The following is a 57,671-nucleotide window of genomic DNA, read 5'->3' as shown; positions in this document are numbered from 1 at the left end:
GCTGTTGCGCACGGTGAAGCCGGGCACGACGATCGCGTAGATGCACTCGTTGTGCACGGCCGAGTCGGTGACCCGGACGTCGTGGAAGACGACGTTGTCGAACGTGATGTTCGCGCCGTTGACCAGGGCGCCCTTCTCGTCCGTGACGTTGCCGACACGGCCGTTCTTGAACGTGACGTTCGAGCCGCTGATGCCGAGCGCGGGCATCTTCGCGAACCCGGCGTCGATGTTGAACCCGTCGAACACGACGCTGGAGGACTTGATGTCCAGCTGGCGCACGATGGCGGCGCTCGTGATGAAGGTCACGGGCTTGGTCCCGGCCGGGACCTGCTGCGGCTCGAAGGTTCCGGAGCCCACGGACACCGTGTCGCCGCTCGCCGCTGCCGCATAGGCACGCGCGAACGACTTGCAGGGCGCGGACGCGGTGCACGCGGCGCTATCTGAGCCTGAGGTGGACACATGCAACGTGCTGGCTTGCGCTGTTGGGGCAGCAAACGCAAGGCCGAGCACGACCGACAGGACGGCGCGACGCATCGATACTCCTGTATGGGGAAGGGGAGATGCCCGGCCGTAGAGAGAGGGGGCCAGCCGGGCCGTGAGAGACCTATCGGATGTCCAAGGGACACCCTTGATCAGGGTTATCCCCCATTCCACGCGGTGATAACGAGGCGTTTCTGGTTTAGAACGCGGCGATCACGTGATCGAGCGCGCGACTGGCTTGGGCGCCTGTCTCACCAAGATCGAGCACTTCGAGTTCCCCACCGGTAGGTCCGGCGGCGAACGCCGGCACGCGATCGAGTTGCTGCGTGAGGAAGGCCTGCGCGGCGTCGTCGTGCTGGGCGCGCGTCTCGGCGAGCCGGCTGTCGTCGACGAGCTGGTCGGGGTCGAGCCCGGGCACCGCCTCGGCGATCCGGCGCGCGAACGCGTCGTCGACGTAGTCGGTGGTCTCGTCGCGCTGGTTGGCCCACCACAACTTCGCGAACGTCCACATGCGGTCTTGCGCGGCCGCCCCCCACGCGTATTGCGCGGCGAGGGTCGACCACTCCTGGGCGATGCCGATCGGCCGCAGCTCGATCCGCACGTCCCCGGACCGGACGTGGTCCTCGATCACCTGCGGCAGGACGTCCTGCGAGTAGACCGCGCACGGCGTGCAGACGAGGTCGGCGTACTCGACGAGCGTGACCTTCGCGTCCGGGTCGCCGAGCACGTTGCCGTGCTGCTCGATCCCGTCGAACTGCTCGGTGGCGAGGTCGACGCCGGCGACCGTGCCGAGCGGCTCGGGCGTGGCGCTCGCGGTCGCGGTCGTGTCCGGCGCGTCGGGCGGGCTCGAGCTCCCGCCGCACGCGGCCAGCGTGGCGGCGACGAGCAGCGCACCGAGCAGCCGCGCGCGGCGCGCGCTCACGACTCGGCGGTGGCGGGCACCGGCGCGCGGCCGCGCCGGAAGCGGGCCGGCAGGAGCGCGCGCGTGTCCCGGACGACCTCGGGGGCACGCCACGCGAGCAGCGGCACGTAGACGACGGCGCCGACCGCGACGCACAGCACGAGCCGTGCCAGCGCGGGCACGTCGGCGTCGACGAGCGCCATCCGCGCCGCGGCGACGGCGATCATCATCCCGATCGCGGCCTGGAAGACCCCGCTGACCGCGCGCACGAAGATCATCGGCGAGACGCCGAGCACGCGGGCGGTGATGATCGTCAGGATCGGGTCGACGATGGTGCTGGAGATCGCGTACGCGGCGGCGACGCCGGTCACGCCCCACTGGACGCCGACGGCGAACGCGGTGACGTGCGCGACCACGAACAAGCAGGTGAAGCGGAACATCAGCGCGGTGCGGTCGCGCGCCATCAGGATGTCCACGTTGGTGCTCTGGAGCGCCTGCAGGATGCCGACCCAGGCCAGGATCTGGATGATCGGCGCGGCGGCGGCCCAGCTCGAGCCGAGCGCGACGGCCACGAAGTCGTCGGCGACGACGATCACGCCCGCGAGCGCCGGGACGGAGATCGCGGCGATCATCCGCACGACCTTCGCCCACGCCTCGGCGATCCGCTTGGGCTCGTCCTGCATGCGCGAGAACGCCGGCGCGAGCACGCGCTGGATCGGGCCGCCGATGCGCGAGGCCGGCGCGAGCATCACCTGGTAGGCGATCGCGTACGCGCCGACGGCGGCGCTGCCCACCCAGCGACCGATGATGAAGTTGTCCGCGTTCTGCTGCGTGTAGTAGAGGAGCCGGTGGCCGACCAGGAAGCCGCTGAACGACCACAGGTCCTTCAGGCTGGCCTTGGAGAAGCGCAGCTGCGGGCGCCAGTCCGACGCGCGCCACATCAGCGCCGACGTCGCCGTCGCGACCGCGATGTGCTGGCCGATGATCGCCCACGGCCCGGCCCCGGCGGCGGCGAGCGCGAGCGCGATCGGCGCGCCGGCCATCGCGCCGGCGACCGACAGCAGCTCCAGGCGACGGAAGGCCATGTCGCGCAGCAGCAGCGCCTGCTGGGTGGCGCCGAGCGAGGCCACGACGAACGTCACCGACAGCGCCGCGAACAGCGGCTGCGTGTCCGGCTCGCCGTACAGGCCGGCCATCGGGCCCGAGAGCGCGACGCCGAGCACGAGGAAGATGACGCCGGACGCGACGGTCGTCCAGAACGCGGTGTTCTTGTCGTCGTCGGTGACCGTCTTGCGCTGCACCAGCGCGGCGCCGAGTGCCAGGTCGGAGAAGATCAGCACGAGGCTCGCGAACACGAGCGTGAGCGCGGCGAGGCCGTACTCGCTCGGCGTCAGCATGCGGGCGACGCCGATCGCGACGAACATCCGCGTGAGCTGGACCGCGATCTGCGAGAAGCCGACCCAGCCGACGCCGGACACCGCCCGCGCTCTGATCGACCCCGCCTTGGGCGCGCTGTCTTCGGCCATCGAAAGTGAGCGTACCGGCGGTTTCGCGGCACGCCCTGGCCGGTCGGATAGGGCTCTGCACCGCTATCTTCCCGTGCCGTGGATCGGGCTCAACTCAAGCGGCTGGTGCGCGATGCCGCCACGCGCACCAATGCTGCCGCGCGCGCACGCGGCGTCGAGGTCCGGCGGGTCTCGAAGGTCTTCGTCGACCATCCGGAGGCCGAGCTGCGGATGACGCTCGAGCACGCCGTCGCGCACCGGATCATGACGGGCGGGCCTGACCTGTTCGTCGTGCAGGTCGGCGCCTTCGACGGTCAGACCAACGACCCGATCCACGAGTGGATCATGCGCTTCGGCTGGCGCGGCGTGCTGGTCGAGCCGCAGGCCCGCTACTTCGCGCGCCTGCAACAGACCTACGCCGGCGTCGAGGGCCTGGAGCTGCGCAACGTCGCGCTCGCCCACATCAGCGGCCAGCTGCCGTTCTACACCGTCCGCCAGGAGCCGGGCGTGCCCGACTGGGCCGGCCAGCTCGCCACCTTCGAGCGCGCGACGATCCTCTCGCACGAGCACCTCGTGCCCAACATCGAGGCGTTGATCGAGACCACCGAGGTCGAGACCAAGTCCTTCCACGACCTGCTCGAGGGCGTCGAGCAGGTGGACCTGCTGCAGATCGACGCCGAGGGCTTCGACGCCGAGATCGTGCGCATGTTCGACTTCGACCGCTGGCAGCCGAGCATCGTCAACTTCGAGAGCACGCACCTCAGCCGCGAGGACCACGAGTCGGTGCTGCGGCTCCTGATCGACCGCGGCTACCGCGTGTCCACGACCGACGTGGACACGCTCGCCTACCGCGAGCGCTAGGAGGCCGGCGCGCCGCGCCGGATCGCCGTCCGCAGCCGCTGGCTGTGGCGCAGCGCGCGCACGACGTCGCGGTCGGGGAAGCGCCGCTCGCGCGCGGCGGCCGAGGACGCGTAGCCCCACAGCATCATCAGCGCGGTCGGCTGCTGACGGGCGCGGTAGACGGAGCGCAGCGCGAGGTAGCTCGGGCGGTAGCCCATGTACCAGCACGCGCGGCCCAGCCGCACGTAGTGATGACGGGGCGATGCCTCGCGTCCGCCCTCCGGCCGGTTGTGGCGGAACGGCAGGTCGATGAACGTCTCCGTCTCCAGGCCGCGCAGCTGCGCCTGCAGCTCGTCGATCCCGTCCCAGCCCATGCGCGGCTCGAGCGACCGCACGATGTCCAGGCACGACCAGCGGTACGCGCGTGACGCGCCCCAGACGGTCGACGCCGCCTTCGTGCGCCGCACCCACTCGCCGTCCTCGAGCTCGAGGCAGGTGCCGCTCGCGATGCCGAGCTTCGGGTCCTGCTCGAAGCGCGCGATCAGCTGCTCGCAGTAGTCGGGCTCGAAGTCGATGTCGGCGTCCATCTTCACGAACACGTCGACCGGCCCGGGCAGCGCTTCGACGCCGGCGCGGAAGGCCAGCAGGTCACGGCCCTCGCGGCGCCCGTTCTCGAGCGTGCCCTCGTCGGTCGCGCCGGCGCGGTCGAGCCGGCTGATCCACGGATGCGCCTCCGCGAGCTCGGCGACGATCGCGGCCGTCTCGTCCGTGCTGCCGTCGTCGACGACGACCCACGCGACCGGCGGCAGCGTCTGCGCGATCAGCGCCGCGGCCAGGCGCGGCAGGTTGCCCGCCTCGTTGCGCGCGGGGGTGACGACGGCGTAGCTCACGCGGACACCCCGAGCGGCTCCGGCGCCGACGCGAAGGCGCGCGGCAACGTCTTCGAGAGCCACAGCTCGAGCATCAGGACCGCGAGCAGGAAGTTCGCGTGCTGACCCTGGCCGGCGCGGAAGTCGCGCACCGCGCCCGCGACGACGTCACGGTCGATGACCTGCGCGTACGCCGGGTCGGGGCCGAGCAGGAGCTCGTCGACCGCGCCGCCGCTGCCGCCACCGATCCAGCCCTCGACGGCCTCGTTGAAGAAGCCGCGCTTCTTCTTGGCGAGCACGAAGTCGGGCACGAGGCCCTTGGCCGCCTCGCGCAGGACGTGCTTGCCCTGCAGGCGGTGGACCTTCAGGTGGGCGGGCACGCGCGCCGCGAGCTCGACGAACTCGTGGTCGAGGAACGGCACGCGGACCTCCAGCGACTTGGCCATCGAGGCGCGGTCGAAGTAGGCGAGCATGTCGTCCACGAGGCCGAGGCGGGCATCGAGGTACATGGCCGACTCGAGCGGCCCGCGGCCCGGTGCGCCGGCGAGGCGGTCGCGCAGGACGCGCTCGGCGGCGCCGGACTGCTCGGCCAGCGCGCCGCTGAACACGCTCGCGCGCAGCTCGGGGCGCACGAGCCCGCTCGAGGCGAGCAGGCGGGAGACGGGGTCGGGCGACTGCAGGGCGTCGAGCAGCTGGCGCGAGCGGCCGGGGCCCTTGCGCATCGCCACCGCCGCGGCGGTGCGGGCCGGCCCGGGCAGGCGCGTCCAGTGCTGAACGAGCGACGCGACGCGGTGCTTGCGGTAGCCGCCGAACAGCTCGTCGGCGCCCTGGCCGGAAAGCGCGACGGTCACCTCGGAGACGGCGAGCTCGCAGAGTGCGAGGAACCCGACGGCGGAGAGGTCGGCGATCGGCTCGTCCAGGTGCCACGCGAGCTTGGTCAGCGCGTCGGTGCTGGTCGCGGTCGAGACCTGCAGCTCGTGGTGCTCGGCGCCGAGCGCGTCCGCGACGCGGCGCGCGTCCGGCAGCTCGGAGTCCGCGCCCTCGAAGCCGACGGCGAAGGTCTTCAGCGGCTGGCCGTTCATGTGCCGCGCCATCAGCGCGACGATCAGGCTCGAGTCCAGGCCGCCGCTGAGCATCGCGCCGAGCGGCACGTCGCTCATCAGGCGCATCTTGACCGAGTCCTCGAGCGCGTCGCGCACGATCTCGGTCCACTCGTCCGCCGAGCGCGGCGTCTGGTCGGCCTCGGGCGCCGGGTAGTCCCACCAGCGCTCGACCCGCACAGCGCCGTCCTCGATCACGAGGCGCTCGCCCGGGGCGAGCTTGCGGACGTCCTTGAGCGGCGTCATCGGGCTCGGCACGTAGCCGAGCATCAGGTAGGCGGAGATCGCCTCGGCGTCCAGCTCGGAGCCGACGAGGCCGCTGGCCACGACGCACTTGAGCTCGGACCCGAACACCACCACGTCGCCCACGTGCGCGTAGTAGAGGGGCTTGACGCCAAGCCGGTCGCGGATGAGCACGCCGCGGCGCTTGTCCTGGTCCCAGACCGCGACCGCGAACATGCCGCGCAGGCGCTCGGCCATCGCCGGGCCATGATCCTCGTACAGGTGCGGCAGCACTTCCGTGTCGCACCGGCTCGTGAAGACGTGGCCACGACCGCGCAGCTCCTCGCGCAGCTGGTCGTGGTTGTAGATCTCGCCGTTCTGGGCGCCCCAGATGCGGCCGCGCTCGTTGGCGAACGGCTGGTGGCCACCCTCGACGTCGATGATCGAGAGGCGCCGGGCGCCGAGCGAGCAGCCCGCGTCGGAGACGAACCCCGCGTCGTCGGGCCCGCGGTACTCGATGAGCTCGGTCATCCGCCGCAGAACGGGCTCGGGAAGGGGCGGCGTGCTGCCGCCGTCGACGCGGAAGGCTCCGGCTATCCCACACATGCCAGGCACCGTAGTCGCGCCGTCAGGACCCTGGCCTACCCGACCGTCCAGTAGCCCGACCGCGCAGGGCACCTGATCCAACGGCCAGGGACGGCAGGCCGGGCTCGCCCTATCGTCGTCCGCGATGAGGGACTCTGCACAGGCCACCCCGGACATCTCGGTCGTCGTCGCGACGCACAACCGCGCCGAGCGCCTGCAGGCGTTGCTCGACGGCCTGCACGCGCAGGATCTCCCGCGCGAGCGCTTCGAGGTCATCGTGGTCGACGACGCGTCGGCCGACCAGACGCCCGACGTGCTCGGCGCCGAGACCGCCGCGCAGCGGCTGAGCCTGCGCACCGTCCGCCTGGACACGGGCGGCGGGCCCGCGCGCGCCCGCAACACGGGCTGGCGCCTCGCCCGCGCGCAGCGGATCGCGTTCACCGACGACGACTGCATCCCGACGCCGGGCTGGCTGAGCGTGATGCTCGACGAGAGCCAGGGCCGCACGGACACCGTCGTGCAGGGCGTGACGATCCCGAACCCGGCCGAGGCGGAGGCGCTCACGCGCTACGCCAAGACGGTCCGCATCACGGGTCCCTCCCCCCACTTCGAGACCTGCAACATCAGCTACCCGCGCGCCCTCCTGGAGGCCGTGGCCGGCTTCGACGAGTCCTACCCCGCGCCCGCCGGCGAGGACTCGGACCTCGGCTGGCGGATCAAGGACGCCGGCGGCGTGCCGGTGTTCGCGCCCGCGGCCGTCGTCCATCACGCCGTGTTCCCGCGCACGCCGCGGCGCGCGTTCGACGACGCGCTGATGGCCACGCACGGCGTGCAGGCCTACAAGCGCAACCCGGGCCTGCGCGAGCACCTCACGCAGGGGATGTTCTACGAGCGCTCGCACCCGCTGCTGCTGCAGGCCGCGTTCGCCGCGTTCCTCGCGCGCCGCCAGCCCGCGGCGGCGGCGCTGTGCCTGCCGTACGCGATGCACCTGCGCCAGCGCACGCGCGGCGACGCGCAGCCCGTGCGCGCCGCGCTGTTCGCGGCGGCCTATGACGCGGTGCAGATCGGGGCGACCGTGCGCGGCGCGGTCCGCCACCGCTTCCCGATCCTCTGACGTCAGCGGCCGAGCACGCCGTCGAGCACGCCCGCGATCCGGGCGACGCACGCGCGCCGCTCCAGCGGCGCGAGGACGGGCGAGTCGAGATCGTCGGCGACGCGGGTCACGGGCGCCTCGTCCACGAGCCGGCCGAGGGCCTGCGTCATCCCGTCGACGTCGGCGGGCCGGACGAGCGTGACGTGGCCGACCGGGCCGAGCAGGTCGCGCACGTCGCCGTCCGGGACGGCGGCCAGGATCGGCCGCTGCGCCGCCAGGTACTCGTAGGTCTTGTACGGGATGAGCCCCGCGCGCGCGGGCGCCGGCAGGTCATGCATCGGCAGGAACAGCAGGTCGGCGGAGCGCATCAGCGCGACCGTGTCGCGGTGCGCGAGCAGGCCCGGCGTGCGCACGAACGCGTGCGGCGCGGCGACCGCGCGGTCGCCCTCGGTCAGCTCGCCGGCGAGGTGCAGCTCGACCCGGTCGCGCAGCTCCGGCCGGGCGGTCAGCAGCTGCTCGATCGCCTGCACGAGGAACACGTGCGAGCGGGTGATGATGTCCAGGCCCTCGACACTGCCGCCGAGCAGCCGGCGACGACGACGCGAGGCGCGCAGCGCGCGGCCGAAGTCGGTGTGCATCGAGCCCGTGTGGACGATCTTGAAGGTGTCGCCGGAATGGCCGCCGTCGCCGCCGGCGAAGTCGTCGCGCTCGAAGCCGATCGGGATCCCGGCCACGCGCCCGTCGAGCTTCGGGAAGGCGCGACGCACGCGCACCGCGGCCTCCTCCGCGCACATGATCACGGCCGCGGCGCTCGCGAGCGCGGTGCGCATGCGCCGCTGCTCGAGTCGCTGGTGCGCGCCCGTGAGGTACAGGCGCATCTCGTCGAGCGCCCACGGGTCCTCCAGGTCGGCGACCCACGGCTTGCCCAGCTCCGCGGCGAGCTGCGCGCCCGCGTTCGCGGTCTCGTACGGCAGGCACGAGGCGTAGATGACGTCGGCGTCGGCGCCGACGCGCCGCCCCATCCGCACGGATTCCTCGATCCACCAGTCGATCCACGGTGCCCGCGCCTGCAGCAGCTTGTCAGCGCGCGCACGTGCGCCGGTGCGCGCGGGCGGCTCAGGGCCCTGGAGGCGATGGACCTCGACGTCGGCGGGGATCTGGGCGAGCAGCCCCGGGTCGTGCGGCTCCCAGCGGTCACGGTGCTCGGCCGGCCCGGTGATCACCACCGGCTCGTAGCCGTGCTCGCGCAGGTGCCGGACCGTGCCGACGGTGCGGTGGACGCCGGCGCCGCCGATCGGCGGGAAGTGGCGGGCGAGCATCAGCACGCGGCGGGACATGGACGCCGATCGTAGAGGCCGTAGGCCGATACCTGCACGATGGGCTAGGCGCCGTCCGCGGGCCGCAACCTAGGCTCAACGGCATGAACCTTCCTCGCCACGCTGCCGTCTTGTGGCGCTTCCGCGTCGTGACGATCGTCGGTGTCCTCCTCACGCTCGCGCTGTCGGTGATGGCGTCGTACAAGGTCAGCCTCGCCGGCGGCCTGAAGATCGAGGCGCGCGGAGAGTCCACGTGGTCCAGCGACTCCTCCATGCTCGTCACCCAGCTCGGCTTCCCGGAGGGTCGTGTGACCCTGCCCGAGGCGCCTGAGCTCAAGACGGACGCGACGGGCAAGGAAGAGCCGATCCCCGCCGACCAGCTGCAGTTCGCCGATCCGAACCGCTTCGGCGGGCTCGCCGACCTGTACTCGCAGCTCGCGATGAGCGACCGCGTCCGGCTCCGCACGCCCGAGAAGGCGAACCCGGCGCAGGTCACGGCCGGCGCCCTGCAGGGCGCGTCCGGTGGCGTGATCCTGCCGGTGATCAAGCTCACCACGAGCGCGCCGACGCAGCAGGGCGCGCAGAAGCTCAACGAGCACATGATCGAGGCCCTCCGCGGGACGCTCAAGGAAGATCAGACCAAGAACCAGGTCCCGGAGAAGCAGCGGGTCGAGCTCGTCGCGCTCAACGCGCCGTCGCCGGGCTACCTGCTCTCGGGCCCGTCGAAGACGAGCTCGCTGATGGCCTTCGTGCTCGGCCTGCTCGGGACGCTGGCGCTCACCCACCTGCTGGCCGCGATGCGCGGCGGTGGCTCGCGCAAGCGCACGGCCGTCGCCGAGGACGAGGACTCCTTCGACGGCATCGTGGACCCGTGGGCCGTCGAGAACGGCGCCGCTGAGCCCGCCGCCCCGGCGCGCCCGGTGCCCGCCGGCTCGGTCTGGGGCGGCCCGCCGCCGCCGCCGGCTCCCCCCACGTCCGTTCCGCGCCGCCCGCGGTGATCTCCTCCGGCGCGGCCCCCGCGCCGGCGATCGGCCGGCGCTCCCGCACGCGCGGGACCGATCTGGCCCTGTGGATCCTCGCCGGCTTCGGCGTGGTGACGATGCTCGCGGCCGGCTACGCCGGGTTGGCGGTCCCCGCCCTGGCCGCGGTGGTGCTACCGCTGGCGCTGATCAGCTACCAGAAGGCGCTGCTCTCGTGGCAGACGCTGCTCGGGCTGATCCTCGCGGTCATCCTCTTCATCCCGATCCGCCGCTACACCGTCGGCGGCGGGTTCCCGATCGAGCTCGAGCCCTACCGCGTCGTGATCGCCGTGGTGATGCTGTGCTGGTTCGGCGCGCTGCTGATCGACCCTGACGTGCGCTGGCGCGGCACCGGGCTCGAAGGGCCGGTGACCGTCTTCCTGATGGCGATCCTGCTCTCGCTCGTGCTCAACCTGTCCAAGGTCGCGGCACTGAGCGAGGCCGTGCTCAAGCAGGTGAGCTTCTTCATCAGCTTCATCCTGATGATCTACTTCGTCGGCAGCTCGATCCGGCGGGGGCCCGAGATGGACCGGATCCTGCGGTTGATCGTGCTCGGCGGCGCGTTCGTGGCGCTGCTGTCGCTGTACGAGTGGAAGAGCGGCCGCAACATGTTCAACGGCCTCGGCGCGTACCTGCCGTTCCTGCAGTACGTCGACCAGGGCGAGGCGCTGGCGCGCGGCACCGGCACCCGCGCGATGGGCTCCGCGCAGCACCCGATCGCGCTCGGCGCGGCGCTGGTGATGCTGCTGCCGCTGACGCTCTACCTGCACCGGCGCGACGGTCACTGGATCTGGCTGGCCTCCGGCGGGTTGCTCACGCTCGGCGCGCTGTCGACCGGCTCGCGCACCGCCGCCGTGATGTTGATGGTCACGCTCGCCGTGTTCTTCTGGCTCAAGCGCGAGGAGACGATCAAGCTGCTGCCGGCGCTGTTCGTGCTGATGTGCGTCATCCAGGTGGCGATGCCCGGCACGCTGGGCACCTTCAAGGCGATCCTGAACCCGGCGTACGTCGTCCAGGAGCAGTCGCAGGAGATGGGCTCGGGCTCCGGCCGCCTGCACGACATCGGGCCGAGCCTCGACGAGTGGTCACGCAACCCGTTCTTCGGACAGGGCTTCGGCACGCGCATCGTCGCCACCGACGGCGCGCCGGACGGCGCCCAGATCCTCGACAACCAGTGGCTCGGCTCGCTGCTGGACGTCGGCTTCGTCGGCTTCGTCGGGCTGATCTGGCTGTACGTGCGCGCGGTGCGCAAGCTCGGCCGGCGAGCCCGGGCGGAGACCGGTGCCGACGGCTGGCTGCCGACGACGCTCGCCGCGTCGATCACCGCGTTCGCGGTGGGCATGTTCACCTACGACGCGTTCGCGTTCGTGCAGGTGACGTTCCTCTCGTTCGTGTTCCTCGGCTTCGCGGCCGTGATCGTGCGCCCGGACAACGAGCCGAGCCTGCTGACGCGCCTGCGCGCGCAGAGCCGCCGTCAGGCGGTGGCGCGGCCGGCCGCGCGCTGAAGGTCGGCGTCGCCGCGGACGCCGTCCCACACGCGGACGTCGTCCATCCGGCCGCGGAACCACGCGCCGGCGACCGTCGCGCCGCCGAAGCGCAGCGCGCCGTGCGCCGCCAGCGCCTCGCGGGCGAGCGGGCGGCTGGAGACGAGCTTGCCGTTGCGGTAGACGCGCAGCGTGCGGCCGTCGTGGGTCGCCGCCAGGTGCGTCCAGCGCCGCGCGGGGAGCTGGCCGGCGCCGGCGAACAGGCTCAGCGGCGTCGCGGCGGACTTGAGCGCGATCACGCGGCCGCCCGTGCGCTGGGCGGGCCGGACCCACAGCTCGATCGTGATCCCGCCGGGGAACGCGAGGCTCTCGTCGTAGGGCACCCGGACGACGTCCTTGCGACTGTCGAACTCGAGGCCGCGCCCGGCGTGCCCGGCGACGCGGCGCACACCCTTGAGCGTGCCGCCGTTGCCGCGACCGCTCGAGTCGCGCACGCGCTTCCCGCGCGCCTCCTCGAAGTGCCACGCGAGCACGAGCTTCGGGGCCGAGCTCGCCCCGGCACGCGTCCCGGGCAGGGCGTCGGGCAGCGGTGACGGCGTGGGCCGCGGCTCGGTCTCGGGGCGCGGCGTGGCCGTCGCGGTCGGCAGGGCCGTCGCCGTCGGGGTGGCGGTGGCGGTGGGCGTCGGCGTCGGGTCGCACGGCTCGGTGGCGGTGGTGCCGGTGGCCTCGGGGCGGTAGGACTCGTTGCCGGCCAGGTCGTAGGCGGTGAGCCCGACCTCGTAGCTCGTCCCGCAGGCCAGGCCGGTGAGCGTGTAGCCGAGGTTCGCGGTCGTCGCGATCGCGGTGCCGTTGCGGTAGATCCGGTAGCCGGCGACGCCGCGATCGTCGCTGGCCGCGCTCCAGCGCAGGGCGAGGCTCGTCTGCGACTTGGCGGTCCAGGCCATGCCCTTGGGCACGGTCGGCGGGCGGGTGTCCGGCGTGGCCGTCGCCGTCGCGGTGGCGGTCGCCGTGGCGGTGGCGGTGGCGGTGGCCGTCGAGGTGGCGGTCGCCGTCGCGGTCGCGGTCGCCGTGGCGGTTGCGGTGGGCGTCGGCGTGGGCGTCACCCCGACGAGCTCGTACGCGCCGGCGTCGGGAGCGCTGTCGCGCAGGTTGCCGTCGCGGTCGCGGGCCGGGCTGTCGGCAGGGTCGGCCCCGCCGATCGCCACCGAGCTCGCCGTGAGCCGGAAGTCGTTGGCGGCGGGGTCGCGCCACCCGAACGGCGCGGCCGTCGTGCGCGTGCTCCCGTGCGGCGTCACGGCACGGTCGGCGGACCCGCAGGCCTTGCCGACGTTGCGCCGGTAGACCATCCCGGGCACGCACTCCCAGCCGCCGAGGTTGCCGACCCAGCGCGAGCCCGTCGCGCTCGGACGGCTCACCCGCGCGTTGATCTCGAAGGTGTTGTTGCGGACGACCCAGCCCGTCAACGTGCCGCCGTTCGGGCCGGTGTCGCCGACGTACAGCGAGTAGTAGTGCCACGAGCCGGCGCCCACCGCGGTCGTGTGGCCGAAGACGTTGTTCTCGATCGTGACGTTGCCGTAGTCGGGCGGCAGCGGCGTCCACCACCCGCCGTACGTGAAGAACAGGTCCATCGTCGCGCACGCCGTGAAGGTGCTGTTGCGGACGGTCATGCCGGGTACGCCGATCGCGTAGACGCACTCGTTGTGGACTTCGGAGTCCGTGACGATCACGTCGTGGAAGCGGACGTTGTCGAACGTGAAGTTCGCGCCGCTGACCAGCGCGCCCTTCTCGTCGGTGATGTTGCCGATCGCGCCGTTGCGGAACGTCACGTTCGGCGCGTCGTGGTTGCCGAAGCCCGGGCTCTTGGCGAAGTTGCCGTCGATCGAGAAGCCGTCGAAGGTGACGTTGGCGGCGCTGTTCTCGAGCGAGCGCAACGTCGCGCCGGGCGAAGCGACGAACGTCACGGCCTTGGTGCCCGCCGGCACGGACTGCGCCGGGTAGGCGCCGGTGGCGACCGTGACCGTGTCCCCCGCGGCGGCGACGGTGTAGGCCTGGCCGAGCGCGCGGCACGGCATCGCCGCGGTGCACTGCCCGGCTTCGGCGCCGGTCGGCGACACGTACCGCGTGGCCGCCGAGGCGGGCGCCGCGAGCACGAGCAGCATCACGATCAACGTCAGGGCACGCGCCACAGCGGCCTCCCGAGCCGGTGCTGGAGAGCATCGAGTCGCTGGCCGACCCCCGACCAGCGGGGCGCGACTATAGCCGACGAGGTCCGCATTATGACCGCCGGTGTGTGAAACGCGGGGGACGCGCCCACTGGCGCGTCCCCCGGGAACCGGTGCCGCTAGCGGGTGACCGAGCCGGTCACGGCGACGCTGCGAGCGGCCGACAGCGGCGAGACGTTGCCCGCCGAGTCGGTCACGCGGACGGTGTAGGTGCGCGTCCCGTTGCGGGCCTGGGTGATCGACCGCGTCCACGTCCCGTTGGAGCTGACCGACGACGTGCCCTGACTGACGCCGTCCTCGAAGAGCTCGAGGATCGTGCTGCCCTCGGCCGTGCCCGAGAGCGTGAACGAGCCACCGGCCGCGGTCGTGCCGGCCGCGGGCGAGGTGATCACGGGCATCGACGGCGCCTGCCGGTCGACCTTGATCACGCGGATGCCGGACTCCGGCGACGTGCCGCCGAGGTTGCCGGCGCGCGCCGTGATCAGGTGGTCACCCTGGGCGAGCGTCACGGTCCGGCTCCAGGAGCCGAGCGCGGTCGCCACGGTCGTGCCGAGCGAGACGCCGTCGTCGAACAGCTCGACGGTCGCGTTCGCGGCGCTGGTGCCGGTGAAGGTCACGCTGCCCGTGTTGCTCCAGCTGTAGGACGCGGGCGTGCTGATCACCGGTGCCGCGGGCGGCAGGGTCGGCGTCTCGGTCGACGGCGCGATCGTGAAGCTCCGCGTCGCCGGGCTGGCGTCGACGTTGCCCGCCTGGTCGATGGCGCGCACCCGGAAGGTGTACGAGCCGTCGGCGAGGCTGCTGTACGCCGCCGGGGTGGTGCAGGACTGGTAGGTCCCCGTCACCGAGCCGGGGCCGTCGATGCGGCACTGGAACGTCGAGCCGGACTCCGTCGCGGTGAACGAGAAGGAGACCGTGCCGCGCGGCACCGTGCCGGTCGGGCCGAGCACGATCGTCGTGTCGGGCGCCGTCGTGTCCGCCGGCGGAGTGGCCGTGGCCGTGGCCGTGGCCGTGGCCGTGGCCGTCGCGGTGGCCGTCGGCGAGGCCGTCGCCGTCGCCGTCGCGGTGGCCGTCGCCGTCGCCGTCGCCGTCGCCGTGGCCGTTGCCGTCGGCGTGGCCGCGGCCGTGGACGTCGCGGTCGGCGTCGCCGTGGCGGCGGGCGCGCACGACTCGGTCGTGGTCGTGCCCGTGGCCGCCGGGCGGTAGGACTCGTTGCCCGCCGCGTCGTACGCCGTCAGGCCGATCTCGTAGCTCGTCCCACACGCCAGCCCCGAGACCGTGTAGGTCAGGTTCGTCGTGGTCCCGACGGCCGTGCCGTTGCGGTAGACCCGGTAGCCGGCGACGCCGCGGTTGTCGGTGGAGGCGTTCCAACGCACGCCGATGCTCGACTGCGTCGTGGTCGTCCACGCCATCGACTGCGGGATCGACGGCGCCTGCGTGTCCGGCGTCTGCGTCGGGGTCGGGGTCGCCGTCTGGGTCGGCGTGGCGGTCGGCGTCGGCGAGCAGGCCGACGTCGTCGTCGTGCCCGTGGCGGCCGCGCGGTAGGACTCGTTGCCCGCCGCGTCGTACGCCGTCAGGCCGATCTCGTAGCTCGTGCCGCACACCAGCCCGGACACCGAGTAGCTCAAGCTCGTCGTCGTCCCGACGGCCGTGCCGTTGCGGTAGATCCGGTAGCCGGCCACACCGCGGTTGTCAGTAGAGGCGTTCCAACGCAGGCCGATGCTCGTCTGCGTCGTCGTCGTCCACGCCATCCCCTGCGGGATCGACGGGGCCTGCGTGTCCGGCGCCTGGGTCGGCGTCGGCGTCGCCGTCTGCGTGGGCGTGGCGGTCGGGGTCGCCGTCTGCGTGGGCGTCGCGGTCGGCGTCGGCGTCGGCGAGCACGCCGAGGTCGTCGTCGTGCCCGTCGCGGCCGCGCGGTAGGACTCGTTGCCCGCCGCGTCGTACGCCGTCAGGCCGATCTCGTAGCTCGTGCCGCACACCAGCCCGGACACCGAGTAGCTCAAGCTCGTCGTCGTCCCCACGGCCGTGCCGTTGCGGTAGACCCGGTAGCCCGCCACACCGCGGTTGTCGGTGGACGCGTCCCAGCGCAGGCCGATGCTCGTCTGCGTCGTCGTCGTCCACGCCATCCCCTGCGGGATCGACGGCGCCTGCGTGTCCGGCGTCGCGGTCGCGGTCGCCGTCGGCGCGACGGTCGCGGTGGCCGTCGGCGTCGCCGTGGCCGTGGCCGTGGCCGTGGCGGTCGCGGTGGCCGTCGGCGTGGCGGTGACCGTCGGCGTCGCGGTCGGGGTCGGGGTCGGCGTGCCCGTGCCGGGGTTCGTGCTGCTCAGCAGCTCGTAGGCGCCGGCGTCCGGCGTGCCGTCGCGGGCGGTGCCGTCGCGGTCACGCGCCGGGTAGTCGCTCGGGTCGGCGGCGTTGATCGCGGGCGAGCCGGAGAGGATGTGGAAGTCGTACTGCGCCGGGCTGCGCCAGTTGTACGGCGCGGTCGCGGTCTTGGTCGAGGCGGCCGGGCTGACCTGCTTGTCCGTCGCGGCGCACTTGGAGCCGACGTTGTAGCGGTACGTCACGCCCGACACGCAGCCCCACGAGCCGACGTTGCCGACCCAGCGCGAGCCGGTGCCCGAGGGGCGGCTGACGTTCACGGGCGTCTCGAACGTGTTGTTGCGGACGACCCAGTTCTGCAGCGTGCCGCCGTCCGAGCCCGTGTCGCCGACGTAGAGGCCGTAGTAGTGCCACGTGCCCGCACCGATGTTCGTGGAGTGCGCGAACACGTTGTTCTCGATCGTCACGTTGCCGTACGGGGCGGGCGTCGGGCTCCACCAGTGCCCGAACGTGAAGAACAGGTCCATCGTCGCGCACTCGTAGAACGAGCTGTTGCGCACCGTGAAGCCCGGCACCGAGATCGCGTAGATGCACTCGTTGTGCACCGCGGAGTCCGTCACCCGGATGTCATGGAAGACCACGTTGTCGAACGTGAAGTTCGAACCACTCACCAACGCGCCCTTCTCATCGGTCACATTGCCGATCCGCCCGTTCTTGAACGTCACCGAGTTGCCGTTGTTGCCGAACGTCGGCGACTTCGCGAACTGACCGTCGAGCTCGAACCCGTCGTAGGTGACATTCGACGCGTCGTTGGAGAGCTGGCGCAGCTTCGTCCCGGGCGCGGCCACGAACGTCACCGCTTTGGTGCCACCTGACGGCAATGCCTGATTGCCATAGGACCCAGCCGCAACCTGCACGACATCCCCCGCTGCCGACACCGCGTACGCGCGTGCGAGCGATGCGCACGGCGCCGTTTGTGAGCAGGATGCGCTGTCCGCACCCGACACACTCACGTAACGCGTTGCGGCCGAAGCCGGAGCAGCGAAAAATAGGACCGACGCGACAATTGCGAGAGATGCACGCAGCATCAACTGGCTCCTTGGGGCTAGAAGCGGATCAACAACGTCGTGCTTGACCAGACGGAAGCAACAGGTAGCCCCCGCACACGACGCCAACGGCTATGTCCATCCGTAGTTCTTCCGGCCCCGAGTCATTTCGAGGCCATAGTGGATCGGGCCGCTGACCGGCGGCGCCGGGCGGCACGATACCCACCCGGCCTAAGGGAGTGTCCGCCGGGTGCCCTGCGGAGGTGTTGGTTCCCGCACCCGATACACGTCAAACCCGCGGTGGACGGGCGCTTTTGCGCACGACTTACGGCCAGGTACGCCCAGGCCGCCGCCACGTACAGTTGACGCCATGTCGCGCATCGGCGTCGCCTTCCCGGGAGACCCCAGCGAGGCTTCAACATGGTCGGGCACGCCGTCCGGAGTAATGCGCGGCCTGGCGGGAGCCGGTGTGGAACCCGTGGCGATCAACGTCGCTCCTCCGCCGCTCATCAGTGAGGCCGTGGTCAACGCGATCGCGTTGCGCTACCTGCGCCCGCAGCGCGACGTCCGCGCCGCGATCAGCCGTGGCCGTGCCGCCGGCTGGGCCTCCCCCGGGCTCGCGCGGGTGATCTCGGTGACGGCCGCCCGTGCGCTGCGCGCCGCCGGCCCGCTGGACGGCGTCGTCCAGATCGGCACGGGCTACGCGCTGCCCGCGGACGTCCCGATCGCCACGCTCGAGGACATGACGGTCGCCCAGACGCGCGAACGCGGTCGCGCCTACGCCGGCTGGGACACGCTGACGCCGCGGGCGTTCGCCGCCCGGCTCGAGCGCCAGCGCCGCGCGTACGCCTCGGCCACCGCCGTCTGCCTCACCAGTGGCTGGGCCGCGGACTCAGTACTCCGCGACTACGGCATCCCGCCGGCGAAGGTCCACGTCGTCGGCATCGGTCGCAACCACACCGCGCCGGCCCTCGAGCGCGACTGGTCGAGCCCGCGTTTCCTCTTCGTCGGCATGGACTGGCCCCGCAAGAACGGGGACGGCGTGCTGCGAGCTTTCGAGCGGCTGCGTGAAGAACGACCGGACGCGCGGCTGGACCTCGTCGGCGGCCACCCCGAGGTGCACGCACCCGGCGTCACCGGCCACGGCGTCCTGCGCCTGGACGTGCCCGAGCAGCACGCTCGCTTGGACCGCCTGTTCGGCGAGGCGACCTGCTTCGTCATGCCGTCCTTCTCGGAGGCGGCCGGCGTCGTCTACGTCGAGGCCGCGGCCGCCGGGCTGCCGAGCATCGGCACCACCGCCGGGGGCGCGGGCTATCTGATCGGCGACGGAGGCGTCGTCGTCGACCCGCACGACGACGCGGCGCTGCTCGCCGCGATGCGCCGGCTCGCCGACGCGGATGTCGCCGAGCGCACCGGCGCCGCCGCCAAGCTGCGGTCGGAGCGGTTCACCTGGGACCAGGTCGGCAAGCGGCTGCTGCGGGCGCTCGAAGGGCACCCGGCCGAAGCCGAAGCCGAGCCGGTCGTGCGCTAGATCCGGCGGCGGGAGTCCGCGCGGATCTGCGCCGCGGTGCGCGCGCCGTCCCAGATCCGGATCTCGTCCAGCCGGCCCTTGAACCACTCGCCCCAGACGCCGTTGCCGCCGAACGCGAGCTGGTCGTCGCTGGTCGGGATGCGGCCACCGAGCGCCTGGCGCGCGACTTCACGGCCGTTCTGGAACAGGCGCAGGGTCGTGCCGTCGTAGGTCGTCGCCAGGTGCGTCCAGCGTCGCAGCGGCAGTGCCCGCGCCGCGCTGAGCGTCGTGTAGGACGGGTCCGTGGCGACCTCGCTCGCCGCGGGCCGGCCGTTGTTGGCGGCGTACAGCGAGTAGGTCTGGTGGCGCGCCGCACGGTGCTCCTTGAACACCACCGAGCGCGAGCCCTTCACCGACGTCGGGTACACCCACGCCTCGATCGTCATCCCCGTGGAGAGGTCCAGCTCGGTGGCGTCGCGGACACGCACCTGGTCGTCGACGCCGTCGAAGGCGAGGCCGCGGCCGAAGCGGCCCGCCACCCGGCGGGCGCCGCTGACGCGCCCGTCCTGGCGACTGCCGGCGCTGTCGCGCACGGTCCGGCCGCGCCGCTCACCGAAGCCCCACGCGCCGACCAGCCGCGTGCTCGTGGCGCTCCGCGCCGGGGGTGCCGCGTCGGTCGGCGCGTCCTGGCCACCCGCGCCCTCGCCGCCGGTCGAGGGCGGCCCGCCCCCCGGTCCCGCGCCGAACTCGTACGCGCCCGCGTCCGGTGCGCCGTCGCGCACGTTGCCGTCACGATCGCGCGCCGGGAAGTCACCCGGGTCAGCCGCGCCGATCGCCGGTGAGCCGGAGTTCAACCGAAAGTCGTATGCGGCGGGGTTGCGCCAGCTGTAGGGTGCGGTCGAGGTCTTGGTCGAGGCGGCGGGGCTCACCTGCTTGTCCTGCGCCGCACACTTGCTGCCCACGTTGAAGCGATAGGTCACGCCTGACACACACCCCCAGGAACCCACGTTGCCCACCCAGCGCGAGCCGGAGCTCGAGGTGCGGCTCACATTCACCGGTGTCTCGAAGGTGTTGTTGCGGACCACCCAGTTCTGCAGGGTCCCGCCGTCGGGACCGGTGTCACCGACGTAGAGCCCGTAGTAGTGCCACGTGCCCGCGCCGATGTTGGTCGAGTGTGAGAACACGTTGTTCTCGATCGTCACGTTCCCGTAGGCGGGCGGCTTCGGGTTCCACCAATGCCCGAACGTGAAGAACAAGTCCATCGTTGCGCACTCATAGAACGAGCTGTTACGAACACTGAACCCCGGGACGGAGATCGCGTAGACACACTCGTTGTGCACCGCCGAGTCGGTGACGCGGATGTCATGGAAGACCACGTTGTCGAACGTGAAGTTCGACCCGCTCACCAACGCGCCCTTCTCGTCGGTGACGTTGCCGATCCTGCCGTTCTTGAACGTCACCGAGTTGCCGTTGTTGCCGAACGTCGGCGCCTTCGCGAACTGACCGTCGAGCTCGAACCCGTCGAACGACACGTTCGACGCGTCGTTGGAGAGCTGGCGCAGCTTGGTCCCGGGCGCCGCGACGAACGCCACGGCCTTCGCACTCCCCGACGGCAACGCCTGCTCGCCGTACGCCCCCGCGGCGACCTGCACGACGTCCCCCGCGGCGGACATCCCATACGCGCGCGCGAGGGACGCGCACGGCGCCGCCTGTGAGCAGGGCGCGCCGTCCGAGCCGGACGGGCTCACGTAGCGCGTCGCCGCCGAAGCGGGAGCGGCGAACAGCAGCGAAGCGGCAGCGGCGATCAGGATCCGGTGCATCACACATGCATCGGTACCCCGAGGTCGGGGCTTGAATATCCGCCTATCGCACGGAGAGCGCCGCGCGGGCGGCGGCCATGTGCCCGCGCCGTGAGGCCGGGCGTGACATCGCGGTGGCGGCGTGCGTCGCCTCGCCGAGCGCCACGCCCATCGCGTGCACGCGGGCACCGAAGGCGCCGTCGTGCTTGCGCGCGTAGAGCACGCGGCTGCGGGCGAGGATCGCCTGGGTCGCGCCGACCTCCGAGGAGGCCCCGCCGACGTGGCGGACCACGGCGGACGGCTCGAAGCGCACGCTGTGCCCCGCGTCCCACATCCGGCGGCAGAGGTCGGTGTCCTCGCAGTACAGAAAGAAGCGCTCGTCGAAGCCGCCGATCGCCTCGAAGGCCTCACGGCGCACGAGCATGCACGCGCCCGAGACCCACTCGGACTCCCCGGCGTGCTCGTAAGCGGCGGGATCGCGCACGAGCTCGTCGGTCCAGTCGGCCTGCGGCCACACGCGGTGCAGGAACACGGCCTGCGCGAACGTCGAGCCGTTGCTCGGGAAGCGCCGCCGGCTGAAGGCCAGCTCGTCGCCGGGCTCGAGCAACCGCGGGCCGACCAGGCCGGCCTCCGGATGGGCGCGCAGCACGTCGAGCAGGTGCTGAAGGGCCGCCGCGTCGATGCGCGCGTCCGGGTTCAGGAACAGCAGGTACGGCGCCGCGCCCTCGGCGGCGCCGAGGTTGCAGCCGTAGGAGAAGCCGCCGTTGCGGGGCGACTCGATCAGCTGCACGTCGAGGCCGGCGATCGTCGCGACCGAGTCGTCGGGTGAGGCGTTGTCGACGACCGTGACCGCGACGTCGGGCATCGCCGCCAGCGGCTCGACGCAGCCGCGCAGCGTCTCGGCGCTGCGGTAGCTGACCACCACGGCGTCGACGAGCGCGCTCACGCCCGCGCCTCCCCGGACCGGCGGCGCAGCGCGATCCACAGCCGCGCGCGCTCGGCGAGGTCCGCCCGGCGCCACAGCCGCTCGATGAAGGTCTTGCGCCGCGGCTGCGCCATCGGCGGAGCCACACCGCGCCAGGGCTGCACGAGCGCCGGGTCGAAGACGACACGCTCGGGGGCGGGCAGCTCCTCCTCGCGGCGCCAGATCCACAGCCGGCGTGTGCCCTTGCCGAACGCGCCGCGCCCGAAGAGCTCGAGCCACTGCTCGCGGTCCTGGACGGCGGCGGGGCCGAGGTTCGCGGCCAGCTCGGGGTCACGGTCGGCGGCGAGCGCGAGCGCGAGCGGGACGTCCCCGGGGCCGTCGGCCTCCTCGCCGGTCCAGCCGGCGGGAGCGAGCTCGGCCGCGGTGCGGGCGCCGAACGCCTCGAGCGGCGCGATGGCGACGACCATCCGCGTACCCACGCGCGTGGCCTCGGCGAGCGCGCGCTCGGCCTCCGCCGCCGGCGGATCGACGAGCACGACGGCGCCGGCCGCGCCGTCCTGGAAGGGCAGGGCCCCGGCCTCGGGCCGCTCGACGCAGACGCTGGCCGGCAGGGCGGCGCCGACCGCGGGCCCGTTCCAGGTGACCTCGAGGAGCGCGGCGTCGGCGAGCCCGGCCTCACGCGTGAGCCGCACGACCGGCCCGGCGACCGCCAACTCGGTGAGCGTCGGCGGGCGGCCGATCAGGTCCATCTCGTTGTAGACGCCGTAGCTGAGGTGCTTCGCGGCCAGGTGCGCGGGATACAGGCGGTAGTCGTCCCACCCGAGGTGCACGCCGCGGATACCCTCGGCCCAGCCGACGCGGCGCCCGGAGCGCGTGATGTCGGTGCAGGTCTGCCAGTCCGAGCGGTACGCGGTCACGAGCGCATCGCGCCGGATCATCTGCATCACGGTGCCCACGCCCGTGGCGACGATCTCGTCGTCGACGACGGTCGCCGGGTCGATGACCTCCGGGCCGAGCACGCTCGGGCGGTTCGCCTGGTCGAGGCCGATGCCGATCAGCCCGAACTCCGGGTGGCGCTCCATCAACCCGTGCAGCCGGGCGAGCCACGACGGCTGCAGGTCGGGGACGACGATGTCCGGGTCCGAGACGATGTACGGATCGCTCGTGGTCGCGTCGATGCCGTGCTGGAAGGCGGGCACGTGCTCGTTGGTCGGACGGAGGATGACCTTGTGGAAGCGATGGCGGTTCGCGCCGAGCCAGTTGCGGACGTCCGGCGCCGAGGCGTTGTCGACGACCGTGATGCGGATCGGCTCCGGAGTGCGTTCCTCGAGGGCTTCGACGGTGGCGATCAGATGCTCCAGGCGATTGTGCGCGAGGAGGATGATGTCGGTGGCGGCAGGCGTCACGAGAGGCGAAGGTAGACCACCGTCGCCAAGTGCACGCTAGCCATCCGGGGAGGTCGCTTCGGGCTCGTTCCCGCGAGTATTGCCCGGATGGAACGGCCCCTCAGGATCACGATCGTCGCGCTCGCGTTGATCGTCGCATCGCTCGTGGCGGTGGGAGGCTCGCTGAGCGGCCCCCCGCGCTGGACGCCGGACGGCCTCTTCTACCACGCGCGCGCGCTCGAGCTCCGCGGGGCCGACCACGACGCCGCGCTGAGCACCACGTTCCAGGGCCCGCTCGCCGCCGACCTGCGCCGGCTCGACCCTGAGCGCACCGGCGACATGGGCTGGGTGCGGTTCAACGCGCAGTTCTACGAGCGTCGGGTCGCCGTGCCCGCGGCCGCGGCCGTGCTCGAGCCGATCGCGGGCGACCGCGCCGTGCTCGACGTGTCGCTCGCCGGCCATGTCGCCGCCGTGCTGGCGATCTTCGCGCTGCTGCTGCTCCGCTTCCGCCTGGCGGTGGCCGGCCCGGTCGCCCTCGCGGTGGCCTTCCTGCCCGCGCTGGTGGACCACTCCAGCTTCCCGCAGACCGACAGCTGGGGCCTCGCGCTGATGACCGGCGCGCTCATCAGCGGCATCCTCGCCCTGGAGCGCGGACCACGCTGGCTCGTTCCTTGGACCGCGGCCCTCGGCCTGCTCGCGCTGACCCGCGACAGCACCTGGGTGCCGCTGCTCGCGGTGCTGTGGATCACCGTCACGTTGAGGTCGAGGGTTGCCGTCGGGCTGCTCGCGACCGCGGCCCTGACGACCCTGCCGATCTTCCTGCTCATCCCGGTACCGATGCGGGAGCTGCTGGCGCAGATGCTCAACGGCGCGCAGCCCGTCTCCGACCCCACCTGGAGCTTCATCATCGGCCGCTACCCGGACGCGATCCTCGAGCTCGTCCGCGCCAACGGCGGCTTCGTGCGAGACGGCCAGTGGTACACCGCCGCGTTCCTGCTCGGCGGGCTGCTCGCGCTCTTCCTGCTCACGCGCGGCGCGCGCGGCTCGATGGCCCTGACGATGCTCAAGGCCGCGACCGTCGCGGGCGTCGCGTACGTCCTGACCGTGCCCGTGTTCAGCGCGTTCCGGCTCGAGCTCGTGCTCGTGCCGATGGCCGCCGTCGGCGTCGCGCTCGCCGTCGAGCGGCTGCTCGAGCTGGCCCCCGTACCCCGCTTTGAACGCAAGGCCTTCGTCGCCACCCCGCGCACGAAGATCTGACCCTCCCCAGCCCCGGCCGGGGGCACCGATTTTCGGCCTAGCCGAAGGTCTTGATCTCCCCCCGCGCGCCCCTGACCTCACTTAGTGTGGCCCCTATCAAATGAACGGACGGAACCGCAACTTGATTCGCGCCGACGTGCCTGCACGGAGTGCCGGCATGCCCGCTCCCCGCCGCCTGCGCGCGCACCTGGCCTGCCTGGGCGCGCTGCTGATCGCCGTCCTCACGCTGACCTCCGCGCCCGCGGCGAACGCGCAGACCTCCACCCTGTTCGCCCCTGGGGAGGGCCCCGTCGGGGACGCCGTCTCGGACGCCCCACTCGAAGTCGGCGTGCGGTTCCGCTCCGACACGCCCGGCTACATCACCGCCCTGCGGTTCTACCGCCAGCCCGGCAACATCGGCCCGCGTGAGGGCCACCTGTGGTCGAGCACCGGCCAGCTGCTGGCCACGACCCAGTTCCCCGACGCGCTCACGGGCTGGCAGGAAGCGCCGATCGCCGACCCGGTCGCGATCACGGCCAACACGATCTACGTCGCGTCCTACTACGCCAGCACCGGCCGCTTCGCGTTCAGCCTCACCGGCCTGAACGCCGGCGTGGACCGCCCGCCGCTGCACGCGCCCCCCGCGGCCGATGGCGGCAACGGCGTCTACAAGTACGGCTCCTCGAGCGTCTTCCCGACCGACACCTGGAGCGGGACGAACTACTGGGTCGACGCCGTCTACAGCCCGACCAAGCCGGCCGACACGCGCCCGCCCGCGATCCAGACGCGCACCCCCGCCACGAACGCCGCCGGCGTCGCGGCCGACGCGACGGTCAAGGTCACGTTCGACGAACCCGTCGATCCCCTCACCGTCACCGCCGGTGCGTTCGTGCTCAAGGACGGCGCGAACGCCGTCCCGGCCTCCGTCGCCTACGACGCCCCCACGCGCACCGCGACGCTCACGCCGACCGGCGCCCTGAGCCTGAGCAAGACCTACACCGCGACGGTCAAGGGCGGCAACGCCGGCCCGGCCGACCTCGTCGGCAACCGCTTCACCGCCGACGACTCGTGGGACTTCTCCACGCCGCCGCAGTGCCCGTGCACGGTCTTCAAGACGACGGACAACCAGCCCGGCAACGCGGTCCAGGACCAGCCGCTCGAGCTCGGCATGAAGTTCCGCTCCAAGGAAGACGGCTTCATCACGGCGCTGCGCTTCTACAAGCAGCCCAACAACACCGGCGTGCACGTCGGCAACCTGTGGTCCTCGACGGGCCAGCCGCTCGCGACCGCGACCTTCAAGGACGAGACCGCCTCCGGCTGGCAGCAGGTGGCGCTCACCAACCCGGTGGCGATCACCAAGGACACGACCTACGTCGTCTCCTACCACTCGCCCGCGGGCTACTACCCGCAGGGCACGGGCTACTTCAACAACGTCGCCGACAACGCGCCGCTGTACGCGCTGCCCAACACCACCCCGGGTGGCAACGGCGTCTACAAGTACGGCCCGAGCGCGTTCCCCGACCAGACCTGGCAGGCCACGAACTACTGGGTCGACGCGTCCTTCGACCGCACGATCCCGCCGGACACGACCGGCCCGACCGTCTCGGCCTCCACGCCCGCCAACGGCGCCGCCGCCGTCGCGCGCACGAGCTTCGTCACCGCGCAGTTCGACGAGCCGATCGCGCCCGCGAGCCTGACCACGACGACCTTCACGCTGCGCGACTCGGGCAACAACGCGGTCACCGCGACCGTCACCTACGACGCGCAGACCCGCACCGCCAAGCTCACGCCCGCCGCCCCGCTGGCCTTCGACACCACCTACACCGCCCGCGTGAAGGGCGCGTCGGGTGGCGTCACCGACGTCGCCGGCAACCCGCTCGCCGCCGACAAGACGTGGACGTTCACCGCCGCCGGGCGCTCGCCCGCCGACGGCCCGGGCGGCCCGATCCTGCTCGCCGGCTCGGCTTCGGACCCGTTCGGCCGCTACTACGCGGAGATCCTGCGCGCCGAGGGCCTGAACGAGTTCACGACCGCCGACGGCCCGATCACGGCGTCGATGCTCACCGGCAAGAGCGTGCTGCTGCTCACCTCCCCCACGGTCACCACGACCGAGGTCACGGTGCTCACGAACTGGGTCGCGGGCGGCGGCAACCTGATCGCGATGCGGCCGGACAAGAAGCTCGCGCCCCTGCTCGGCCTGACCGATGCCGGCTCCACGCTGGCCGAGGGCTACCTGAAGGTCGACACCAACACCGCCTCGGGCAAGGGCATCGAGAGCCAGACGCTCCAGTACCACGGCGTCGCCGACCGCTACACGCTCAACGGCGCCAGCGCGCTCGCCACGCTGTACTCCAACGCGAGCGCGGCGACCACGAACCCCGCGGCGACGCTGCGGACGGTCGGCGCGGCCGGCGGCGAGGCCGCGGCGTTCACGTTCGACCTCGCGCGCTCGGTCGTCTACACGCGCCAGGGCAACCCGGCGTGGATCAACGACAAGCGCGACGGCACGGGCTGGGCGATCCCCGGCACGCGTGCGGTCGACCTGTTCTACGGCCCCAAGGTGGGCGACGTCCAGCCCAACTGGGTGGACCTGGACAAGGTCGACGTCCCGCAGGCGGACGAGCAGCAGCGGCTGCTGGCGAACCTGATCACGGAGATGACGCGCGACAAGACCCCGATGCCGCGCTTCTGGTACCTGCCGCGCGGCGAGAAGGCCGTGATGATCCTCACGGGTGACGACCACGCCGTCGGCGGCGTCGTCCCGTACTTCAACCGGCTGAAGGCGATGAGCGCGGACAGCTGCTCCGTGGCCGACTGGGAGTGCGTGCGCGCGTCCGCGTACGTGTACCCCGAGACGCCGATGACCGACGCGCAGGCCGCCGCCTACCAGGCCGAAGGCTTCGAGCTCGCGCTGCACCTGAACACGAGCTGCCAGGACTACACGATGGGGTCGCTGAGCACCATGCTCGCCACCCAGCTCGGCGCGTTCACCGCGAAGTGGCCGAGCCTCGCGCCGCCCGTCTCCAACCGCACCCACTGCATCATCTGGGACGGCTGGACCGACGCGGCCAAGGGCCAGCTCGACAAGGGCATCCGCTTCGACACGAACTACTACTACAACGGTCCTCCCGGCTGGCTGACCAAGCCGGGCCTGCTGACGGGCTCGGGCTTCCCGATGCGCTTCGGCGACCTCGACGGGACGATCATCGACTCCTACCAGTCGATGACGCAGGTCTCCGACGAGTCCGACATGCCGAACCCGTGGCAGCTGCACACGCTGCTCGACAACGCGCTCGGCGAGAAGGCCTACTACGGCGCGTTCAACGTCATCGCGCACACGGACTACGGCGACCACGTCAACGTCAACACGATGGTCGCCGAGGCCCAGGACCGCGGCGTCCCGGTGATCAGCGCCAAGCAGATGCTGGACTGGCTCGACGGCCGCAACGGCTCCTCGTTCGCCGACATCGCCTACAGCGGCAACCAGCTGACGTTCTCGATCTCGCAGAACCCGAAGGCACGCGGCCTGCAGGCCATGCTCCCCGCCAGCTCGGCCAGCGGCCCGCTGTCGAAGCTGCGGCGCAACGGCCAGGCCGTCTCGTGGAACACGCGCACGATCAAGGGCCAGGAGTACGTGGTCTTCAACGCGGAGGGCGGCGCCTACACCGCCACCTACGCGACGGACACCACGGCGCCGGAGATCACCGCGCTGTCGGCGACCGCCGACGCCGAGGGCCGCGCGACCGTGACCTGGAAGACCGACGAGCCGGCGTCCTCGCGCGTCGAGTACGGCCGCAACGCCAACCTCGGCTACGAGATCGTCAACACCGCGCGGGAGACCGACCACAAGGTCGAGCTCACCGGCCTGGCGCCCGGCACGACCTACTACGGCCGCGTCAGCTCGATCGACGCCGCCGGCAACTCCGCCAGCGCCCCGGCCGTCCCGACGCCGTTCGCCGTCCCCGCGGGCGCGCTCGTGGACACCCGCAAGGGCGACTTCGCGGCCGGCACGGCCCAGAACACGTACAGCGGTGCGACGGCCGACACCACCGACGGCGAGGTCGTGCTGCGGCCGACCGTCGGCAACGACTTCGACGCGATCGGCCTGCCCGCGGACTGGCTGGACTCGGACTGGGGCTCGGGTGGCCTGACGACGGTCACCGACGGCTCGATGTTCGTCAACGGCGGCGTCTCCCGCACCGAGGCGCTCTTCAGCCCCGGCCGCACGATCGAGTTCGTGGCGACGTTCGCCGCGATCAACGAACAGGGCGTCGGCTTCGGCAACGACTTCAGCGACTACCCGTTCGCGGTCTTCACCACGGCCAGCAACGGCTCGCCGATCGGGCTGTACGCGCAGAGTGGCTCGGACTTCCAGAACCCGGACAACACGATCACGCCGCTCCCCGGCGTGTCGCTCTCACGCCCGCACCGGTTCAAGATCGACTGGCAGGCGAACAGCGTCAAGTACTACGTGGACGGCGCGCTGGTCGCGACGCACTCGATCACGATCCCCGGACCGATGCGCCCGCTCGCGAGCGACTACCGCGTGTTCGGCGGTGGCGTGCGCGTGGACTGGCTGCGGATGGGCACCTACTCGACGACCGGCACGTTCACGTCGCGGGTGATGGACAGCGGGCCCGGCGCGAGCAACTGGCAGGCGCTGACGTCCACGGCGACGGTCCCGGCCGGCACCACGCTCAGCTTCCAGACCCGCTCGGGCGCGACGCCCACGCCGGACGCGAGCTGGTCGGCGTGGGCGAACCTCGGCGCCGCCAACGCGGTCCAGAGCCCGGCCGCGCGCTACATCCAGTACCAGGCGCGCCTGACCCGCACGACCGGTGACACGCCGACGCTCCAGCGCGTGCAGATCGGCTTCGCCAGCGGCACCGACCGCGCGCCGACGCTCGGCACGGTCAACCTCGCGCCGGCGAACCCGAAGACGAACCAGGTCGTGACCGCGACGCCGACCGGCTTCAGCGATCCCGACGGCGACCCGATCACCTACCACTACCGCTGGCTGCGCAACGGCACCGTGATCCCGGGTGCGACCGGCGCGACGCTGAACCTCGCGACGGCCGGCAACGGCGACCTCGGCGACAAGATCCGCGTGGAGGTCTTCGCCACGGACGGCCGCGGCGCCGCGAGCGACGCCGCCGTCGACACCGAGACGGTGGCCAACACGAACCCGACGGCCGGGACGGTCACCGTCCTGCCGGCGCCGGCGTCCACGAACGACGTCGTCAAGGCGGTGCCCGCGGGCTTCGCCGACATCGACGGCGGCACGCTCACCTACCGCTACCAGTGGCGCAAGAACAACGTCGCGATCGCGGGCGCCACGGGCCGCACGCTCGACCTGTCGATCGCCGGCAACGGCAACCTCGGTGACCGCATCGACGTCGACGTGACCGCCGTGGACCCGCAGAACGCGACCAGCCCGGCGGCGCGCGGCGGCCAGAACATCACCGGCTCGAACTCGACCCCGGTGCCCGGCACGGTCGCGATCTCCCCCGCATCGCCGAAGACGGACCAGACGCTCACGGCGACGCCGAGCGGCTACCGCGATCCGGACGGCGACACGTTCACCTACCAGTTCCAGTGGAAGCGCAACGGCGCGGCGATCAGCGGCGCGACCGCGGCCACGCTGAACCTCGCGACGGCCGGCAACGGCGACCGCGGTGACACGATCACCGTCGACATCACCGCGACCGACTCCAAGGGCGCCAAGGGCGACGAGGCCACCGGCACGGCCACGGTCGTCAACAGCGCGCCGATCGCCGGCACCATCCGCGTCAAGCCGACCTCGCCGGCCACCAACGACGTGCTGACCGCCGCGGCCGCCGACTTCGGCGACGCCGACGGCGACGCGATCAGCTACCAGTACCAGTGGTACCGCAACGGCGTGGCCGTCCAGGGCGGCACGGGCCGTTCGCTCGACCTCTCGCAGCCCGGCAACGGCGACCTCGGCGACGCGCTCACCGTGGACGTCACGGCGCTCGACGGCAACGGCGGCACGACCCCGGTCGTGCACGGCTCGACCACGATCAACGGCACGCACTCGAACGCGGTCGCGTCCTACGGCTTCGAAGAGGCCGCGGGCACCGTGATCGCGGACGAGACCGGCGGCCACGACGGCGCGCTGCTCAACGGCGTCGCGCGCTCGAACTCCGGCAAGTACGGCCGCGCGCTCGTGTTCGACGGCGAGGACGACATCGCCTCGGTGCCCGACGCGCCCGAGCTGCGCCTGACCACCGGCCTCACCATGGAGGCCTGGGTCAAGCCGGACGCGACCAGCAACTGGCGGACGATCATCTTCCGCGAGGCCGGCAGCCTCGGCTGGTCGCTGTACGCCAACAACACCGCCGACACGGCCAGCGCGCACCTCGCGCTGCCGGACGGCGAGATGATCGTCAACGGCGACGAGGAGCTCGACCCGAACCACTGGACGCACCTCGCGGCCACCTACGACGGCAACATCATGCGCCTGTTCGCGAACGGCACGCAGATCGCGTCGAAGGCCGCCACCGGCAGCCTGCCGGACGCGGGCGGCGCGCTCACCTTCGGCGCCAACAACGTCTGGGGCGAGCACTTCAAGGGCCTGATCGACGAGATCCGCATCTACAACCGCCCGCTCAGCGCCGCCGAGCTCAAGGACGACATGGCGCGGCCGGTGGTCGCGGGCACGCCCGAGCCGCCGGAGTCGCTGCGCACGGACCAGATCGGCGAGTTCGCCAAGCCGATGGAGTGGCCGATCGTGCCGGTCCACCTGGCGCTGCTCTCCAACGGCAAGGTCGCGGCCTGGGACGGCTTCGAAGCCGCGCTCAACAGCGAGCACACGTGGGACCCGTGGACGAAGCAGTTCGAGTCGGTCCCCAGCGGCCGCAACCTGTTCTGCGCCGGCCACATCACGCTGACGGACGGGCGCCTGCTGGTCGTCGGTGGCCACATCAACGCGTACGAGGGCCTGAAGGACACGAACCTCTTCAACCCGGTCTCCAAGACCTGGGCTCGAGGTGCGGACATGTCCGTGGCACGCTGGTACCCCACCGCGACGACGCTGCCGGACGGTCGCGTGCTCGTGGTCTCCGGCGACAACGCGGTGCTCAACCGCCAGAACCAGCCGGTGCCGCTGACGATCGCGTCCAACACGCTGCCGGAGATCTACAACCCGGCCACGGACACGTGGCAGGAGCTGCCCGCCGCCCAGCGCTGGATGCCGCTGTACCCGTTCATGTTCGTGCTGCCGAACGGCAAGGTGTTCGACGCCGGTCCGGACAAGACGACGCGGACGCTCGACACGACGACGGGCCAGTGGACGACCGTGGGTGAGAGCCCGATCGACGGCCACAGCGCGGTCATGTACCGCCCGGGCAAGATCCTCAAGTCCGGCACGTGGTCCGAGCCCGAGTTCCCGGGCGGCAGCGTCAGCGCCCGCGCCGCGGCGATCGACTTCACGCAGCCCACGCCCGCGTGGCAGGAAGTCGCGCCGATGAACTACAAGCGCTCCTACCACACGCTCACCGTGCTCCCGGACGGCAAGGTCCTCGCGACCGGCGGCCAGAACGGCACCGACGGCGTGGACGAGACCACGGGCATCCTCGCGTCCGAGATCTGGGATCCGGAGACGAACACGTGGACGGTCGGCGCCTCCAGCCGCCGCCCGCGCCTGTACCACTCGTCGGCGCTGCTGCTGCCCGACGGCCGCGTGCTGCTGGCCGGCGGCGGGGCGTTCGGCAACGCCAAGAACGAGAACAGCGGCGAGATCTACTCCCCGCCGTACCTGTTCAAGGGCCCGCGCCCGCAGATCAGCGCGGCGCCGGACGAGATCCACTACGGCGCGAACTTCAACATCGACACGCCCGACGCGGCCGGCATCGAGAAGGTGCACCTGATCCGCATGGGCGCCGTGACCCACAACCTGGACATGGACCAGCGGCTCATCCCGCTCACGTCCTCGGTCCAGGGCGACGGCCTGCGCATCACCGGCCCGGCCAACGCCAACGTGGCGCCGCCCGGCTGGTACATGCTGTTCGTCGTCAAGAACGGCGTGCCGTCGGTGTCGCGGATCATGCGCCTGGACTCCACGACCGACGCCGTGCCGCCTTCGGCACCCTCCTCGCTGACGCCGACGACGCGCGCCGACGGGGCCAAGCTGGACTGGCCGGCCTCGACGGACAACGTGGGCGTCAAGGAGTACCGCGTGTACCGCTCGACGAGCTCGTCCTTCACGCCTTCGGCGGCGAACCGGATCGCGCGCGTCCCCAGCGGCACGACCTACACCGACAGCGGCGTCCCGGCCGGCACGTACCACTACCGCGTGGAGGCGGTCGACGCCGCGGGCAACCGCAGCTCCGCGTCGCCGCGCGCACAGGTGACGGTCGCCGGTGACACGACGGCGCCGACGGTGTCGCTGACCGCTCCGGCCAACGGCGCGAGCCTGGCCGCGACGGTCGCGGTGACGGCGACGTCCACCGACGCGGTCGGTGTCGCCTCCGTCCAGTTCATGCGCAACGGGCAGGCGCTGGGCGATCCCGACACCACCGCGCCGTACGCCTACCAGTGGGACACGACGACGGTGGGCGACGGCCGGCACACGCTGACCGCCGTGGCCCGTGACGCGTCCGGCAACACGCGCACGTCGACGGCGGTCGCCGTCGAGGTGCACAACACCGGGCTCGTGGCCGCCTACGGCTTCGACGAGACCACGGGCGCCACGGCGACCGACACGGTCAACCACAACGACGGCACGATCGCCAACGCGACCCGCGTCGTCGACGGCCGCTTCGGGCGGGCGCTGTCCTTCAACGGCACCAACAGCGTCGTCGGCGTCCCCCACGCCCCGGCGCTGAACCTGACCGCCGGGATGACGCTCGAGGCGTGGATCAAGCCGACGACGCTCAACTCGTGGCGCTCCGTGATCCTCAAGGAGCAGGTCGGCTCGCTCGCGTACGCGCTGTTCGCCAACACCGACGCCAACGTGCCCGCGGGGCACATCTTCACGACCGCCGAGCTCGGCGCTCCGGCCCCCGCCGGGCTGCCGCTGAGCACCTGGGCGCATCTCACGATGACCTGGGACGGCGCGACGCTGAAGACGTTCGTGGACGGGGCGCAGGTCGGCTCGCAGGCCGCGCCCGCCCCGCTCGTGACGAGCGCCGGCCAGCTGCGGATCGGCGGCGACAGCGTCCGCAACGGGTGGTTCAACGGCCTCATCGACGAGGTCCGCGTGTACAACCGTGCGCTCACCCCTGCGGAAATCGGTACGGATATGAACCGTCCGGTCAATCCCTGATCGGACGGCTAGTGCGCAGTGGACGAGCCTTGCATAGGCTCGTCCACCGTCATGCAGCGTTCCTCGAGCCTCGCGCTCATCCTGTCGCTGCTGGGGTCGTTGGTCGCCGTGAGCACGGCCGCAGCGGCACCGGCCACCAAGCCGAAGGCCGTGCTGCGGGTGAGCCCGGGACCGTACGCCGTCGGCGCCACGCTCACGCTCGACGCCAAGGGCTCGAGCTGCCGCCCGGGGCCGTGCCGGTACGAGTGGAAGAGCTCGGCTTCGGCGCGCACCCTGAGCAGGACGCAGAAGGCGACGCTGGCGCTCACGCGTGCCGGGAAGCTGAAGGTCACGCTGCGGGTGACGGACAAGCGCCGGCGTACGGCCAGCGCGGCGCGGACGTTGACGGTCGTCGCGGCGCCCGCTCCCGGGCCGGCGTTCCAGACGCCGCTGCCGGCGCCGTCGATCGTCCTGCCGTCGCCCTCGCCCTCGCCCTCGCCCTCGCCTGAGGCCACACCGGTCGCCACCCCGGTGGTGACGCCGACCGCGACGGTGGCTCCCGGCCCCGTGGTTCCCGCCGTGACGAGTCCGGCGAGCGGCGCCCTGCTGAGCACGTCCACGGTCGTGCTGGCCGGCACCGCCGACGCGGGCAGCACCGTCCGGGTCTTCGAGGGTGCGAGCGAGCGCGGATCGGGGGTGACGGCCGGTGACCGGCGCTGGACGATCACACTCGCCGCGGTCGCCGACGGCGCGCACGCCTACGCGTTCGCGGCGACGTCCGACGGTCGCTCGTCCGCGCGTTCACCCGAGCTCGCCGTGCGCGTGGACACGACCGCGCCAGAGACGAAGATCGACGCCGCTCCGGCCGACCCGACGGCCGCGGCGCCGCTGTCGTTCGGCTTCTCCGCCGACGAGGGCGGCGCAACGTTCCGCTGCCGGCTGGAAGGGCCGGACGGCGTGACCGAGGGCACGTGCGCGTCGCCCGCGACGTACCCCGCGGCGGCCGAGGGGCGGTACACGTTCAGCGTCGTCGCCACGGACGCGGCCGGCCACAGCGACCCGTCCCCCGCGCAGACGGCGGTGCGCGTGGACCGGACGGCGCCGGGCACGCCGGAGATCATCGTGCCCGAGGAGGACCGCGTGCAGCGCGGCGACGAGATCGCGCTGGCCGGATCCGCGGAGCGGGAGACCACCGTGCGCGTGCTCGACGGGACCGCGGCGCTCGCGTCGGTCGTGACCGACGAGGAGGGCGCGTGGTCGTACGTCGCCACGGGTGTCGCCGAGGGCACGCACGTGTTCACGGCGCGCGCGTCGGACGCGGCGGGCAACGCCTCGGCGGCCTCGGCGGCGCGCACCGTGCGCGTCGACGCCCGCGCGCCGAAGACGACGATCACCGACGGCCCGGCGGAGCCCGTCACCGGCACCTCGGCGTCGTTCGCGTTCACCGCGGACGAGGAGGAGGTGACGTTCGAGTGCCGGCTGGAGCGGCCGGATGCGCCCGGCGCCTTCGCGCCGTGCTCGTCCCCGCACGTGGTGCGCGAGCTCACCGACGGCGACCATGTCTTCTCCGTGCGCGCGACCGACCGCGCCGGCAACGTCGAGGCCGGCGGTGCGGAGCGGCGGTTCGGCGTCAAGAACGGGACGGTCGGCGCGACCGTCTACGTGGCGCCCGACGGCGCGGGGAGCGGCGACTGCACGCGCGCGCAGCCGTGCAAGGGCTTCGCGCACGCCTACGCGGTCGCCGAGCCGCACGGCGTCATCGAGGTCGCGGCGGGCGAGTACGGCGACCAGGAGCTCCCGGCGCTCGCGTCGGCGAAGCCCGTCAGCGTCCGGCCCGCGACGGGCGCCCGGCCTTCGCTCGGCGACCTCGACGTCACGGCCGACGACGCGAGCGTCCGCGGCCTGCGCGTGACCCGGCTCGACATCCGCGGCTCGCGCCAGGTCTACGACGACGTCGAGGTCGACGGGCGCTTCGCCAAGCACGTCGGGCTCCAGCATTGGGAGGGCGACGACAACGTCTTCAAGAACGGTCGCGTCGGCAACATCACCGACGAGAAGGGCGCGCTGATCGGCCCCAACCGGTTCACGTTCGAGAACGTCGTCTTCCACGACGTGCGGGTCACCGACCCGCTGGTGCACAACGAGTGCATCTACGCGACGGGCGCCGAGGGCCTGACGATCCGGCGCAGCACGTTCTACGCGTGCGCGACCATGGACCTCTTCGTGACCAACTTCGTCGGCGGGCCCGCGTTCGGCAACGTCACGCTCGAGAACAACGTCTTCACCCACTCCACGATGGAGGCGCCGGACTCCTGGCACTTCTACAGCCTGGGCGTGCACGAGGTCGTCGGCGCGCTGCGCAACTGGACGGTCCGCAACAACACGTTCGAGATCGGCATGAGCAGCGGCCCGCGCACCGGCACCGGCCGCTGGGTCGGCAACCTCGGCGCTTGGGACTGCATCACGGGCGTCACCTACCGCTACAACGTCGGTCAGTCGTGCAGCGACATGGACAGCGGCGTCTACCCCGCGTCCTCCACCAAGACCCGCCCCGCCCCGTTCGGCTGGCTGGACCCGGCCCGGCTGGACTTCCGCCTCTCCGCGAGCTCCCTCGCGCTCGACGCCGCCGACCCCGAGGACTTCCCGGCCACGGACCGCGACGGCAAGCCGCGCCCGTCCGGCTGGGGCCCGGACGCGGGCGCCTACGAGCGCCCCGAAGCCCGCCGGTCCTGGACCGTCGGCTAGTGCAACGCTCAACGTTCAGAACTACGGTCACGACATGCTCATGAGCCCCACCAACCGGCTGCAGCGCCTCGCGGACGACAGCAGCGCGAACTCGCTTAGCCATCGCCTCCGCGCGCGCCGGTTCCAGCTCTTCGAGCAGCTGATCGGCGGCCTCGACCGCCCCCTGAGCATCATCGACGTCGGCGGCACCAACCGCTACTGGGAGCAGCGCGGCTGGGCCGGCCGCGACGACATCTCGATCACCCTCGTCAACCTCGAGGCCGAGCCCCAGGTCCACGCGAACATCCAGCCCACCGCCGGCGACGCCACCGACCTCTCCGAGCACGCCGACGATAGCTTCGACATCGCCTTCAGCAACTCGGTCATCGAGCACCTCTTCACCGTCGACAACCAGGCCAAGATGGCCCGCGAGATCCAGCGCGTCGGCCGCGCCTACTGGGTCCAGACCCCCAACTTCTGGTTCCCGATCGAGCCGCACTTCCTCGTCCCCGTCTGGCACTGGCTCCCCGAGAGCACCCGCGTCGCGATCCTCCGCCGCCGCGGCGTCGGCTGGGCCGGCCGCACCCCGGACGCCGACAAGGCCCTCCGCGTCATCCAGGAGCACCGCCTGATGCGCCGCAGCGAGCTTGCCCACCTCTTCCCGGACGCCAAGATCGTCGGCGAGAAGTTCGGCGGGCTCACCAAGTCCTGGACCGCCCTCGGCGGCTTCCCGGCGCTGGACCGCGTCACCGCGTAGTTCCGCCCGCGCCCGCACGTATCGTCCCTCGACCGTGAGGGTCGACGAGACATGGCACCGGTTGCGCGCATGGACCTCAGGTCAGGCGACGTCCGAGCGGCTGGCCGCGCAAGTCCTCTACGCCGAGGGCTTCCGCGACCTCGATCCCAGCCATCCGCTCGGGGGGCCTGACGGCGGCGCTGACGCCTTGGCCCGCAAGGACGGCCGGACCTGGGTCATGGCCGTGTACTTCCCGCTGGACGAGGTCCGCTCCACAGCCGTTCAGGCCAAGGCCGTCGGCGACGCCGCCGGAGTCGCCGGCAACGCCGCGTACGGGATGGCGTTCGTCACCAACCAGCACCTGACCCGCGGCGAGCGCAAGGCGCTGGCGAAGGCCGTCGGCTGCCCGGTCGACATCTTCCACCTCGAGCGGCTCGTGCACGTCCTCGACCGGCCGGCGATGGCCCAGGTTCGCGAGCAGTATCTGGACATCCCCGCCAACGCGGCCGGCCTGCAGGCGGCGGCGCGGCTGGACGAGTTGGCGCGCGCGTCCGACGCGCGGTGCGTCGGCCGCTGGATGGCCATCGGGTTGCCGCGCGAGGAGGCGGAGGCGCTCGCGACCGGCGCGACCGGCGTCCCGGACGACGACCTGGTGCCGACGACGGACGACCGTGTCGTCGTCTGGACGGCGGAGCTCGGCTCGGGCAAGTCGATCGCCCTCGAGCGTGTGCACCAGCGCGCGATCACCGCGGCGCAGGCCTCGTCCAGCGCGCCCGTCCCCGTGTTCCTGACCGCGACCGAGTGCGCGAGCGGGCTCCAGGCCGCGGTGCGTACGGCGGCCGCCGAAGTCGGCGAGCCGCGGCTTCGGGGCGCGAACGTCGTCGTCGACGGCATCGACGAGGCGGGCCTCGAAGCGGCCGAACGCCTCCTCGAGCAGGCGCGTGTCCTCGCGAGCACCTGGCCGAACACGACGGTGCTGCTGACCTCCCGCCCGATCACCGTGCTGGCCGCCGCCCCTGAGCACCACGCCTTCCCGCCCCTCTCCGAGCCCGAGCGGCATGCCTGCATCGAGCTCGGCGCCGGCCGGGAGGTCCGCACGCTGTGGGATCACGGCCTCCCCGCAGAGGTCCGAGCGGTCATGAGCCGGCCGTTCTTCGCGTTGCTGGCCGGCCTCTGGCTGCGCGAGAACGAGTCGGTCCCGCGCGCGCCCGTCGACCTCTTGGGCCTGATCGGCCGCCGCGCCACGGCGAAGGGCGCCGACGAGGTCAAGCTCCGCGCGCTGGCGGTGCGGGCCGTGGCCCGCAACCTCGCCCCGGTCCCGGAGGCCGAGGTCGGCACCGCGGCGGCCGTCGAGTCGCTGATGCTCACCGGCATCATCAACCGCCGCCCCGGTGGTGTGGTCTTCGCGCTCCCGGCCTTGGCCCAGTGGTTCGCGGCTCAGAGCCTGCTGGAGGGTGAGACGCAGCCCGAGTCGCTGTTGGAGGCGCCCGAGGACCTCGAGCTCTGGCGCTACCCCGTGGCCCTCGCCGTCGCACTGGGCTCGTGGCAGCAGTCGAACGCGTGCCTGGCGCCGCTGCTGCGTGAGGCCCCGGGGTTCGCCTTCCGGGTGCTCGACGTCGCCTTCGCGCAGAACGTCACCTTCGGCAATCCGGCGCCGCCGTGGCGGGAGGCCGGCACGCAGGTGCGCGAGGCGCTGCAAGCGCTGCTCGATGCGACCGGCGAGGCCCGCACGCTCGCCTCGGTCACGCACGCGGACGGCCGCCTGCTCCCGATGGCCGTCCAGACGGGTGATGACCGGGTCAGTGTCGCGTGCTGGCGCGGCGACGAGGAACGACCCGACTTCTTCCCCTGGCCGCCGGATCTGCACATGTTCGCGGCCGGCTGGGACTGGGGTTCCATGCGCATGACCCGGGTCGGTCCGACCGCCACGTGGGCCTGGCAATGGGCGCGTGACTCCCTGCGTCACGAGATCGGTGCGCAGGTGAAAGAGCGGTCGCTGCCGATCCCTCCGGAAGGCCCGCTCGCCGACGAGGTGGCATGGGACTTCGCCTGCGAGCAGTCGAAGGTCAGCGCCCTGTTCGCGGAGCGACTCGCGATCCAGCCCCTGCTCGAATTTCTGGAGCCTCTCACCGAGCGCGCCGAAGATGCCGTGTCCCTGACGGTGCAGCTCAGCCCGACTCGCCGCTACGACGCGAGGGCGATCCAGGCCTACCTGCGCCGCCGCGTCGACGCCGGCCAGACCGAGCTGCTCGCCCCGCTCCCCACCGCCGACGTCCGAACCGGCGGCGGCTGGATCGGCGAGTTCTACACGCCTGAGCGGCTCGTCGCGATCGCCACCGAGCAATACCGCCGGGTGATCGTGGCGTACCGTCAGCTCGTCACCCGCTGGTTCGCTCCGCTGAGCCACCGCCTCGAGCACCACGCGCTGATGCCGCTGCGCGTCGTCGCCCAGCTCTACCCCGGTGACCGTGACGGCTTCGGTTTCATCCCGTCGCTCTCCGGCTGGCTCGAAGCACTTCCTCCCGGCGCACCCGATGAGGTCGTGATCACGCTCGCCGACCACCACTACGACTTCGAGGCGGGTCGCCTCGCGTACCCCCAGCAACTCGCCGCCCGCCCGGTGGCCGCCCGCTGGCTCTCCGGCAGCCAAGGCGGTCTGTCCTTCGAGGTCGGCGACCGCAACCCCGTCGAGCTCGCCGTCTATGCGTGGCTGGCCGGCGACCTGCGCCGGCTCGGCCTCACCGACGCCAGCAGCGGCCTCGGCAACGGCTTCCGCGCGACCGTCTGGGACGTCTAGGCCGGGAGCAGCTGGAGCTGCTTGCGCAGGTCCGCGGCGAGCGCGTCGGCGCCCGGCATGCCGGCCGTGCCGAAGGTGCCGACGGCCGCGCCCGGGCGGGCGAGGCGCACGGCTTCGGCGAGCTCGGCGTCCGTGTCGACCAGCGTGACCAGGCCGGAGTCGGCGAGGCGCTGGGCCAGGCCGAGCTGGTGGTCGTCGACGGCTTCGCCCAAGGCGACGCGGCGGGCCATGACGATCGTGCGGGCGCCGGCGCGGCGGGCCATGAGGATCGAGCCGACGCCGGCGTGGCAGATGACCACGCGGGCTTCGCTCGCCAGGGCGGAGAGCTCGTCGTACGGGAGGAAGTCGACCCAGTCCTCGCGGGGCTCGACGGCGCGGCTGGAGCCGTACTGGACGATCATGCGCTCGTCGGTGTCGAGGGCGGCGGCGGCCAGGACCAGGCGGTCGAAGGGCTGCTCGTTGGTTCCGATGGTCACGAGGATCATGCGCAGGACCTCAGTCGGCGAAGACGTTGCCGGCGAAGTGCAGGCGCGAGGACGTCGCGGCCAGCTCGGGCCACTGCACGTACATGCGCTGCGCGACCGGGGCGATCATCCGACCGCTCAGGGACAGACCTTCGATCCGGGTGAAGGACTCGACGTAGATCACCGGGATGCGCAGCAGGCGGGCCGTCCAGGCGAAGGGCACGGCGACGCCGGCGCCCGTCGTGAGCAGCGCGCGCGGACGCTCGCGGCGCACGACCTGCCAGGCCAGCCGCGCGTTGCGGAACAGGTTGCCGAGGTTGCGGTTCGTCGGGCCGAACGCGTACTGCACGCGCTCCTCGCTCAGCAGGGAGCGGGCGTCGGCCTTGTCGAACGTGATCCACATGCGCTCTTGGTCGCCCCAGGCGCCGTGGAGGCTCAGCATCTGCAGCAGGTGCCCGCCCGACGAGCAGACGAGCATCAGGGGCCGCTGGGACTCGGACTCAGCCATGGGCCGCGAACGCCTGGGTGAGGGCGTAGTTGTTGATCAGGACCTCGGCGACGCGCTCGCCCGCGTGGCCGTCCCACAGGGGGATGGCCGACGGGGTCGCTTCCCAGTCGACGAGCTGGACTTCCGCCAGCGAGGCGGGATCGTCGCCGAGCAGGATGTTCGTGCCGTGGCTCAGCGTGATCGGCCGCTCGGTGCTGGGCCGGAACGTGTAGCAGCGGACGCCGAGCGCGGAGGTCTCTTCCTGGACGCCGCCGGAGTCGGTCACGACCGCACCGGCGCCGGACTGCAGCGACAGGAAATCGAGGTAGCCGAGCGGGTCGATGCAGCGCACGCCGGCGTTCTCGAGCCGGTTCACGCCGGCCTCGCCGAGCCGTGCGCGGGTGCGCGGGTGGATCGGGAAGACGACCGGGAAGCGATGGGCGAGCCCGTCGAGGGCCTCGACGATGCGCATGAGCTGCTGCGGGTCGTCGACGTTGGACGGGCGGTGCAGCGTGACGAGCGCGTACTCGCCGCGCTCGACGCCGACCTGCGCCCACGCCCGGCGATCGCGCGCCGTGCGCTCGGAGCGCCGCAGCGAGTCGATCATCGTGTTGCCGACGTGGTGGATGCGGCCGTCGACGACGCCCTCGGCCCGCAGGTTGTCCACGGCCTCGGGGCTGTGGGTGAAGAGGAGGTCCGAGAGGCGGTCGGTCAACACGCGGTTGACCTCCTCCGGCATGCCCCAGTCGAAGGAGCGCAGGCCGGCCTCGACGTGCGCGACCGGGATGCCGTGCTTGGCGGCCGCGAGCGCGCAGCCGAGCGTGGAGTTCACGTCACCGGCGACGACGACGGCGACCGGCTGCTCGTCGCGCAGGACCTCCTCGAAGGCCACGAGGACCTTCGCGGTCTGCTCGCCGTGCGCGCCCGAGCCGATCTTGAGGAAGCGATCCGGCACCGGGAACTCCAGGTCGGCGAGGATCTCGTCCGACATCCGGGCGTCGTAGTGCTGGCCCGTGTGGACGATCACCTGGCGGAACGCGCCGCGGCGCTCGAGCGCGGAGATGACCGGCGCCATCTTCACGAAGTTGGGACGCGCGCCGACGACATGGACGATCGTGTCGTAGGGCGCGGTGGGCGGGCGGTGCCGGACGAACGACGACGACGTGCCGCCGAGCCGGCCGCCTGCGAGAACGGTGAGATTCGTATTCGTGTCGTCGTTCATGGCGGTACGGCGAGCCTATGTTCCGCGCCGCCGCCTGACCCCAGACCATCGGTCAGGTTCTTGGTGAAGCCTGACCCGTGGTCCTGGTCCCCGGTTCAGCCCGTGGGCGGCACCGGGCGCGACATGTCGCCCTGGATCTCGGCCACGCTGAGCGCGCGGTTGTAGAGCCGGACCTCGTCGACGAGCCCGCGGAACCACTCCGACCACACGGCGTTGCCACCGATCTTCAGCGTCCCGGTGGAGGTGCGCAGCGTGCCGCTCACCGCCTGGCTGGAGACCTCGGAGCCGTTCACGAACAGCCGGAGGCGGGTGCCGTCCCAGGTCGACGCGAGGTGCGTCCACGCGTTCAGCGGCGTGTTCGACGGCCCCGACACCTGCGACTCGCCGCTGGTGAAGATGTGGCCGCTCGGCTTGCCGGAGCCCTCGCCCGCGTAGAGCGTGTAGATCAGGCCGCCCGGCTGCTCCTTCATGAGCACCGTGCGCCACACCGACCCGACCGCGACCGGGTTGATCCAGGCGGACATCGTGATCCCGGTCGTGAGGTCGAGCGCGTTCGCGTCCGGCACCGTGACCCAGTCGTTGATGCCGTCGAAGGAGAGCGCGCGGCCGAAGCGCCCGCTCGCGCTGGACGTCGCGCCCGCGATCGTGCCGAGGTGCCCGTTGCCGGACCCGTCGACGGTCGTCGTGCCCGAGGTCTCCTCGAAGCCGTACGCAGCCACCAACCCCGACGGGGTCGCGGGCGCGGCGGCGACGGTGAGCGTGACCGCGACGGTCCTGCTCGCCGACGCGCCGGTGACGGTGACCGTCGCCGTGTGGGTGCCCTCGCCCAGCCCGCTGATCGCCGGCGTGACGGTGAGCGTCGCCGGGGCGGAGCCGCTCGCGGGCGTGACCGACAGCCACGCCGCGTCGTCGCTCGCGGTGTACGACAGCGCCCCGCCGCCCGTGTTGGCGACGGCCAGCGTCTTCGCGGCCGGCGCCGAGCCGCCCACCGTCGCGCTGAAGGTCAGCGCCGCGGGCGACACGTCCAGCACCGGCGGCGGCGCGGCCACGGTCAACGTGACCGCGACCGTCTTCGGCGAGTCCGTCGCCCCAGGTGCCGTGACCGTGACGTTGGTGGTGTAGGTGCCCGCGGTGAGCCCGGTGATCGACGGCGTGACCGTCACCGTGCCCGCGCTGGACGTCAGCGACAGCCAGCTCACGGACTCGCTCGCGCTCCAGGCGAGCGCGCCCACGGCCACGTCGAACGTCTTGGCCGCGGGTGACGCGCCGCCCTGCGTCGCGCTGAACGCGAGCGAGGTCGGAGCCGTCGTGAGCACGGGCGGCGCCGGCGCGATCACGAACGTCACGGGAATCGTGCGCGGCGAGCCGCTCACGCCCTCAGAGCGCACGGTGACCTGCGCCGTGTAGGTGCCGGCCACCAGCGCGCCCGTCTGCGCGGTCACCGTGACCGTGCCGTCGCCGGTGCCGGAGCCCGGCGCGATGTCGAGCCAGCCCGCGTCGTCCTCGGCCGTCCAGGCGAGCGTGCCGCCGCCCGTGTTGCTCACGGCGAGCGTCTTGGCCGCGGGTGACGCCGCGCCCTGCGTGCCGGAGAAGCTCAGCGCGGACGGCGCGACGGCAAGCGCCGGCGGCGTCGGCGCCGCGGCCACGACGAGCGTGACGGGGACGTGCTTGGGCGAGCCGGCGCTGGGCGCGCTGACCACGACCTCGCTCGTGTAGGTGCCGGCGGCGAGCCCGTCGAGCGACACGGACGCGGTGACCGTGCCGGCGTTGGTGCCCGAGCCGGGTGCGACCGACAGCCACGCCGCGTCCTCGGTCGCCGTCCAGGGCATCGAGCCACCGCCCGTGTTGCTCACGGCGAGCGTCTTGGCGGCGGGCGCCGAAGCCCCGGCGACGCCCTGGAAGCTCAGGCTCGCGGGTGCGACGGCGAGCACCGGCGGCGGCGGGTCGACCACGAACGTGACCGCGACCGTGCGCGGCGAGCCCGTGGCCCCGGCGGCGGTGAGCGTGACGTCGGTGGTGTAGGTGCCGGCCGAGAGGCCCGTCACCGACGGCGTCACGGTGACCGTGCCGGCGTTGGTCCCCGAGCCGGGCGAGACGGACAGCCACGCCGCGTTCTCGCTCGCGGTCCAGGCCATCGAGCCGCCGCCCGTGTTGCTCACGGCCAGCGTCTTGGCCGCCGGGCTGGAGCCGCCCTGCGTTGCGCTGAAGGCCAGCGAGGCCGGCGTGACCGACAGCACCGCGGGCTCGGTCGGCCCGCTGCACGTGACGGGCTTGGCCATGTCGGCCTGCAGCTCGGTCGCGGTCAGCGCGCGGTTGTAGAGCCGCACCTCGTCGATCAGCCCGCCGAACCACTCCGACCAGACCGCGTTGCCGCCGATGCGCAGCGCGCCGCCGTCGTTGGTGATCGGGCCGGACACCGCGCGGCTGGCGACCTGCACGCCGTTCGAGAACAGCCGCAGCGTCGTGCCGTCGTAGGTCGTGGAGAGATAGGTCCAGACGCCCGCAGGGAGCGCCGCGCCGCTGCGCGCGTTGGACTCGAACGGCGTCGAGACATGCCCGGACGGCTGCCCGCTGTCGGTGTTGGAGTACAGCGTGTAGCTCAGGCCGCCGGAGCGCTCCTTCATGGCGACGGTGCGCCACGCGGCGCCGGCGGTGGCCGGGTTGATCCAGGCCGACAGCGTCATGCCCGTCGTCAGTCGCACGGCGGGCGCGTCGGCGACGGTCACCCAGTCGTTGACGCCGTCGAAGCTGAGCGCGCCGCCGAAGCGACCGGAGGCGACGCGCGTCGCGCCGGTGATCGCACCCGCGTTGCCGGCCGGCGTCGCGTCCTGCGCGGTCGCGCCCGACGCCTCGTCGAAGCCCCACGCGCCGGCCAGCCCGCTCGGCGTCGTGCACGTCGGCGCGGCCGTGATCGTGAACGTCACCGGGATCGTGCGGGGCGAGCCGGACACGCCGGCCGAAACGATCGTCACGACGCCGGCGTGCACGCCCGGCGCGAGCCCGGCGGTCGACGGGCGCACGGAGACGGTCCGCGGCGCGGTGTCCGCGCTCGGCGTGACGGTGAGCCACGGCACGTCGGCGGACGCGCTGAAGCTGAGCGTGCCGCCGCCGGTGTTGGTGACGTTGATCGCCTTGGTCTCGACCGTGGCGGCGCCCTCGGTCGCGCTGAACGCGAGCGAGGTGGGCGCGGTGGCGAGCACGGGCGGCGCCGCGGGCGGCTCGACCGTCACGGACACCTCGACGGTGCGCGGCGCGTCGCTCGCGCCCGGCGCGGACACGGTCACGGTCGCGGTGTGCGTGCCGACGGCCAGCCCGCTCGTAGACGGCGTCAGCGTGATCGTGCCGTTCCCGCTGCCGGAGCCCGGAGCGACCGCGAGCCAGCCCGCGTCGGACGCGGCCGACCACGTGAGCGTCCCGCCGCCGAGGTTCTCGACCGCGAGCGTCTTGGCCGCGGGCGCGCTCTCGCCGGCCGTCGTCGTGAAGTGCACGGTCGACGGGCTGACGCCGAGGCGCGGGCCGGGCGGCGCGGGCGCGACCGTGAAGGTGACGGGCACGACGCGCGGCGCGTTGGCCGCGCCGGTCGCGTTGACCGTGACGTTGGTCGTGTGGGTGCCGGCGGCGAGGCCGGTCGGGTCGACGTCCACCGCGACGTTCGCGGCGCCGGTGCCCGAAGCCGGGGCGACGTGCAGCCACGGCGCGTCCTCGGCCACGGACCAGTTGAGCGTGCCGGCCCCCGTGTTGGCGAGCTCGAGCGACTTCGCGGCGGGCGCCGCGCCGCCCTGTTGCGCGTCGAACGACAGGCTCGCCGGCGCGACCGACAGCGCGGGCGTCTGCGGGTTGCCGACGCAGGTCACCGGGCGCGTCATGTCGACGCGCACCTCGGTGCCCGAGAGCGCGCGGTCGTAGACGCGCAGGTCGTCGAGACGGCCGCTGAACCACTCCGACCAGACGGTGTTGCCGCCGATCCGCAGCGCGCCCGTGCCGACGCTGATGTCGCCGCCGACGGGCTCCGCGGAGATCTCGTCGCCGTTGACGTACATCCGCAGGATCGCGCCGTCGTAGGTCGCCGCGAGGTGCGACCACACGCCGGCGGCCAGCGGCGAGCCGTTGGCGCGCTGGTCGAACGGCGTCGAGACGTGCCCGCTGGAGAGCCCGCCGTCGCCGTCGGCGTACAGCGCGTACGCGAGCGTGCCGCCGTGCTCCTTCATCAGCACGGTGCGGAAGTCGCCCAACTGGGTCGGGTTCACCCAGCCCTCGAGCGTCATCCCGGCCGCGAGGTCGAGCGAGGCCGAGTCGGCCACCGTGACGAGGTCGTTGCTGCCGTCGAAGCTCAGGGCGGCGCCGAAGCGGCCGCTTGCGGTGCGGGTGGCGCCGCTGATCGTGCCGGGGTTGCCGCGCCCGGAGGCGTCGAAGGCGACGGTGCCGGACGCCTCGTCGAAGCCCCACGCGCCGACCAGGCCGGGCAGGACGGGGCACACGGCCTCGGTGTAGCGGGCGGTGTAGGTGCCGCCCGCCGTCGGCGCGGTGAACTGCTGCGCGGCCGCGCCGCCGTGCGCCCACGAGGCGAACTCGTACGAGGAGCCGGCGCCGTTCTGGGCGAGCGGAGCGGCGACGCCGACCGTCGAGCCCTGGGCGACGCGCCGCGTGAACGGCGTCGTCGACGCCTCACCACCGACGCCGATCACGAGGCCGGAAGGCACGCTGTTGAAGCTCAGCTCGACGGTCTTCGGGTCGATCCGCACCGAGCTGCGGCCCTGCAGGCCGGAGGACGGGACCGTCGCCGTGAGACCGAGCGTGATGTACGACGGGTACTCGTGGTCCGGGTAGGTGAAGCTGCCCGAGCTGATCCCCGCGTAGTTCTGGATGTGGTGGACGTGGCAGCTGGTCGGGACGATCGCCGAGCAGTGGTTGAGGTCCACCGTCCACTGCAGCTGGGAGGCCGGGACCGGCGTCCCGTCGGCGCGCGTGGCCGAGCCCGAGAAGTTCACGGTCTCCCCCACGGCGTACTCGCGAGCGCCCGCCGCGGGGGCGCCGATCGACGCCGTCGGCGGCGTGCCGACCGTGATCAGCCGCGTCGCGGTGTCCTGCAGGCCGCCCGGGTCGCTCACCCGCAGGCGGACGGTGACGTTGCCCTCCTGCGTGTACGTGCGCCCCGGCGTCGCGGAGGTCGAGTCGTCGTAGGCGCCGTCGCCGTCGAGATCCCACGCGTAGTCGAGCTCGTCGCCGTTGGGGTCGCTCGAGCTCGTCGCGTCGAAGTCGACGTGCAGCGGCGCGCCGCCCGTGTCGGGCGTCGCCGTGAACACGGCGGTCGGCGCCTGGTTGGCGTTGACCGCGCGCACGCGCCCGACGCGGCCCTGCCAGACGTCGACGTAGTAGAGGTCGCCGCCGGGGCCGGTCTGCAGGTCGACCGGGCCGCCGGCGCCGTCGACGAACACCTGGCGCGTGGCCGGGTTCGGCGTGCCGTCGGCGTTCGGGAACATGACCCAGATGCAGTTGCGCGCGTAGTCGGCGAAGAACAGCGCGCCGTGGTACGCCGCCGGGAAGCTCTGGCCCTCGTAGAACGTCACGCCGGAGATCGAGGACGAGCCGACCGTGCAGCTCTCACCCGCGACCTTGGCGTCGTGGTTGTACGTGTACAGCGGCGTGCGGGCCGTGCCCGACGCGTACAGGTCCTCGCAGAGCTTCAGGCCGACGGCCTCGTAGCCGCCCTGGCGCCCCATGCCCTCGTAGCACGGCCAGCCGTAGTTGCTGACGCCCGCCGTGATGTTCGGGATCCGGTTGAGCTCCTCCCACGCGAGCCAGCCCACGTCGCCGACGTAGGTATCCGTGGTGCCCGGGCGGAACGCGAAGCGGAACGGGTTGCGGAAGCCGTAGCTGACGATCCGGCGCGCGTTCTTGTCGCCCGTGCCGGGGTTGTCGGGCAGCGGGTCGCCGGTGTCGGGGTCGACACGCAGGATCGCGCCGTCGAGGCCGGTCGGGTCGCCGCTCGTGCGCACGTCCTGGCTGCGCAGCGCGCCGCCCTCGGCGCTCGGAGGCGTCATCGCGCCGCCGACGGCGGCGGGCGGATCACCGCACGGGTTCACCGGAGCGCCGTCCTGGCCGTAGTCGGCGAACGTGTAGCTGGCGCCGTCGCCGCCGCTCACGTAGAGCGCGCCGTCGGGGCCGAAGTTGAGGTCGCCGACCGAGTGGCTGGAGTACTGCTGGCACCACTCGTCGGTGATCAGCGGGTGCTCGGAGCCGTCGGGCAGGATCTTCGACAGGCGGCCGCTGACGACGCAGCCGTCGCGCTCGGCGCCCGGCGGATCGGGGCAGACGTCGTTCCACAGCGGCGCGGTGCCGCCGATCTTCGCGTCGTAGGTGTAGAGCGCGTACAGGTACGGCCGGCCGGTCGTGAAGCCGGGGTCGAGCGTGATCGCCGTGAGCCCGCGGTCGTTGTGCCAGGCCACGTTCTCCGTCAGGTCCGCGTAGACCGTCGGCGTGACGTCCTCGGGCCCGTCGAAGACCTTGATCACGCCGTCGAGCTGCGCGATGAAGACGCGCCCGTCCGGCGCGAAGGCGATCGAGGACGGCGCGAGCAGGTCGTCCCAGACCGTCTCGTTGACGAAGTCGTCGGGGACGTCGCCGTAGTCGGCGGCGGCCGCAAGCGCGCTGGGCGCGAACGGGTCCTCGTCGATCCCCGCCGCGGCGGCCGGGGAGGCGAACACGAGCAGAGCGGCCGCAACGACCCAGGCAAAGCGCAAGAGCATGGCGGCGGGCAAGGTATGCGGACGCATGGGTCCTATCAACGGGACGATGGTCTAGACCGGTTGCCGGTGCAACAGCACCGGTCAGGCGGGCAGCGAGCCGGTGAGCGCGCCCGTCCCCGAGGTGTCCAGCGTGCGCTGGAGGCCTTCCCGCAGCTGCACCGTCGGCTCCCAGCCGAGCAGCTCACGGGCGAGGCTGATGTCGGGCCGGCGGACCTGGGGATCGTCCGTCGGCAGCGCCTCGAACACCAGCTCCGAACGCGAGCCGGTGATCTCGATCACGGCCTGCGCGAGCTCCAGCAGCGTGAACTCGTTCGGGTTGCCGATGTTGACCGGCGTGTGATGGCCGGACTCGGCCAGCCGGATGATGCCGTCGACGAGATCGTCGACGTACGTGAACGAGCGGGTCTGCTGGCCGGAGCCGAACACGGTGATCGGCCGGTCCTGCAGCGCCTGGCGCAGGAACGTCGGGATCGCGCGGCCGTCGTGCGGGCGCATGCGCGGGCCGTAGGTGTTGAAGATGCGCACGATCGCCGTGTCCACGCCCTGCTGGCGGTGATACGCCATCGTCAGCGCCTCGGCGTACCGCTTGGCCTCGTCGTAGACGCCGCGCGGCCCGATCGGGTTCACATGACCCCAATAGGACTCCGGCTGCGGATGCACCTGCGGATCGCCGTAGACCTCGCTGGTCGAAGCCACGAGGAAGCGGGCGCGGTGCAGCTTGGCCAGGCCGAGCGCGTGATGCGTGCCGTAGGAGCCGACCTTCAACGTGTGCAGCGGCAGCCGCAGGTAGTCGATCGGGCTCGCCGGGCTGGCGAAGTGATAGACGAAGTCGACCGGCTCGTCGATGAAGAACGGGTCGATGATGTCCGCCTGGACGAACTCGAACTCCGCACCGCGCAGGTGCGAGACGTTCGCGAGCGAGCCCGTCTCCAGGTTGTCGACGCAGATCACGCGGTGCCCACGCGCGAGCAGCGCGTCGCACAGGTGCGATCCGAGGAACCCGGCCCCGCCGGTGACGACCGCGGTAGCCATGGCTAGGCGGGGATCGCCAGCGCGAGGCGCTTCTCGAGCTCGGCCGCGACGCGCTCGCCGGCGTGCCCGTCCCAGAGCGGGATCGGCGAGGCCGTGCGTTCGTCGAGCCGGATGTCCGCGATCTCCGCGGGATCCTCGCCGAGCAGGATGTTCGTCCCGTGCGTGAGCGTCACGATCCGCTCCGTGGAGCGCCGCAGCGTGTAGCAGCGGACGCCGAGCGCCGACGCCTCGTCCTGGACCGCGCCGGAGTCGGTGAGGATCGCGCCCGCGACCTGCTCGAGCGAGAGGAAGTCGAGGTAGTCCAGCGGCCCGGTGACCAGCACGTCGGACGCGCGCAGCTGCTCCACCATCTGGGCGGTCGCCGGGCGGGCGGTCGTCGAGAGCACGGAGACGATCACCGGCACGCGCTGGCCGAGCGCGCAGAGCGCGTCCGTCACGCGACGCAGCTGGAGCTCGTCGCCCGCCTGCTCGGCGCGATGCAGGGTGGCGAGCACGAACCCGTGGGCCGGCAGCTCGAAGCGGCGCCAGGCCGCGCGCTGGCGCGCCGCCGGCTCGCTGCGACGCAGCAGGTCGATCGCCGTGTTGCCCGTGTGGCGGACGCGGTCGGACGCGATGCCCTCGACCATCAGCGTGTCGCCGACGTCGGAGGCGTCCGTGCACAGCAGGTCGGCGAGGCGGTCGCCGAGGATGCGGTTGATCTCCTCGGACTGCGAGAAGTCGCCGCTGCGCAGGCCGGCGCCGAGGCGGACGATCTGGATGCCGAGCTTGGAGGCCGCGAGCGCGAGCGCCAGCGTGCCGTCGGTGTCACCGGCGACGACGACGAGCGCGGGGCGATGCTCGAGCAGCAGCGTCTCGGCCTCCGAGAGCGCGCGGGCGGTGCGCTGGATCTCGGTCTCAGGGCGCTGGTCGACGAGCCCCGCCGTGCGAGGCATGCCGTCGGGCGCGAACGCGTGGCCAGGAGCATCGACCGGTCCCGCCAGCCGCGCGACGGCCTGCGGGACGCCGCGGGCCTTGAGCGCCATGAGGACCGTCGCGATGCGCACGGCCTCCGAGCGGCTGCCCACCGCGTGGATGATGCCGCCGACGGCCGGCAGGCCATCGGTGACGGGCTCGACCTGGATCGGCCGGAGCGGCGACGCGACGTTGGGTTCAGGTGTGATGCTCATCAAGATCGAGGCCGAGCCTACGGCGCGGAGATCCGGTCCCAAAGACACACTCGCCATTCGGATAGGCTGGCTCCCGACTGAGGGCCAGCCCCGCCCCGAGAGCACTTTGAGTTCGCAAGGACGACGACTCGACCACTGGACGACCTCGCTCGACGCGGTGGACGCGTTACGCGCGCGCATGCTCGAGGTCGAGGGCCCCCAGGAGGACGCGTCGACCCGCCGCCTGATGGCGCAGGTCGCGCACGCGAAGTCCTCGAGCTTCATCGCGCTGCTGGACGGCGAGGGCCACGTCCTGGACGTCAACCCGGCCGCGTTGATCGCCGGCGGGCTGGACCGCGGCGAGGTCATCGGCCTGCCGCTGTGGGCCACGCCGTGGTGGGCCAAGACCGACGACGCCGCCGTCTCCGCGCTGCGCCAGGCCGTCTCCGGCGCCGCCGCCGGGCGCTTCGCGCGCTTCGACGTGGACGTGCAGATCGAGGGCGCCGGGCAGGGCATGGGCACGCTGGACCTGCTGCTGCGGCCCCTCCGCGGCCGCGACGGCCAGGTCGCCTTCGTGGTCGCCGAGGGCCGCGCGATCACGGACCGCAAGCGGGTCGAGCAGCGGCTCGCGCAGCAGAACGCGGAGCTGTCGGCGCTCACGCAGCGACTGGCCCGCGTGCACGACTACCGCGAGCGGCTGCTCGGGGAGCTCTCGCACGACCTGCGCGCGCCGCTGCAGGTGGTCATCACCCGCTCGGAGCAGCTGCTGCGCGGCCAGCCCGACGAGAGCGCCCGCGGCCAGCTCGTGAGCATGCGCCTGGCGGCGTTGAGCGCGCTGGAGCAGATCAACGACATGCTCGAGCAGGTCAAGGCCGACCACGGCGAGGCGCGGCTCACGCTCGTGGACGCGGACCTCGCGCAGGCGGTGCGCACGGTCGCCGAGCAGTTCGAGCCGCTCGCCGCCGACCGTGAGGTCGAGCTGGCGTTGCAGATCCCCGACGCCGTGTCCGCCCGCTTCGACGTCGAGCGCGTGAGCCGGATCGTCTCCAACCTGCTGGCCAACGCCATCCGCCACGCGCCGGTCGGCGGCCGGGTGCGCTGCGCGCTCGGCGTCGGGGAGGCGGCAGCGGCGCTGACGGTGGCCGACAACGGACCGGGCGTGCCCGTCGAGCATCGCGACAAGATCTTCGGGCGCTTCCGGTCCGGCCTCGACGGCGACGGCCGCTCCGCCGGCGCGGGCGCCGGACTCGGTCTGGCGATCGTGCGCGAGTTCGTCGAGCTGCACGGCGGCGACATCGCCCTCGGCGAGTCCGAGGACGGCGGCGCGCTGTTCACCGTGACGCTGCCGCTGCGCCCTCCCGGCTCAGCCGCCGAGGGCCGCGTGCCCGCGACGCTCGCCCAGCACGCGGCGGCCGCGCAGCGCACCGAGTTCGTGCGTTCCCAGCTCGAGGCGGAGCTCAGCGGCATCACCGACGCGCCGCCCGCCGTGCCGACCGTGGTGATCGTCGAACGCGTGCCCGGCCGTGCGGACTCGATCCTCGCCGGCATCGGCGACGGCGCGGTCACGTGCGTGGCCGAGGACGCGATCGAGGCGCTGCGGCTCGCGGTCGAGCTGCGCCCCGAGGCGCTCGTGGTCGGCACGGACACCGGCGACATGCCCGCCACCTCCCTGCTGCGCCGGCTCGCGGCCGACGACCGGCTCACGAACCTGCGCCGCGTCGCGCTCGCGGGCGAGCGCGAGGCCGACCACTCGCCCGAGGAGCTGATCGCCGCGGGCGCCCAGCTCGTCCTCCCGGCCGCGGCCGCCGAGGAGCTCGGCGGCCGGCTCTGGGCCGCGGCGACGACCCAGCCCTAGTTATTCGACCGTGACGGTCTTCGCCAGGTTGCGCGGCTGGTCGACGTTCAGGCCGCGCAGGCGCGCGATCCGGTAGGCCAGCAGCTGCAGCGGGATGACCGCGAGCAGCGGCTGGAGCATCCAGTCCGTGGGCGGGACGACGAGCGTCTCCTCGGCGTGCTCGGTGAGGTCGGTGCCCTCGCTCGCGACCGCGATCACGTGCGCGCCGCGGACGCGAACCTCCTGCATGTTGGAGATGACCTTGTCCAGCACGGGCGAGTCGGTGGCCACGACGACGACCGGCGTGTCCTGGTCGAGCAGCGCGATCGGGCCGTGCTTCATCTCGCCGGCCGCGTAGGCGTCCGTCGCGATGTAGGAGATCTCCTTGAGCTTGAGCGCGCCCTCGAGGCCCACCGGCAGGCCGACGTGGCGGCCGAGGTAGAGGAAGAAGTCCTTGTCGAAGTGGCGCTCGGCGACGCGGTCGATCGCGGCCGTGCCGTGCTCGAGCATCGCGTCGATGTCGTGCGGGATGCGCTTGAGCTTGGTCACGAGCTCGGTACGGCGCTCGGCGCTCAGCGAGCCCTTGAGCTCGGCGAGGCGCAGCGCGAGCAGGTACATGACCGCGACCTGGGCGACGAACGTCTTGGTCGCGGCGACGCTGATCTCCAGGCCGGCGCGCGTGTAGACCGTCGCGTGCGCGTCACGCGTGGCCTGCGAGCCCATGATGTTCGTGACCGCGAGCACGGTCGCGCCGCGCTCGCGGGCGAGGCGCATCGCGGCCAGCGTGTCCAGCGACTCGCCGGACTGCGTGATGCCGATCACGACGTCGCCGGGGCCGACCACCGGGTTGCGGTAGCGGTACTCGGACGCGACGTCCATCTCGACGGGCACGCGGGCCCACTCCTCGATCGCGTACCGGCCGATGAGGCCCGCGTGGTAGGAGGTGCCGCAGGCGACGATGATGATGCGCTTGGTGCCGCGCAGCAGCTCGTCGTCGAGCTCGGGGAGATCGACGCCGTCCGGGCGCACCGTGCGGTCGGCGATCGTCTCGGCGACGGCGTCGGCCTGCTCGTGGATCTCCTTGAGCATGAAGGTCTCGAAGCCGCCCTTCTCGGCGGCGTCGACGTCCCAGTCGATCTCCTGCGTCTCGCGCTCGATCGGGGCGCCGTCGGCGGTCATGAAGCGCGCGCCGTCGGCGGTCAGCACGACGAGCTCGTCGTCCTCCAGCGCCTGGACGGTGCGGGTGTGCTCGAGGAAGGCGGGGATGCCGGAGGCGAGGAACTGCTCGGTCTCGGAGCGGCCGACGATCATCGGCGTCTCCTTGCGGGCGCCGACGAGCACGCCGGGCTCCTCGGAGGACTGCACCACGAACGAGTAGTGGCCGCGCAGGCGGTTGTAGGTCCGGCGCGTCGCCTCGACGAGGCCGTGCTCGTCCAGGTCGTTCGCGATCAGGTGCGCGATGACCTCGACGTCGGTCTCGGAGGTGAAGTGCGCGCCCTGGGCCTGGAGCTCGTTCTTGAGCTCCATGTAGTTCTCGACGATCCCGTTGACGACCACGTGCACGCGGTTGTCGGGGTCGTAGTGCGGGTGGGCGTTCTCCTCGGTCACACGACCGTGGGTCGCCCAGCGCGTGTGGCCGATGCCGGCGGTGGCGGGCGGGGCCAGGACGGCCACTGCACCCTCCGCGCCCTGCTCGGCCACGGCGGCCTTCAGCGCCGCCAGGTTGCCGACGGCGCGCACCACTTCCAGGCCGCTCTCACCCTGGATCGAGATGCCCGCGGAGTCGTACCCGCGGTACTCGAGCTTCTCCAGGCCGGCGAGGAGGATCTCCTGCACCGACCGCTGTCCGACGTACCCGACGATGCCGCACATGGCCGTCCTCCTTCCGGTTCAAGACTCAGAGCGCGCAGGGATTGCGCACACGCATCAGTCTATGTCGCCTCGAGTTGCTGTTCGCTGGCCTTCGGTCCAGGCCTGCATTTACCCAAGCGTGGCTTCGACGAGCGCAACCAGGCGCCCGCACACCGCTTCCGCCTCATCGGCGGTCGGCGCTTCGACCATCACGCGCACGAGCGGCTCGGTGCCGCTCGGGCGCAGCAGCACGCGCCCGCGGCCCTCGAGCGCCGAGTGCTCACGGGCGACGGCCTCGTGCACCTCCGCCGCCTGCTCGAGCGCGCCGCGGTCACGCACACGCACGTTGACGAGCGTCTGCGGCAGCTTCTCCATCCCGTGGCGATCCGCGAGGTTCGTGGCGCCGAGCGCCTCGAGCGTGAGCAGCGCGGACGCGATGCCGTCGCCCGAAGGCACGAAGTTGCGGTCGATGATGTGGCCGGACTGCTCGCCGCCGAGCGACCACTCGCGCTCACGCAGCGCCTCGAGCACGTAACGATCGCCCACGGACGTGGTCGCGACCTCGATCCCGTGGTCCGCCATCGCCGTGTGGAAGCCGAAGTTGGTCATCACCGTCACGGCGACGCCGTTGCCGGGCAGCCGGCCCTGCTCGCGCAGGTGGATCGCGGCGAGGGCGATCAGCTCGTCGCCGTCCACGACCGCGCCATTGCGGTCCACGGCCAGCATGCGGTCGCCGTCGCCGTCGAACGCGAAGCCGATCTCGTCGTCGCCGGTCTGCATCGCCGCGCGCAGCCGTTCCATGTGGGTCGAGCCGCTCTTGTGGTTGATGTTGCGCCCGTCGGGCTCGTGCGCCATGACGCCGATGTCGGCGCCGAGGCGGCGGAAGATCTCCGGCGCGGCGCGGAACGTGGCGCCGTTCGCGCAGTCGATCAGGATCCGGCGGCCCGTCAGGTCCAGAGCGGAGAACCGCTCGTGCAACGCGCGCAGGTAGTCCTCGAGCGCGCCGTGGAACGTCTGCACCCGGCCCGGGTGCTCCCGCACGACGGGCGGCTGCTCGAGCGCGGCCTCGATCTCGGCCTCGGTGGTGTCCGACAGCTTGTAACCGTCGCCGCCGAAGAACTTGATCCCGTTGTCGCGGTACGGGTTGTGCGACGCGGACAGGACCGCGGCGAGATCGAACCCGTGACGGGCGATCAGCAGCGGTGCGCCGGGCGTCGGCAGGACGCCACCGAGCAGGGCTTCGCCCCCGGCCGCGGCGACGCCCGCGGCCACGGCGGCTTCGAGCATCTCGCCCGATTCGCGCGTGTCGCGGATGATGAGGACGCGCGGCGGACGCCCGTCCTCACGCCGGACGCGCGCCGTGGTGGCGCGCGCCAGGGACAGGGCGAGCTCCGCAGAGAGGAACTCGCCCGCGACACCGCGGACTCCGTCGGTGCCGAACAGCCTGCGGGCGGCGCTTGAAGGCGCCGCAGCCACTAGCGCTTGGAGAACTGCGGCCGCTTACGGGCCTTCTTGAGGCCGGCCTTCTTGCGCTCCTTGACGCGAGCGTCACGCGTGAGGAAGCCGCGGCGCTTGAGCTCGGAGCGAAGGTTCGGATCGGCCTCCAGGAGCGCCTTGGAGATGCCGTGACGCAGCGCGCCCGCCTGAGCGGAGACGCCACCACCGTGCATCGTCGCGACGACGTCCATGCGGTCTTCGTAGCCGACCGTCTCGAGCGGCTGGCGGATCGTGCGCTGCAGCGTGTGACGCGGGAAGAACTCATCCAGCGACTTCGCGCTCTTGGCGACGCCGGTGATGAAGTACTGGCCCGTGCCCGGCTTGAGCGTCACGCGCGCGACAGCCGTCTTGCGCTTGCCGGTCGCCTTGTAGCGAGCACCGGCGGCGAGGTCGATGGAAGCGTCCGCGATCGTCTCGGGGAGCTCTTCGTCACCCTCGGTCTCGGTCTCTTCCTCGGCGTCCGGGTCCTCGTCCTCGCTGTAGCGATTCCGCGACTCCTCGCCCTCGCGGACGATGTCGACCTCGAGGTCCATGCCCGGGATCGCCGGCTTCACGCGCGGCGTCTCGTCTTCCTCGATGTACTCGAGCTCGTCGTCACCGTCGGCGGCCTTCTCGGCGGCGTTGGTGATCGAGGTCTCTTCAGCAGCCTTGATCTCGGACTCGCCCGGCGTCTCGTCGACGATCGCCTGCTCGCGATCGAGGGCGTCGGCGCTCGGGGTCTCCTGACCGCCGACGACGTCCTCCGAGGAGATCTCCTCGGGCTCGGGCGTCTCGTTGACGTTGTCGTTGCTTTCGGCCATGGCTCCTACTTGCTCGAGATCAGCGCCATCGGCTGCGGCTGCTGTGCAGTGTGGGGATGCTCCGGACCCGCGTAGACCTTGAGCTTCGTGAGCTGCTTACGGCCGAGGCGGTTGCGGGGCATCATGCCCTTCACCGCGAGGCGGATGACCTCTTCCGGCCGGCGCTCGAGCATGTCGTTCAAGGTGCGGGACTTCAGACCGCCCGGGTAACCCGAGTGGCGGTAGTACATCTTCTCAGCGCGCTTCTGCCCCGTCACCGAGATCTTCTCCGCGTTGATAACGACGACGAAGTCGCCGGTGTCGATGTGCGGGGTGTAGGTCGGCTTGCGCTTACCGCGCAGCGCATCGGCGATCTGAGTGGCGAGACGTCCGAGGGTTTGACCCTCGGCGTCGACGACGAGCCAGTTGCGCTCGCGGTCGGTGGGCTTGGCGACGTAGGTCTTCATTCTTTACAAGGCGTGGATGCACCACGCGAAGACCGCGCGGCGACGGAGCATGATAGCGACCGCTGCCACCCCTCCCGAATCTGAACCCCGTCTGTTCGATTGACCAGTACGCGGAACGGAATGGTCCGCATAGGTTCATCTCATGCTCATCTCCAGGAGGGAAAGGGGCTGTTCCCGCCGGCGCATCGCGGCGACGGTCCTCACCATGGTCACAGCGTTGGTCGCTGCTCCGGCGGCGAACGCGGCCGACGTACGCCTCGCGGGTACTGATGTCGTCGGCCAGTTCGGCAGCGGCGCGTTCCCGGGCGGCGCCGAGGTCTACAAGACGGCGGGCAGCGCGGACGGCACCGCCTCGTCGATCTCGATCTACTTGGCGCCCGACTCCGACGCGTCGGCGGTCGAGCTCGGCCTGTACAGCGACGCGGCCGGTCAGCCGACGACGCTGCTCACGTCCGCGCGCAAGAACGGCCTGACGGCCGGCGCGTGGAACACCGTCCCGGTTCCCGCGACGGAGATCGAGGACGGCACGCCGTACTGGATCGCCGTCCTGAACCCGTCCGACGGCACCGGCGGCCTGCGCTGGGCCGACCGCGTCGAGGGCGGCGGCGGGCCCGAGCAGGGCAGCGGCGCACCGGACCTCACCACGCTGCCGGACGAGTGGGTGAGCGGTCCGATCTTCAGCGACGGCCCGCTGTCCGCGTACGTCACCGGCGCGGAGGCCAACGACGCCGAGCTGGCGGCGACCCCGTCGGCGCTCAGCTTCTGGTCCACG

General features: G+C 72.4%; 33 protein-coding genes (2 of these 33 only partly in view). 12 read left to right on the top strand and 21 right to left on the bottom strand.

The window, feature by feature from the left end:
- The 3 genes from OJ997_RS08440 to OJ997_RS08430 form a co-directional block, all read right to left on the bottom strand.
- On the bottom strand, nucleotides 1-357 hold the start of the coding sequence (locus OJ997_RS08440) for a LamG domain-containing protein (RefSeq protein ID WP_270024633.1). The gene continues 1,524 nt to the left of window position 1, outside the view; 357 of the gene's 1,881 nt are visible here — the first part of the coding sequence; its start codon is at nucleotides 355-357; its stop codon lies beyond the left edge, outside the window.
- A 322-nt stretch (nucleotides 358-679) separates the two neighbouring features.
- Nucleotides 680-1,402: a DsbA family protein gene (locus OJ997_RS08435; RefSeq protein ID WP_270024632.1), complete on the bottom strand. Its 723-nt coding sequence runs from the start codon at nucleotides 1,400-1,402 to the stop codon at nucleotides 680-682.
- Complete coding sequence (locus OJ997_RS08430; RefSeq protein WP_270024631.1) at nucleotides 1,399-2,907, bottom strand: MOP flippase family protein; 1,509 nt, start codon at nucleotides 2,905-2,907, stop codon at nucleotides 1,399-1,401. The genes OJ997_RS08435 and OJ997_RS08430 overlap by 4 nt, the downstream gene beginning before the upstream one ends.
- Before the next feature lie 78 nt (nucleotides 2,908-2,985).
- Between OJ997_RS08430 and OJ997_RS08425 the strand changes: the two genes are divergently transcribed.
- Nucleotides 2,986-3,747, top strand: a complete 762-nt coding sequence (locus OJ997_RS08425) for an FkbM family methyltransferase (RefSeq protein ID WP_270024630.1) — start codon at nucleotides 2,986-2,988, stop codon at nucleotides 3,745-3,747.
- On the opposite strand, the gene OJ997_RS08420 is transcribed toward OJ997_RS08425, so the two are convergent.
- Together OJ997_RS08420 and asnB are read right to left on the bottom strand one after the other, a co-directional pair.
- Nucleotides 3,744-4,616, bottom strand: a complete 873-nt coding sequence (locus tag OJ997_RS08420) for a glycosyltransferase family 2 protein (RefSeq protein ID WP_270024629.1) — start codon at nucleotides 4,614-4,616, stop codon at nucleotides 3,744-3,746. The genes OJ997_RS08425 and OJ997_RS08420 overlap by 4 nt on opposite strands.
- On the bottom strand, nucleotides 4,613-6,523 hold the full coding sequence (gene asnB, locus OJ997_RS08415) for an asparagine synthase (glutamine-hydrolyzing) (protein WP_270024628.1): 1,911 nt from the start codon (nucleotides 6,521-6,523) through the stop codon (nucleotides 4,613-4,615). Before asnB ends, OJ997_RS08420 begins: the two co-directional genes overlap by 4 nt.
- A gap of 124 nt (nucleotides 6,524-6,647) precedes the next feature.
- Here asnB and OJ997_RS08410 point away from each other — a divergent pair, with 124 nt between their 5' ends.
- The gene (locus OJ997_RS08410) at nucleotides 6,648-7,616 is read left to right on the top strand and encodes a glycosyltransferase family 2 protein (RefSeq protein ID WP_270024627.1); all 969 of its coding nucleotides are present in this window, start codon (nucleotides 6,648-6,650) and stop codon (nucleotides 7,614-7,616) included.
- Nucleotides 7,617-7,618: 2 nt separating this feature from the next.
- Here OJ997_RS08410 and OJ997_RS08405 read toward each other — a convergent pair whose 3' ends face one another.
- Nucleotides 7,619-8,932: a glycosyltransferase gene (locus OJ997_RS08405; RefSeq protein ID WP_270024626.1), complete on the bottom strand. Its 1,314-nt coding sequence runs from the start codon at nucleotides 8,930-8,932 to the stop codon at nucleotides 7,619-7,621.
- Nucleotides 8,933-9,015: 83 nt separating this feature from the next.
- On the opposite strand from OJ997_RS08405, the gene OJ997_RS08400 reads away from it, so the two are divergent.
- Nucleotides 9,016-9,909, top strand: a complete 894-nt coding sequence (locus OJ997_RS08400) for a hypothetical protein (protein WP_270024625.1) — start codon at nucleotides 9,016-9,018, stop codon at nucleotides 9,907-9,909.
- Nucleotides 9,906-11,435: an O-antigen ligase family protein gene (locus OJ997_RS37450; RefSeq protein WP_270024624.1), complete on the top strand. Its 1,530-nt coding sequence runs from the start codon at nucleotides 9,906-9,908 to the stop codon at nucleotides 11,433-11,435. The genes OJ997_RS08400 and OJ997_RS37450 overlap by 4 nt, the downstream gene beginning before the upstream one ends.
- On the opposite strand, the gene OJ997_RS37445 is transcribed toward OJ997_RS37450, so the two are convergent.
- The gene (locus tag OJ997_RS37445) at nucleotides 11,405-13,600 is read right to left on the bottom strand and encodes a LamG-like jellyroll fold domain-containing protein (RefSeq protein ID WP_270024623.1); all 2,196 of its coding nucleotides are present in this window, start codon (nucleotides 13,598-13,600) and stop codon (nucleotides 11,405-11,407) included. The two genes, OJ997_RS37450 and OJ997_RS37445, sit on opposite strands and share 31 nt — an antisense overlap.
- Before the next feature lie 155 nt (nucleotides 13,601-13,755).
- Nucleotides 13,756-16,809, bottom strand: coding sequence for a fibronectin type III domain-containing protein (locus OJ997_RS08385; protein WP_270024622.1), 3,054 nt, complete (start codon nucleotides 16,807-16,809; stop codon nucleotides 13,756-13,758).
- Between the two features lie 559 nt (nucleotides 16,810-17,368).
- Here OJ997_RS08385 and OJ997_RS08380 point away from each other — a divergent pair.
- Nucleotides 17,369-18,529, top strand: a complete 1,161-nt coding sequence (locus OJ997_RS08380) for a glycosyltransferase family 4 protein (protein ID WP_270024621.1) — start codon at nucleotides 17,369-17,371, stop codon at nucleotides 18,527-18,529.
- On the opposite strand, the gene OJ997_RS08375 is transcribed toward OJ997_RS08380, so the two are convergent.
- Genes OJ997_RS08375 through OJ997_RS37440 form a run of 3 tightly spaced genes read right to left on the bottom strand, consistent with a single transcriptional unit; the run spans nucleotide 18,526 to nucleotide 22,638 of the window.
- Complete coding sequence (locus OJ997_RS08375) at nucleotides 18,526-20,328, bottom strand: LamG-like jellyroll fold domain-containing protein (protein WP_270024620.1); 1,803 nt, start codon at nucleotides 20,326-20,328, stop codon at nucleotides 18,526-18,528. The two genes, OJ997_RS08380 and OJ997_RS08375, sit on opposite strands and share 4 nt — an antisense overlap.
- A gap of 43 nt (nucleotides 20,329-20,371) precedes the next feature.
- Nucleotides 20,372-21,253 carry a glycosyltransferase family 2 protein gene (locus OJ997_RS08370; RefSeq protein ID WP_270024619.1) on the bottom strand — a complete coding sequence of 294 codons (882 nt, stop codon included), beginning with the start codon at nucleotides 21,251-21,253 and terminating at the stop codon, nucleotides 20,372-20,374.
- A complete protein-coding gene (locus tag OJ997_RS37440) occupies nucleotides 21,250-22,638 on the bottom strand; it encodes a glycosyltransferase family 2 protein (RefSeq protein WP_270024618.1) in 1,389 nt (462 codons plus the stop codon). Before OJ997_RS37440 ends, OJ997_RS08370 begins: the two co-directional genes overlap by 4 nt.
- 87 nt (nucleotides 22,639-22,725) lie before the next feature.
- Here OJ997_RS37440 and OJ997_RS08360 point away from each other — a divergent pair, with 87 nt between their 5' ends.
- The 5 genes from OJ997_RS08360 (at nucleotide 22,726) to OJ997_RS08340 (ending at nucleotide 39,375) form a co-directional block, all read left to right on the top strand.
- Nucleotides 22,726-23,874 (top strand): hypothetical protein, encoded by a 1,149-nt coding sequence (locus OJ997_RS08360; protein ID WP_270024617.1) that lies wholly within the window; start codon nucleotides 22,726-22,728, stop codon nucleotides 23,872-23,874.
- Nucleotides 23,875-24,031: 157 nt separating this feature from the next.
- Nucleotides 24,032-33,139, top strand: a complete 9,108-nt coding sequence (locus OJ997_RS08355; RefSeq protein WP_270024616.1) for a DUF4082 domain-containing protein — start codon at nucleotides 24,032-24,034, stop codon at nucleotides 33,137-33,139.
- 51 nt (nucleotides 33,140-33,190) lie between these two features.
- Nucleotides 33,191-35,863, top strand: a complete 2,673-nt coding sequence (locus OJ997_RS08350; protein WP_270024615.1) for an Ig-like domain-containing protein — start codon at nucleotides 33,191-33,193, stop codon at nucleotides 35,861-35,863.
- A gap of 34 nt (nucleotides 35,864-35,897) precedes the next feature.
- Nucleotides 35,898-36,599 (top strand): class I SAM-dependent methyltransferase, encoded by a 702-nt coding sequence (locus tag OJ997_RS08345; protein WP_270024614.1) that lies wholly within the window; start codon nucleotides 35,898-35,900, stop codon nucleotides 36,597-36,599.
- Nucleotides 36,600-36,633: 34 nt separating this feature from the next.
- Nucleotides 36,634-39,375, top strand: a complete 2,742-nt coding sequence (locus tag OJ997_RS08340; RefSeq protein WP_270024613.1) for a hypothetical protein — start codon at nucleotides 36,634-36,636, stop codon at nucleotides 39,373-39,375.
- Here OJ997_RS08340 and OJ997_RS08335 read toward each other — a convergent pair.
- The 6 genes from OJ997_RS08335 to OJ997_RS08310 all read right to left on the bottom strand — a co-directional run bounded on the left by OJ997_RS08335 (nucleotide 39,372) and on the right by OJ997_RS08310 (nucleotide 50,492).
- Complete coding sequence (locus OJ997_RS08335) at nucleotides 39,372-39,860, bottom strand: glycosyltransferase (RefSeq protein WP_270024612.1); 489 nt, start codon at nucleotides 39,858-39,860, stop codon at nucleotides 39,372-39,374. The two genes, OJ997_RS08340 and OJ997_RS08335, sit on opposite strands and share 4 nt — an antisense overlap.
- A 10-nt stretch (nucleotides 39,861-39,870) precedes the next feature.
- Nucleotides 39,871-40,347 (bottom strand): UDP-N-acetylglucosamine--LPS N-acetylglucosamine transferase, encoded by a 477-nt coding sequence (locus tag OJ997_RS08330; RefSeq protein WP_270024611.1) that lies wholly within the window; start codon nucleotides 40,345-40,347, stop codon nucleotides 39,871-39,873.
- Nucleotides 40,340-41,548, bottom strand: a complete 1,209-nt coding sequence (gene wecB, locus OJ997_RS08325; RefSeq protein ID WP_270024610.1) for a non-hydrolyzing UDP-N-acetylglucosamine 2-epimerase — start codon at nucleotides 41,546-41,548, stop codon at nucleotides 40,340-40,342. Before wecB ends, OJ997_RS08330 begins: the two co-directional genes overlap by 8 nt.
- Nucleotides 41,549-41,643: 95 nt before the next feature.
- A complete protein-coding gene (locus OJ997_RS08320) occupies nucleotides 41,644-48,294 on the bottom strand; it encodes a LamG-like jellyroll fold domain-containing protein (protein ID WP_270024609.1) in 6,651 nt (2,216 codons plus the stop codon).
- Between the two features lie 81 nt (nucleotides 48,295-48,375).
- Nucleotides 48,376-49,326: a UDP-glucuronic acid decarboxylase family protein gene (locus tag OJ997_RS08315; RefSeq protein ID WP_270024608.1), complete on the bottom strand. Its 951-nt coding sequence runs from the start codon at nucleotides 49,324-49,326 to the stop codon at nucleotides 48,376-48,378.
- Between the two features lie 2 nt (nucleotides 49,327-49,328).
- Nucleotides 49,329-50,492, bottom strand: coding sequence for a UDP-N-acetyl glucosamine 2-epimerase (locus OJ997_RS08310; RefSeq protein ID WP_270024607.1), 1,164 nt, complete (start codon nucleotides 50,490-50,492; stop codon nucleotides 49,329-49,331).
- A gap of 178 nt (nucleotides 50,493-50,670) precedes the next feature.
- Here OJ997_RS08310 and OJ997_RS08305 point away from each other — a divergent pair, with 178 nt between their 5' ends.
- On the top strand, nucleotides 50,671-52,326 hold the full coding sequence (locus tag OJ997_RS08305) for a sensor histidine kinase (RefSeq protein WP_270024606.1): 1,656 nt from the start codon (nucleotides 50,671-50,673) through the stop codon (nucleotides 52,324-52,326).
- On the opposite strand, the gene glmS is transcribed toward OJ997_RS08305, so the two are convergent.
- From glmS to rplM, 4 genes are all read right to left on the bottom strand, one after another.
- Nucleotides 52,327-54,177, bottom strand: coding sequence for a glutamine--fructose-6-phosphate transaminase (isomerizing) (gene glmS / locus OJ997_RS08300; RefSeq protein ID WP_270024605.1), 1,851 nt, complete (start codon nucleotides 54,175-54,177; stop codon nucleotides 52,327-52,329).
- 108 nt (nucleotides 54,178-54,285) lie between these two features.
- Entirely contained in the window at nucleotides 54,286-55,632 is a 1,347-nt protein-coding gene (gene glmM / locus OJ997_RS08295) for a phosphoglucosamine mutase (RefSeq protein ID WP_270024604.1), read from the bottom strand.
- Nucleotides 55,632-56,186, bottom strand: a complete 555-nt coding sequence (rpsI, locus tag OJ997_RS08290; RefSeq protein ID WP_372517883.1) for a 30S ribosomal protein S9 — start codon at nucleotides 56,184-56,186, stop codon at nucleotides 55,632-55,634. Before rpsI ends, glmM begins: the two co-directional genes overlap by 1 nt.
- Nucleotides 56,187-56,458: 272 nt before the next feature.
- Nucleotides 56,459-56,899 carry a 50S ribosomal protein L13 gene (gene rplM / locus OJ997_RS08285; RefSeq protein WP_270024603.1) on the bottom strand — a complete coding sequence of 147 codons (441 nt, stop codon included), beginning with the start codon at nucleotides 56,897-56,899 and terminating at the stop codon, nucleotides 56,459-56,461.
- 205 nt (nucleotides 56,900-57,104) lie between these two features.
- Here rplM and OJ997_RS08280 point away from each other — a divergent pair, with 205 nt between their 5' ends.
- Nucleotides 57,105-57,671: the beginning of a LamG-like jellyroll fold domain-containing protein gene (locus OJ997_RS08280; protein WP_270024602.1), read on the top strand. Its footprint extends 1,017 nt past the window's final position; only the first 567 of its 1,584 coding nucleotides appear in the window; it begins with the start codon at nucleotides 57,105-57,107; the stop codon falls past the right edge of the window.

Source organism: Solirubrobacter phytolaccae, assembly GCF_027587195.1.
In the GTDB taxonomy this organism is placed as follows: domain Bacteria; phylum Actinomycetota; class Thermoleophilia; order Solirubrobacterales; family Solirubrobacteraceae; genus Solirubrobacter; species Solirubrobacter phytolaccae.
This window is presented reverse-complemented; position numbering and strand designations above follow the sequence as displayed.

What these genes read in the sequence shown, in the direction of transcription:
- OJ997_RS08430 (WP_270024631.1), bottom strand. Translation starts at nt 2,907, where the DNA reads ATGGCCGAAGACAGCGCGCCCAAGGCGGGGTCGATCAGAGCGCGGGCG.
- asnB (WP_270024628.1), bottom strand. Translation starts at nt 6,523, where the DNA reads ATGTGTGGGATAGCCGGAGCCTTCCGCGTCGACGGCGGCAGCACGCCG.
- OJ997_RS08410 (WP_270024627.1), top strand. Translation starts at nt 6,648, where the DNA reads ATGAGGGACTCTGCACAGGCCACCCCGGACATCTCGGTCGTCGTCGCG.
- OJ997_RS08405 (WP_270024626.1), bottom strand. Translation starts at nt 8,932, where the DNA reads ATGTCCCGCCGCGTGCTGATGCTCGCCCGCCACTTCCCGCCGATCGGC.
- OJ997_RS08400 (WP_270024625.1), top strand. Translation starts at nt 9,016, where the DNA reads ATGAACCTTCCTCGCCACGCTGCCGTCTTGTGGCGCTTCCGCGTCGTG.
- OJ997_RS08380 (WP_270024621.1), top strand. Translation starts at nt 17,369, where the DNA reads ATGTCGCGCATCGGCGTCGCCTTCCCGGGAGACCCCAGCGAGGCTTCA.
- OJ997_RS08375 (WP_270024620.1), bottom strand. Translation starts at nt 20,328, where the DNA reads ATGCACCGGATCCTGATCGCCGCTGCCGCTTCGCTGCTGTTCGCCGCT.
- OJ997_RS08360 (WP_270024617.1), top strand. Translation starts at nt 22,726, where the DNA reads ATGGAACGGCCCCTCAGGATCACGATCGTCGCGCTCGCGTTGATCGTC.
- OJ997_RS08355 (WP_270024616.1), top strand. Translation starts at nt 24,032, where the DNA reads ATGCCCGCTCCCCGCCGCCTGCGCGCGCACCTGGCCTGCCTGGGCGCG.
- OJ997_RS08350 (WP_270024615.1), top strand. Translation starts at nt 33,191, where the DNA reads ATGCAGCGTTCCTCGAGCCTCGCGCTCATCCTGTCGCTGCTGGGGTCG.
- OJ997_RS08345 (WP_270024614.1), top strand. Translation starts at nt 35,898, where the DNA reads ATGCTCATGAGCCCCACCAACCGGCTGCAGCGCCTCGCGGACGACAGC.
- OJ997_RS08335 (WP_270024612.1), bottom strand. Translation starts at nt 39,860, where the DNA reads ATGATCCTCGTGACCATCGGAACCAACGAGCAGCCCTTCGACCGCCTG.
- OJ997_RS08330 (WP_270024611.1), bottom strand. Translation starts at nt 40,347, where the DNA reads ATGGCTGAGTCCGAGTCCCAGCGGCCCCTGATGCTCGTCTGCTCGTCG.
- wecB (WP_270024610.1), bottom strand. Translation starts at nt 41,548, where the DNA reads ATGAACGACGACACGAATACGAATCTCACCGTTCTCGCAGGCGGCCGG.
- OJ997_RS08320 (WP_270024609.1), bottom strand. Translation starts at nt 48,294, where the DNA reads ATGCTCTTGCGCTTTGCCTGGGTCGTTGCGGCCGCTCTGCTCGTGTTC.
- OJ997_RS08315 (WP_270024608.1), bottom strand. Translation starts at nt 49,326, where the DNA reads ATGGCTACCGCGGTCGTCACCGGCGGGGCCGGGTTCCTCGGATCGCAC.
- OJ997_RS08310 (WP_270024607.1), bottom strand. Translation starts at nt 50,492, where the DNA reads ATGAGCATCACACCTGAACCCAACGTCGCGTCGCCGCTCCGGCCGATC.
- OJ997_RS08305 (WP_270024606.1), top strand. Translation starts at nt 50,671, where the DNA reads ATGCTCGAGGTCGAGGGCCCCCAGGAGGACGCGTCGACCCGCCGCCTG.
- glmS (WP_270024605.1), bottom strand. Translation starts at nt 54,177, where the DNA reads ATGTGCGGCATCGTCGGGTACGTCGGACAGCGGTCGGTGCAGGAGATC.
- rpsI (WP_372517883.1), bottom strand. Translation starts at nt 56,186, where the DNA reads ATGGACCTCGAGGTCGACATCGTCCGCGAGGGCGAGGAGTCGCGGAAT.
- rplM (WP_270024603.1), bottom strand. Translation starts at nt 56,899, where the DNA reads ATGAAGACCTACGTCGCCAAGCCCACCGACCGCGAGCGCAACTGGCTC.